Here is a 57,671-nt window from a genome sequence, read left to right as displayed (position 1 = left end):
AAGGCGAGCGGCGAGGCGGTCCAGCTGACCCAACTTTATTACCGGATCCGCACGGTAGTCTGTGACGCCCACGTGCTCGCCAAGCGCAAGAACCCGGATGACGAGCTCATCCAGGTCAAGAAACGGAAAAGAGTCCGACAGTAACCGACATCGACGTAGTAGCACATCCTTAAGGATGGTCTCCTCCAATCACATACCGGCGTGTCCCTCACCAGTGACCGGGTGGGCGGGATCTACGCACAGATGGTTCGGCGAGAGTCGCCTAAAACTCGCCACAAGGTCACCGCATCGTTCCGGGTCATCGAAAAACCCTGTACAGCTCCTTCGATTCAACGAGGAGCGGAGTTCGTGGGGGAACGGCTAGAAACCCACCGCACCGAATCGACTGTCCTTAATGATGTGCTGCTGCACATCACAAGATCAAGGGAAGGAAGTGTGTACTGTGGCATCAAAAGAACAGAAACAGAACCGTAGCTTCGCCGAGAAACTCTTACGCATCCGTGGGAAGGACTATGAGGAGTGGCTCGACGAACAACATCAACAGGTCATCCAGGACAACCAGGAACTTATTTTGGAGGCGCTCGAGGCGAAGCTCAGCTTCAAGTCGCCGGCGCATCAGGACTAAGGAGGGAACGACATGGGACTCAATGAGACAGGGCTCAGCTTGCTTCAGTTCTTTCAAGGACTTGCCGTCATCGCCGCGGCCATCGCCTTCGCGATCGGGGGCTTCTACTTTATCTTCGGCGGGGATCGCGGCCGCTCGAAGGCAGTCGGTTGGCTCGTAGGGGGCGCCGTCGGTCTGATCATCGTCATGGGCGCGTTCACGCTCGCCGAGATGGTCGACCAGAACATCAAATTCTAATGCACACGCACGCGGCGTTCCAATCGGAAGGCTTTTTTTGTTGCTTGAAAGGAGAGGAGGAACAAGATGCTGTTTGTACGATTCACCGACGTGCCCGACACACGGGTCCAGAACTATGAACGGCTCACCTTCGCCGAGGCCGTCGTTGCGACACATGACCTGCATAAGGTACTCAACGAGGAAGGGACGAGCTGTTCCGGTGATTTCCGGCTCTTTGATCAGAAAGATGAGTTGCTGTATCGAGGGACGTTCACGTTCGGGACCGAAGGGACCTATCCGAACCTGTATCATCAAGTGAAGGACCGGGTACAACGGATCCGGACGAAGAAAGAGGACAACGCGAAGAAGATGTGGCTCCTCGACGAGATCGAGTCCGAGACACCGGAAGACTATAAACGCCATTCCATCAAATCCAACCCGATCGTGTCGTCGACCTATCAGTCACGCCTGACCCGACTACAGCGTCGCCTCATCTACGGTGCGGCCACGGCCGGGATTCTATTCACCTCACTCTTCACTGCCGCGCAATGGTTCAGTGACAAGGAGGCGCACGCCGAACAGGTGACCGGTACTGAACAGAGGTGGTTAGATGCTTACGAACGAGCGCTCCAAGGTGAGGAGTCCTCGCTCATCGATTTACTGGAACGGAAAGACCGGTCCGAGGAAGAGGATATTCTACTGGTCGACCTCTATCTCGCAGAAGGAGCAGACCAGAAAGCGCTCGAGCTCACGGATGACCCTATCCTGATCGAGACGAAGCTGGCCAGGCTCGACCTATCCGATCAGGAGAAATTGGAACGGCTCCAAGAGTTCCAAGCGTCACATCCGACCGATGAGGGCGCATTCGATCTCGCCACACTGGAACGGGATCATGAGACCGTGGCCAAGACGGAAAATGTGGAGTGGACTGCTCCCCGTATTTCCGCGAAAGTGACCGCCTATCTCTATCTCGGGGACATCGAGGCTGCGAACGATTGGGCGTCCAAGACGAACGACCCTGCCGTACAAGAAAAAATCGACGAGTACCAAAATATCACGGCCACCATCGGTGAACTGAACGAGAAACTGAAGAAGACCTCTAGCAAGGACACATCGGCCCGTGAGAAGATTCAAGCCGCGATCGCAGCTGAAGAAGTTAACCTGGAAACGATTCTTTATTCAGATTAAGGTAGGTGAAATAATTGAGAACTCAGTCTCTATCACCACGATTCCCGATACGTCTGATCTTCCCCGCCCTGTTCTGCCTGTTGGTGGTGCCGGCCGGGATTTTTTATCTGCTGAACGGGGTCTACAACATTATTCGACAAATCATGACCCCAATCGTACAAGATGGGCTGTTGGCCGGAGCGACGATTCCGGCGCTCTCACCCTCCTTGTTCTTGGAGGTGAGTCTCCCCTCTTCGACCGTCTTGATCGGACTGGTGGTGTTCAGTCTGTTCATCGGATTGGTCGTGTTCGGCAAGGTATGGCTGAACTTCCGGGATCTTCGGAAGAATCAGAAAGGGAGCGCCCGCTTCACCTCATTCGATGAATTGAAGCAACAGTACCGTCGTGTCCCGGACCGGAAGAAGCGCTATGACGGATTGGGTGGTGTCCCCGTCGGACGGGTCAAGAACGAGCTGTTCATCGATGATTCGCCCGTCAACAACCTTGTCATCGGGACGACCCGTTCCGGGAAGGGCGAGACGTTCGTTTTCTCGACAATCGACCTATACAGCCGGGCAAGTGACCAGGCCAGCCTGATCATCAACGACCCGAAAGGCGAACTTTTCGCCGCTTCGAAGGAGACGCTCGAGCAACGCGGCTATCAGGTCGAGGTGTTGAACCTGATGAACCCGCTCCAATCGATGTCGTACAACCTGTTGCAACTGACGATTGACGCATTCCTCGAGGAGAACTATTCGCTCGCCCAACAGTATGCACGATCGGTCGCCTTCATGTTGTACCATGACCCGAAGGCGCGGGACCCGTTCTGGGCCAACTCGTCGATCGACCTGTGTACGGCGCTCATCCTCGGACTCTGTGAGGAGGCGAAGGACACACCGGAGAAGATCAACATGTACAACGTCGCGCTCATGCTCTCGGACCTCGGTTCCCGGACGGTGGTCACGCGACAAGGACAGGAAATCTCCGCGCTCGACGAGTTCTTTCAGCGATTCCCGGAGAACCATCCCGCCCGACTCCAGTTCGCGACGCTCCACTTCTCCGGTGGCCAGACACGGGCGAGTATCTTAGCCAATACGAATGCGAAACTCGGGATCTTCACGTTGAACGGGACCGGGAAGCTGACGTCGATGAACTCGCTCGACATGCGACGCATCGGATTCAACCGCTGGATCAGTGGACGGACTGAACCTTTGACACGACTCACGTTCACGTTTCCCGATGGGACGACCCATGCGCTCACGACAGACGACGATGGCAGCTTCATCGTGTACCACGCGTCGTCACTTAGAACCGGAGACGCCGTTCAAATCTCGACCGACTCAAGCACTGCGACGATCCAGCTAGAAGCGCATGACGAGGAGAGTGGACGTTTCCGTTACGCAATAGATGAGATGATACAGATTCGTGAGGTGATGCACCAGCTCCGTCCTGTGGCGGTGTTCCTCATCGTCCCAGACTATGACCCGACATTCAACGTCATCGCGTCGCTCTACATCAAACAGGTATACACGGCGCTCGCCCGGGTCGCCTCGCAGACGAAACAAGGCAAATGCGAGCGCCAAGTCGTCTTCTTACTCGATGAGTTCGGCAACATGCCACCAATCGAGGGTATGGCGAACATCATCACGGTCTGTCTCGGGCGCAACATGCGCTTCAACCTCGTGATCCAGGCCTACTCTCAGCTCGAGAACCTATACGGTGAGGATTGGAAGACGATCGACGGCAACTGCGGGAACACACACTATCTGTTGACCGCGGACGAGTCGACCGCCGAACTAATCTCGAAGAAGCTCGGTGAGGCGACCATCGTCACGAAATCGCGGTCCGGTCAGACGTTCTCGCTCAAAAAATCGAAGACGGAGAATGTGGACGGCCGCCGGCTCATGACAGCGACCGAGGTCATGGGACTTAAAGAGGGCGAGATGCTCATCATCCGTGTCATCAAGCGTCAGGACACGAAGAAACGACGTATCCAGTCGTATCCAATCTTCCTGAGCGGCAAGACGGCGATGAAATATCGTTACGAATACCTGGCGGACGACTTCGACACGAACCGCTCCCTGCATGACATCGACATCCCATGCCGTCACGCCGGTCTCGACTTCGAACAAATCCGTATCCGTTTCGCGAAGCAAGAAGACGAAACGGATATCAATATTCCATCGAATCAGGAAGATAAGTCCTTGACGGTACGAGATGTGCTGCAGGACAGCATCCTCCGCTCGATGTTCGAAGGACATGACATCGGCGGGATGTCCCTCCCCGAGTTCGAGACGAATCTGAACCTAGAAGTTTACGACGTCACCGACAGCCAGAAGAGCTTTTTGAGCACGATGATTGCAAAGCGACTCGAGAAACTGAAGCAAGGTACACCGTAGAGAGGAGGCCGAACCCATGGCCGAGAGTGCGAGAGAGAAGCGAATCCAGAACGAATTGCGTGTCGTCGCGAGGATCATCGAGACGCAACGCGTCCGCCTCGAACGGGGCGACGTGCTCAATATCCAAACGACCGATGGCTTTCTGACCGTCTATCAGGACGACACCTCAGACACCCCGAAAACTGTTACACTAATAGATAAGTTCGACTTCCGCGTCAACTTAAAAGTCGCGGATCTATTGAAGGGGAAAATCGTCTGACGGAGGGGTAAACGTTATGAGGAAACTACTTGCGGGTACTTTAGGAATCAGCTTGTTTTTACTTGGAGCTTGCTCAAATTCCAATGAGTCTTTGGTTCAACGTGATATTGAACACGTTGAGAAGGTCATGACAGCCGAAGAGGATGATTATTTGCTGATTGTAAAAGAAGAAGATGGTGAATTCGAAGAGTTCGTTGAATTCGTAAAAGAGGTAGCGAACGAAGAGAGTCAACAAGTCACGCTCTATAATACGTTTCAGCCAGATGGCGAGGAACTTGTCGATCGTGGTAACTTTGAATACACTGACGAACTAAAAGGTGCCGTTCTATACTCGATTCAAGATGGAAACGTCACAGATGAAATCAATGTTGGAATGTTGACGGCGGATAATTACGAACAACAGTTAGCAGACTTCTTTACTAGGACTCAGTAGATTGGGGGTCTTTCAATGGCTGATTCCGATTTAATCACCAAATTACAGGAATACGAAGATGTACTCCAAATAAGTAGTATGGTCAATGACGCACTGCGCTCAATGGGATGGATTCTTGTCAGAGGACTATCAGTCTTGATTGACGGCCTTGAATCAATCACGAATCAAATCCTATTAACCAATACATTCTTCAATAATGAACAAGTGGTTGAATTCGTTCTTACGATTCAACCTTTTTTGTATGTTCTTTTAGCAGGAAGTTTCTTGTTCACTGGGTACTTGTTGATTTTCCAAAAGAAATTTGAACGTGAGAGTTTTTTGATCAACCTGTTCATCACACTATTGATCTTAGGTTTACTTTCACCAACTATGAGCCGAATTCAGGAGTTCTCTGATGAGGCAATCGCAGAAATCGGAACAGACTCGCTTTACGACGGAGAAGCCTCATTATCTGAGAGTATCTTAAAGCGGAATGTACATGATTTGATTGAGCACGATTCGAAGAATTTTGATGCTAATACAGGCGAATCATTAAATGCCATTCCGACTGAGTTGATTGATAATATCCGAATTAATGAAATTTTCGACAAGAACAACTATGACTTATCGGCAACCGGAAACAAATTGGCCGAGTCCTATATTCTATGGAACGGAAAAGAGACAAGTCTCGGTAAACTCGATCAAAGTGGCGTCGAATGGAACAACCAGTATTACTACCGCTATCAGCCGAACTGGTTGACCATCTTCGTGACACTCGGAATCATGGGCTTCACGCTGTTCTCGATCGCCTACAAACTGGCTCGTCTCTCGTTCGAGCTTGCCTTCAACTATGTCTTGGCAATCCTCGTCGCACCGGCCGATCTGCACAGTGGTCAAAAGACGAAAAAGGTCATCCAAAGCATTTTGAACACGTTCCTCGTGATCATTCTGATCTTCGTCTCCATCAAATTGTACACGATCGGGACCCCCTATCTCGCAGAGACGTTGGACGGGTTCGCCTACCTGATCGCCCTCATCGCCTTCTCGGTCGCATTGATCGATGGGCCAAACATGGTCGAGCGGCTGTTTGGGATCGATGCCGGGCTTAAACGGGGCTGGGGTGTCGCCCTCGGTGCCTATGCCGCCGGGAAAGGCGTGACCTCGGTAAGTGCCCACGCGGTCTCAAAGGTCGCACGTGCCACACAAGGCGCACCGAAGATGCCATCGCTCCATGAGGCCGCGACGACTCGGATGGATTCAAACTCCGTTCCTCAGAATGGTTCACCGCTTAATGCGGCGAGCCAAACTCCACAAAGGATGGACAATGAGCGACAGATTGATGCGAATGAGTTCGCCCAGGCGAATCAAACCGCCAGTCGCACGCAGGCCGATCAAGAGAATCCGACAATTCCGAAGGACGTTGCGCAACCAATCAGTGGTCAAGAATCAGAACCGGAATCGCAAGGCTCTACACACGTGAAGGAAGCGGCAGGTCGCACGTCTCCCGAATCGATTCATGCGACGAACCCGGAATCGAATACCGAACGTGGACCCGACCATCAAACCAGGTCATCAGAGACGCCAAGACCGGAATCGATTCGCGACCATTCAAGTTCTGGTCATTCTCCAGTCCCTGCTTCGTCGACTATCGAACCGGTTACCGGGTCCATTGATGCCGTGTCTGGACCAGACCACCGTCACAACGAATCGGTAGCCCGAAACGACGTGACGTCACCGACACCTTATGAGGCACCACATTCAAATGACTCATCCTCGTCTTCATCATCAACGATGGATTCGAGTGATGCGGCAACAGCGAAACATCAAGGACGCGCCCGACGGACCATCCATCAAGACACCGTGCTCGACGTCGAGACCGAGGTCATTGAACAGGTGCGTGAGAATCATACGCACCGTCATAGCCAGAATCATGAAGAAACGCGACGGATTTATCCGACCTCGCCGCCTAAACCTGACAACATCAAGAAGAAGGAGTGATGACCTATGCGCAACTACCGAATCCCGAACGAGGTCACGACCGAGCTCAAGATCAACAAGATGCTCTATCTGCATGACTTCCTGTTCCTCGTCGGGCTCATCGTGCTCCGGCTCGTGACGCTCCCGTTCATCCCGTCGATGCTGCACATCCCGTTCACGGTCTTCCTCGTCGTCTTCGGGCTGTTCATGGTACTCCGGCCGGCGACGAACCCGCAGAAGCGGATGGTCCACGCGCTCTATTACACGCTCATAAAACGGAAAGACACCTATATCGCGCTCGATGCGCAGACGAAAGGACGTGATTGAGATGGCTTTCATTGAAGACACGCTAAGGGAACCGAGACGCACAGGCACCTGGCTCGACGAACAGGACGTGGTCGAGAAACGGAAGGTCAAAGACAAGGTCGTCGTCAAACCGACGGTCGCCGAACTGATGCCGATCGTCGACATCACCGGTACCGAGGCTTTCGAGATGCGGGATGGGACCTATCTCGACATGGTCCAACTCACCTCAAAGGACATCTACTCCTTGAATGAGGAGGAAAAAGACCATGACGTGTTCTCACTTGCCTATCTTCTGCAGGCGTACAAGCATCCGCTCAAGGTCGTGCCACTGAACACACCGCTCGGTCTCGAACGGCAGAAGATCAGCATCGAGCGACAGATTCGACAAAATCAGACACCGGCCTACCTGCCCTTCTTACTAAAGAAGAAGCAGGAGCTTGAATACCTCGAGGAGCATCGCACCAATCGCGATTATCTCCTCTTTTTTTATGCCGATGACGAGCGGACGCTACGGGAACGGAAGACACACCTCTATAAACTGCTCCGCCGCTCGAACCCGATGCGCGAGCTGACGCTCGACCAGAAGGTGCATGTGCTCTATCAATTGAACAACCCGAACACGAAACCGCAACTCGACGCCTGAAGAAAGGATTGACGTATATGTGGCAACGCCTGCGTGACAAGTTATCCAAACAACAGGACCCAGAGACCGTCAAGATTGAAAAAGGCTACAATCCCGACGTCATCGCCAAGATCCAGCCGCAGGGCGGCATCCGGTTTGAGGCCAACTTCATCCGGCTCGGCGACGGCTATTTGTCGTGCCTCCACGTCTATAAATATCAGTCGCTCGTCTACGACTACTGGCTCGAACCGATTCTGAACATGCCGGGCGTTTTGACGACGCTCGACATCGGGACGGCCGACAAGCGCGAGATCATCCAGACCATCAACAAGTCGATGGCCGAACAGAACACACGCTTCGAGAACGCAAAGGACAACATCGACCGCATCGACGCCCGGGAGACGTATAAGGAACTGAACGAGCTCTACGAACAGATCACCCAGGGCGAGACGATGAAATATCTGCACCTTCGCCTCTATGTGAAGGCGAAGACGCTCGACGCGCTCGAGGTGAAGGTGCAGGAAGTGATGGAGGAGCTCGAGGCCCGGAACTTCCGCTCGACGATCTTCCTGAACGAACAGGAATGGGAGTGGCAGAGCCTGTTCACGAGCTATGACCAACAACAGAGACTGCCGAACCGGCGACGTGGGAAAGAGATCCCTTCCCTCTCCATCGCTGGCGGCTATCCGTTCCACTTCACGTCGCTCCAGGACGCGACCGGGACGTATTACGGGATGACCGACACGAACGGTAGCGTCATCTTCGACCTGTTCCATAAGGACAAACAACGCAAGTTCTATAACGCGCTCATGATCGGCAAAATGGGCTCTGGCAAATCGACACTTCTCAAGAAGACCGTGCTCGACCAGGCGATCAAGGGCAACAAGATCCGCATCCTCGACGTCACGGGCGAATTCTCCGATCTCGTGCTTCAGCTCGGCGGGAAAGAGATCGCGCTCGACGGGTCGGCCGGGCTCATCAACCCGCTCCATGTCTATAAGACCGTGACGAACAATGACGGGAGCGCCAACGAGGCACTCTCGTTCATGCAACATCTCTCGAAGATGGCCGTGTTCTATCACTACATCAACCCGGCGGCAACGCAGGAAGAGACGAACGAGTTCGAGATCCTGCTTCGGGATCTGTACGTCCGGCACGGGCTCTGGGACGAACAGGGCGAACTGCCGATCACGACGCATCCGGCGAACCGGTACCCGACGTTCTCCGACTTCTTGATGCTTGTTCGTCGTGAGCTTTACACGGACGACACGCGCACGTCGATCAAAGAAGCAATCAGCCCGAACCGGGTCCGACGTCTCGAGAACATCGAGCTCGCCGTCACGAACCTCGTTCATAACTATGGCAACATCTTCGACGGCCACTCCTCCATCGACCGGTTCGACGAGGAGCTCATCGTCTCGTTCCCGCTCCGAAACCTCACAAGCCTCCGCGACGAGGTGTTCCAGGCGCAGGTGTTCTCGCTCATGAACATGCTGTGGGACGGGATGATCGCCAACGGATCGGATCAACTGAAGGCCTATAACCAGGGCGTGCTCCGGACCGAGGAGGCATGCAAGTACCTCATCGTCATCGATGAGGCGCACCATTTGATCAACACGCGCGACATCGCACAACCCGCCATCCTGTATCTACAACGTTGCATGCGCGAGGCGCGCAAGTATTTCGGCGGCATCTTCTTCGTGTCGCATCTGATCACCGACTTCGTGCCGGCCGGATCGAAGTCCGAGAACGCGGAGAACGTCAAATCGCTCTTCCAGTTGACGCAGTACAAGATCATCGGCGAACAGGACGCAGAGAGCATCCCGATCATCCAGACGGTGTTTGATGGCCAACTCTCAAATTCCGAGATGCGCATCATCCCCTCGCTCGAGACGGGGCGTGTCGTCCTCAGTATCTCGGGCGTGCAGAACCTCATCTTTGACGTCGACGTCGCGCCCGAGGAACTCGCTTTGTTCGGTGGGGGTGCCTGATGTGGGCGGCCGCGAAACGGACGGCCCGCTTCGCCGTCACAGCGAAATGGCAGCTCGCGACGCTCAAGTGGCGACTCATCCTGCTCGGGATTTCGATACTCGTGTTGTTCCTGGTCATCCTCGTTATCGGAATCCTCGACACGCTCACAGGTGTCCAGAACGAACAACCGACCGATGTCACGTTCGATACGGCCCGTGGTCTCCAAGTGAGCGACCAGGTGCTCCAATATCGGGGCTTGGTCGAATCGGAACTGTCGAAGCACGGACTGGCCGAACAGACGAACCTCGTACTCGCGCTCATGATGCAGGAGAGCGGCGGGCGCGGGAACGACCCGATGCAGGCGAGCGAATCGAAGTGTGGACGGATCGGGTGCATCACCTCCCCCGAGGAGAGCATCGTCTACGGAGTCGAACATTTCGCCTCCGTCTTCGAACGGGCGAACCGTGACGTGCAGCTCACGCTACAGAGTTACAACTTCGGAGGCGGCTTTATTGACTATGTCCAGGAGAACGGAGGACGGTACTCGAAAGAACTCGTCATCTCGTTCTCGCAGATGATGTTCCAACGCGTGAAACACACCGGCATCTATCGTTGTCATCGCCCGAGCGCGGTCCAGCACGGTGCCTGTTACGGGGACATCGAGTATGTCGATGCGGTGTTGAAATACCTCGCGCCGGTCGCCGTCGCCGATGGGGTCATCACGAAAGAACTGTTGTCGGGGTTACATTCCCCGCTCGCCATCCCACTCAACGTGACATCGCGTTTCGGGTGGCGCGTCGTCTTCGGACAACGGGACAACCACACCGGTATCGACTTCAGTTGCACCCCGTCCGACACGATCCACGCGGTCAAGAGCGGCACCGTCATCTATAGCGGGAACCGCGGACCGTATGGCAATCTCGTCCAAGTCCGACACGACAACTACATCACGTCGTACGCGCACCTGAGTCGTCTCGGCGTCCAGACCGGGCAACAGATCAACGCTGGGCAGGCGCTCGGGTACTGCGGCACGACAGGCCGATCGAGCGGGAACCATCTGCATTTCGAGATCAAGACGAGCGAATGGTCCGGTCATATCGACCCCGCCCCGGTCTTCGGATTTTGAGTCATGGATGTATGGAAAGGAGGAGGAAGAATGAACTTCACCGCACGTCACCTCGCGTATCTGTTCGGGGTACTGCTTCTTATTTCACTCGCGGCGAACGCCTTTTTCTATCAACAAGCGACGGCTGTGACGAGGACTTCAGACCCTAGTGAGACGAAAAATGAGAGCGTCACTTCCCTTGAATCGGCAACCTCCGAAGAGTCGTCGGCGGACACTGAACAAGTCGTCACATCGACAGAGACGGAACGAATGGAGGAGCTGACGACACGCGCGACGCGCTTCGTCGAGTACGCCTTCACCATCACGAAGGACAGTTACACGACCCAGAAACGACAGGCGAAGGACGTCATGTCGGAGGAACTCGCGGCCACGCTCTTCGCCGCTTACGGCAGTGACGTCGGCACGTTCGAGACGACCGTCCGCGACATCGAGGTGTTCCCTTCTGTCTCCGGAGAAGATTGCCTCGTCCAGTTCGAACAGCACCTGTTGATCACCGAGACGGGTTATGAAGAGACGACGCGAGAACTGTTGGCCCTGACGTTCGAGTCCATCGAAGGACGTTTGGTCGTCACTGAAATGGAAGACCTGACACCTGAAGGAGGAATCTAGATGCGACGACAAACACGACGGCGTCTCACCCAGAACGTCTCCCGGTTCTACCTCGTACTCGGCGTATTCTTTGTCGTCGGCTTCCTCTTTTTCGGTACCTCGTCGTTCTTCTTCGCCGAGGAGGCACCGGTCAATGAGACGCCGATCAACGAGGCAATCCGTCTCTCGAACGGGGAGACCGTGACGCTCCACGCGTCCAGTTACGATACGGAGGCCAAGACAATACGCATCCGACTCTCGCTCGATGAAGCACCAGGTAACACGAACGATCATCTCTTCCGCTATGTCTATAAGGCACGTCCGGATTCCGAGAAGGAAGTCATGGTGCTGTACGAACGTAACGACCAATACGTGCTCGAATTGAAGGACGTGCCGAGAGACTTCGACCAGCTCGCCGTCCGAATCTATGGGGTAGACGAGTCACAATCAATCGACACACTCACATCCGAGGAACGTGAGAACAGTCTTTTGACGTCCCTCTATGCCGACCGCCGGACCATCGAACAGGCGAACCACAGTTCATCTGACGAGACAACTTTCGCGCGACTATTCGTCGAGGACGCGCTCGCGGGGACCGAGAAACAGTTGAAGACGGCGCAACAATCGGTCGAAGCGCAGCGGCAAAAAATCAAACGGCTCGACCGTGACAAAGAGGAACTCGAATGCGAACTTCCCTACCTCTCGCTCGACGAACAGGTCGAACAGGAGAACGAAATTTTCGACCTTGGCCGAAAGCGTGAGGAGCTCAATCTGGAGCTTGAGAAACTCGAACAGTCGGTCCAAGCGCTCGAAGAAAAGCACGACAAACTGCGCGTCCGGCTCCGGGAACTGTCGATTTAAGTGGCACATTTCGTGCCAAATCGCTGGTTTTACTGGCACATTTCGTGCCATTTTCGGACTTTTGGTGATATCACGGAAACCCCAGGCTCTGCCTGGGCTATCACGACAAGTGATAGCAGTTTCTCCTTATGCTCTTTGAACGGTTATTTCGAACGTTGGCAATAAGTAGCCTCTAGAAAGGTGGTCAGGCAGATGGATCTGTTACTCCGCGACATCGACCCCGTCATCGTGAAGCAGATCGATGAATGGGCGAAAGAACACGACCGCTCCCGGCAACAATATTTGAAAGAACTGCTCGCCTCCTGGTGCGCGAACGGCATCCAATCGACGCAGGTCGAGCGTCTCGAACGACAGCTCGAGGCGAACACGCTCCACTTGAAACGGAGTGCGGACGAGCTCGCCGAGGTGACCCGGTTGTTGAGCGAGGTGATGCAGGATGCGTGAGATGCCGGGGGTCGTCATCAAGTCGAAGTTCAAGGTACCGGGCACGAAAAAGAAGTCGCGTCGGTACACGACGTACCTCGACTACATCAATCGTCCGGACGCGAAAGATAGCCGCGAACAGTTCGAGACGTATCACGACTATATGGAAGACGAGACGAAGTCGAGCGGTCTGTTCACACGTGAGGACGACCGCTTGAACGACGAAAAGCGCCGCGCCGTCCGCAACATCTTCAAGCAAGCGCAAGAGAACGGGAGTATCCTCTGGCAGGACGTTATCTCGTTCAATAACGCCTGGCTACGCGAGACCGGTGTGCTCCACGACGACCTCATCGACGAGAAACGGTTGATCCAGGCGACACGGAACGCAGTCGATTCGATGCTCCAAAAAGAAAAGATGGTCCACGCCTACTGGACCGGTGCAGTGCATTACAACACCGACAATATCCACATTCATGTCGCCATCGTCGAGACGAGCCACATGCGCGAGCGCGGCAAACGCAAACCGAAATCAATCGAGCTGATGAAGTCGAAGGTCATCCATTCCCTCGCTGACCGGACGAAAGAACAGGAGAAGCTGAACGCGTTCATAAGAGACGAACTGGTCGCCCATAAACGGAACCGGAAGATTCCAACGCTCCCGAACCGTGTCCTGCATCCCGAACTCGTCCGTCAATTCAAAGACATCTATAAACGATTGCCGGAAGACAAACGTCAATGGCGCTACAACATGAACGGGATGCAACCGCTCCGTGAGTCGCTCGACCGTCTGACCGACCGCTATATCGACATTCACTTCAAATCAGAGTTCCAAGCCTTCAACGAACAGCTTGAACAGGAAGTGTCGTTCCATCGTCGTAGCTACGGCGACAGGGAGAAGGCCGAGCGGTACCGGACGACGAAGCGACAGGACCTCTACACCAGGATGGGGAATGCCATCCTCTCCGAGATGCGTGAACTGGCGAAAGAGCAACACGTGAATGAGAAGAGTGAACCTATCAAACATCCGGTCCGACGTGCGTTCAAACAACAAAAAATCTTCAAGGAATCACTCTACCGGATCGAGCGGCATATGAACGACGAGTTCGAACACCTGAAGAATCAACGTGCTTTCGAACAGCTGGAACGGGACATCGAATATGGAAAGTGAGGGAGGACGATGGAAGAGTTGAGACAGATCCGCCTCCGATTGAAGCCGGAGACGGTCGCCTATTTGGAAGAGTTCGCCGACGACAAACGCTTCGGTCACCTCGGTCAGGTCATCGACCATATCGCAGACGAGCATAAACAACTGGCCGACGAGAAATGGGACATGCAGTTCCTCATCCGCTCAATTAGCACGCAGGTATCCCGTCATATAGAGGAGATGATGAATGAACAGGTTTCAACGGAACTTGAGCGAATTCGGCTCGCCGCGAACCGCTCTGATCGGCACGGACAGATCCTGACAGAGCTCTTACAGGCGCTCATGCAGACCGAGGGCATCGAGGACATCATGACGACGGACCAATTCAAACCGACGTTCCTCGAGACGGCGGAACGTGTCGTCCAGGAACGCATCGAACACCAAAAACAGAAGAAGGACACACTAACTTTTGAGAGAGGATGAACCTTATGCGACCACTTGACCGTCCCTTTACGATGGGACAACTGTTGACACTTCAACAGAAAACTGTCTCGGTCCTCATCTATGGAAAGCGGTACGAAATTCCGATATCCATAGATGAGCATCAGCTTTTAACCGCCATTGCAGAAGACGAGATCGTCTTGCTTCCCGTCAATTTCGAACGGACACGGCTGTTACTCGATATCCCGGAAACGTCGCCACAACTTGAACATGAACTGAACGAATTTGCGGATAGTGATGAATCTGTCACCGACTTGTTGAAGGAAGGAGTCTGACACGATGGCCAAGATGAAGACGAACGAAGAACGGAAAGCCGATCTCGAGGCCTTGACGGAACAAATGGGGAAACAGATCGACAGCTACTTCGAGAGTCCGGAGAAAATTCGGGAACATCTCCAGTTTCTCGGCAAGTTTCATCAGTACTCGATGCGAAACGCAATCTTGATCGAGTCCCAATTCCCCGGAGCAGTCGCGGTCGGCTCTTATCTGTTCTGGGAGAAGCAAGGCGCACAGGTTCAAAAAGGTGAACGTGGCATCAAAGTATTCGTCCCAAGTCCAGTGACTTACGCCCTGAATAAAGATGAGTGGGTGCCGCTCAGCAAGGCACCGAAGCCAATCAAAGACGGCGTGACACAAGGACGCATCCCGTCACGTAAGATGATGTACTTCAAAATCGGTCATGTGTTCGAGTACACGCAGACCGACGCACGCGAGAAAGGAATCGAGGTCTCGGACATCTTCAAACGGTATCACCGGGACGGCGGGCTCGAGAACGAACAAGACATCCGTGACGCCTTGACGACGCTCGCGGATGCCCGGAATGTGACGCTATTGGATGAAGCGATCGACGAGATCGGGACGGCGAAGGGTTGTTACTATCCGGAACTGCATGCGATCGCCTTGAACCCGCGGAACAAATCGATTGAGGACATTAGCGTCCTGATCCATGAGCTCGCCCACGCAGAGCTACACAACCAGGAGCGGAACTTTGAGCGGAACAAACCACTCACGGCACCCGAGAAGGAGTTCCAAGCCGAGATGGTCGCCTACGTCGTCTCGCATCAGCTCGGGTTTCCGACGGACGATTTCTCACTGTCTTACTTGGCCGGTTGGACGAAGGACAAAGAGCTACTCGATAAGGAAAAATTGTTGCAGGAGGTCCATCAAACATCGGTGGCTTTTATCGACCATATCGAATCACACTTGGAGAAGGCACACACCTTGCAACATGAGAAAGAACAGAGCCCGCTCAATTACCTCGAACAGCTGGAGCGGCGTATGGGGTGGAAAGACGCTGACCTCAATCTCTACGAACGGGTGCATGCCGTACAGCGTGTGTTTCCCGAGGAAATCGAGAACTATCTGAATGCAAAAGCGACCCTCGAGACGAACCTGAAGGTAGATCGTGTCGATGAGCCGCTCATGTATATTCACGATAAAGGGTTCGGATTCCAGTCATTCGGTGTCGCCAACAATCATGACTTCAGTGAAGATGTACTCGTTGTCTACACTCTCGCACTACCCAATCAGCCATTGATTAGCGGTCATTTGGATCCCGAAAACACAGTCCACCCATTACACGATTTAGAAAAGAACAATAAAGTGGAAAAGCCACTTCTAAAATCGCTTGAAGATTGTTGGCATGATGTACTACTTGAAAAAAAGAAGTACCTCTCTGAACCCACGATGCTTAATATTGAAAGACTAATATAGGTTTTAGAAGGTATGAACTTAACTTAAAAGCTCATACCTTTATTACATAATCAATCGAATGAAAAATAGATTCAAAAAATTTTGCTCATCATATAAAAAGGTAAAGTTTTCTTTACATTAGAGCTTTTATCACTTACGATATATGTAAAGATATATTTACTTATTGATTTCCGGGAAGTAGGGATGAAATGCCGGTAAAAAACAATATCCAACAAATACGTAAAGAAAGAGGAATTAAGCAAATAAAAATGGCCGAAGACTTACAGGTCACAAGGCAGACATTTACAGCCATTGAAAAAAATAAATACAATCCCAGTTTAGAACTAGCATTAAAAATCATTCAATATTTTAATCTTCCCATCGAAGAAGTTTTTACTTTAGAAGAGGAGGAATGAAAATGAAAAAGAAAAAACATAATTCTTGGATTATCGCTATAGGAGCAGCTAGTGGTTTGATTGGTATGCTTTTCGGAATATACTTCACTGAAGGGTTAGATTGGGCTTCGATTTCAGGAGCTATAACAGGATTTATCTTTCTTTTCCTGATTAATTTTTTCTATGTAAGATCAAAAAAGGATCAAACACCTGAAGTCGATGAACGAACGATAAATAACATAAGGAAGTATTATGCAATTATCGCTAATGTTTTTATAGGAGCTCTTTTTATAATATTATGCATGGTCTCATACATGGGACATGATCAGATTGCAATTTCTTATTTATGGATTTTTGTAATCTCGTATATGTTAATAAGCGGAATGGGTGCTTTTATTGTTTCTCGTAGATAAGAAACATATAATTTATACACTAAAATAAGTTATTAAAAAGGGATTGCAAAAAGTCGCTCCAAACTGAACTGCTTCCCTCTAAGTAAACAGGAAAAAATAGCAAGAATCGGTCTAGGTGGCTTGAGACCTGTATTCGACAGTGCTTAAGCCATTTAGTCGTTTTAGGCAATCGTGGTTGTAAAGAGATATATTGGTCTCAATGGTCGTGTACCGCAATTGTAAACGGATTTGGCTGATCAACCCTCTCTTCTCGATTTCCTCTAACCTTTCTAGAAAATGCTTCTCAGGTTGAATATGTTCGTTGACTCATACTAAGGGCTCTGCTTTAAGAAGCTGGATAATATATAGATTAGAATAGGAAATCTGCATAACACTTCTTCAATATTATAGGACAGAACGCCTCAAAAATCAGAAATTCACAAAAAAGATGAACCAAATCGCTTTATGCAATCTGGTTCATCAATAGCTTAAGGGACCTAAAGAAGTACCTCTTTTAATACTATACACTTAACCATAGTTAACAAATGGCAGTACCCCAAAATAAACTACAAGCATTAGTACAAATACCATATAGTGCTGCTCCAAAAGGTCCTGAAGCAAATGAAGCTACACATCCAGCTCCACAAGCGGCGATACCCGAAAAACTACAAGCAAATTTGTACCAATAGCTGCTTGTATCAACAGCTTTAGCTGAAACTTCTTGTGGTGCAAACCCTTTAGTTTGGTTTTCGTATACACTATAATATGTTGTTCCGTTCTCTAAGTTTCCATTGAGAAAATCTGTGGTATTAAACTCTTGATGAATCATTAATGTCCCATTCTCATCAAAGTCTTTGTACATGACTGTATCTGTGTTCACCTTAACGTAAGTAAGTTTCAAGATTTTTTTGCTATCTTTTTCAATGTGTGCTGTTAAAAGATCATAATTTAATTCTCTCTTCGAGTTCTCAAATAGCGTCGTAATTTGAAGAACATCTCCATTTGCATAGTCATTTTTCCCTAGATTCAGCACTTTGCTTTTTTTAAAGTTAATAGATTTATGGTCCACATTTTTTTCAAAAATCGAACTCTCTTCTAAACCTGTTAATGCTACTCTTTTTTCTTTACCTTGAATTTCGGTATACTCAAGGTTAACTCCTTCGCTACCACATCCACAGTCTTCCTCTAAATTAGATGAAGCCGAGATAGAATTTGGATTTGAGAGCAGTACCAAAATCATGGTAAGTAACATTATCAGTTTAAATTTTTCCCCTTTGAAGAACGACCTAGATAGTTTAGTCAAATCAATCTCCCCTTTTCTATTTTCTGAATTAAACTATATTTGTTAATTCACCTCCTTTTTTTGATTTTTTTTACATATTTAAAGTATTAAATAAGTACTCCTTTTACAACCTAGTATTTTTTTGATAAGAGGAAAAATTGTTCATGCTTCAAGTAACCTTAAATATGACTATTGATTAATTTAAAGTTTATTTAAGTTGAGATGGAGAAATAGGCATGAACTTTCTTAATTATTCATTGTTTATATTTCATTCTCAATCTTTACTGTTATAAAATTAGTAAACTATCTGGCTTGTTGGACGAAAGACAAGGAACTCCTAGACAAGGAAAAATTGTTGCAGGAGGTTCACCAGACGTCTGCGACTTTCCTCGACCATATCGAGTCACACTTGGAGAAGATGCATACGTTAGAGCAAGAGAAAGAACAGAGTCCACTCGAGTATATCGAGCAACTAGATCGGCGTATGGGATGGAAAGACACCGACCTCACACTCTACGAACGGGTGCACGCCGTACAGAGTGTGTTTCCTGAAGAAGTGGAATCCTATCTTAACGTAAAAGCGGCTCTCGAGACGAACCTGAAGGTGGATCGTGTCGATGAGCCGCTCATGTATATTCATGGTAAAGGATTCGAGTTTCAACAGTTCGGTATCGCGAATAGTCATGACTTCAATGACGAAACGCTTGTCGCTTATACGCTAGCGTTACCCAATCAGCCATTGATTAGCGGTCACTTTGATCCTGAAAAAACTGTACATCCATTACATGACTTGGAAAAGAACAATCGATTAGAGAAGCCGACTCTGGAGGCTCTTGAAGAACATTGGCATAACACACTCCTTGAGGATGAAAAAAGTCTATTTTCTAAAAGATCAGCGCCCCTTATTGAACGGCATTTGTGACGTCCTAAAAACGATTTATCCATGAAAAAGGGAGACTCCTTCGCGAAGTCTCCCTTACGTTCATTTAGGCCTTTGACCAATTAGCGACCATCTCAACATCTGCTGCCACCATAGTGGTGTAGATTGGGCAACGAGCATCTACTATTTTTTGTAGTTCTTGGACACGTGCGTCCGTTTCACTCGTGCTCACTTTTGCATCTACAGTGATCTTTTTGAAATATGGTCGGACCGTTTCGTCCCCCATCATCCCTCTCGGGTCGATATCACCTCGTACTTCGAACTCAATCCCTTTTAAATCGAAGTTGATTTCTTTGGCCACAAAGTTGGCGATTGCATTCTCACACCCTGTCAACGAAATCAATAGTGTTGCTAACGGATTGGCACCTTGGTCTGTCCCACCCATGTTCTGTGGTTCGTCGATGATCACCTTATGATTATGAGAATTTCCTTCCGTATACATCCCTTTAGATACAGCTTTGATTTGTTCTACCATGATCAATCACTCCTAAACTTTGATTTAAATCAATACCAAACGCTTGATATTGACCGTACCTTATCATGTTGATAATTCCCACTTCAATTAAAAAGTTCGAGAGTGTAATCTAGCTTACACAACGGGTCTCAATCGAAACAATATAACATGAAGCGAAACATGTGACCTGGCTTACTTCTTTAGATTTGTAAATGTGCTATATATGTTTTTAAATACAATCTACTTATGTGAAGGAGTGCTTCATAATGACAAAAAATCTTGAGTTGTTAGATAGGGTCCCAGAAATAAATCTCTCACAAGTAACCGGAGGCACATTCTCATTGAACGAGTCAATGTCTCAAAGTGATGATTGGCATTTAATCATCTTTTTCCGTGGTTCTTGGTGCTCGGTCTGTGTGCAAGACTTGAAAGATTTGGAGAGCCAACTAGGATACTTTCAGAAGAAAGGTGTCCGACTCGTTACGATTTCAACTGACCGAACCGAAGACTTGAACAAAATGGTCGACGAGCACACGCTTAGTTTCCCGGTCCTACATGAAGATTCGCTTCGGACGTTGATGGATTACGGAGTCAAGTATCACGGTCCTGATGCGCCATATAACGATCATGGCGAACATGGTGAACCTGCTTATTTCCTCATCGACAAGCACGGACGCCTTTTATATCAACAAATCCAGACGAGTCCCTTTGGACGTCCTACTGCGACCGAACTTCGAAAAATCATTCAATACATCAAAAAGAATTTCAAATTAAGTGAGTGACGGCGCTTTGAGGCGCCACTCACTTAATTGTAAGGTTGGTTACAGAATCAAGAATCAGTTTAAGGTACGCTAACGATATCAACATAAAAGGAGTGAGAAAGATGAAGCGCAACGTGGTCAACGGTGTGATCGGCGGAATCGTTGGAGGAATCTTATTTGGTTTATTGATGCAGATGATGGGGATGATTGGGGCGATTGCCGGGATGGTCGGAAGCGAGAGTCTCGTTGTAGGTTGGCTGATCCATATGATGATTAGTGTCATCTTTGGTGTCACATTCGGTTTGGGACATTTGGTCATCCCGAATATTTGGACTCTGGCGGTCTTATTCGGGATTGGTATCTGGATCGTGGGTCCACTTGTCATCATGCCGCTCATGATGGGAATGGGTACAAATCTTGCAATCGCTCTCGCACCAGAGCAATTGATGAGTCTTGCCACACACCTGTTCTTCTCATTCATCTTAGCGATTGTCTTCAAGTTTCGAACTGAGAAAAAAACCGCACCTAAAGCAGCGGTCCGCTAATGGAGGAAGAGAAATGAATATCACAACCGAACAGCAATTCAACCAGCTCATTTCGTCGAATGAGTATACAATCATCAAATTTTATACGAACTGGTGCCCTGACTGTAGACGCCTTGACGCCTTTATGCCAGATGTCAACTCGACGTTAGGTGATGTCCCATTACACACTCTCAACAAGGACGAACTACCTACGCTGTCCGATCGTGAACAAGTAATGGGTATTCCAAGCCTCCTCGTTTATAAAAACGGTGAAAAAATCGGGCACCTGCATAGCGCGAACGCAAAGACCCCAGGTCAAGTCACAGAGTTCCTAGCCACATATGTCACATCATGAAAAAAGGGAGTGATCACTCCCTTTTGTTCGTTTCCGCCACTAGCCGATCAAGTTCGTCCCATAACGCCTCACCTGTGAAAACCTTATCCCGGTTCACGAGTGTCGGGGTCACAAGTTCTCGATTCAATTCAATCAGTTCCTCGATATGACGATGATCCTCGAATAGATTTTTCTCAGTGAAAGGAATCGCTAATTCATTCACTCGCAGTCTGACACGGTGACAGCGCGAACAACCATCGATTGTATACAGTCGGATCATGAGGCCTTCCCCCTTTTTTTCATCATATCGTTTACAATCATAAAAGACAGTAAGACAAATTACATGAGAGAGAGGCGTAACAAATGGACAAATTGATGTTACTCTCACACATCAGCTTATTCGATGAGCTACCAATGAATGAATTGAAAGTCATCGACGAGATGAGTCAGATGCGACCTGTCAAAAGAGGGACGCTTATCGTTTCTCCAGAGGCCCCGATCCCTGCGCTATTTTTATTGAAGGAAGGGCAGGTTCGGCTCTATCGCATGAATCAGCATGGTAAACAGTTCACTGTCGATATTTTGACGAGCGGCAATATTTTCGGGGAAACAGCGACACTCTCCTTGACCGATGACGACCTATATGCAGAAGCGATGACCGACACGTACCTGTGCACCATCGGGATCCAAGAGTTTGAACAGTTCATCGAGAAAAATCCTAAAATCGCATTGAAACTGATCAATATTTTGTCTGCACGACTCAAAGAAGTATATGCACTCAGTGAAAAAATCGCATTGAGCGATGTAAAATATCGTATCCTATTCCTACTTCTCAAATTGAGTGAGAAGAGCGGAGAACGTCAAAAAGAATGGCAGACGATCAACATGAGACTGACCCATGCCGATATTGCTGCAATGGTCGGTACGACCCGAGAGACGACAAGCATCATCATGTCTAATCTGAAGAAAGACGGGTATATCAAGAAGGGGATTCGCCTGTCCATCCATGCGGACAAGGTTTATCAAGCCCTAGATGAATTGTAGGAGGGGATTTTTTGATAAAAGCTTTTGTATTCGATGTGTATGGCACATTGTTCGATGTCCACTCTGTTCAGGCGGAGTGTGAAACACATTTTCCTGGAAAAGGGGACCAGATCAGTCAGGTTTGGCGCGCAAAACAACTGGAATACTTCTTCATCCGTCAGATTTCAGGACGTTATGAAAACTTCTCAATCGTCACCCGTGATGCCTTACGTTATGCCTTGATGGCGACAGATGTGACCACTTCTGTTGAAACTGAGAATGAACTTCTATCGACATACGCGAGGCTAGCACCGTACGAAGAGGTCGAGGATGTGCTGAAACAGTTAAAGGATCGACATACCGTCGTCTTGTCGAACGGTACTGATGAGATGCTCGATCAACTGATCGGGCATGCATCTTTCGGCCCGTTGTTCGATGAGCTCGTCAGTATTGACGGTGTCAAGCAATTCAAACCCTCACCATCCGCATACATGCACTGGTTCAAGACGACGGACTTGAAACGGGATGAGGTTTTATTCATGTCCTCCAACGGTTGGGATATCGCCGGCGCTAAAAATTTCGGTTTTCAGACGGCATGGATCAATCGTGATAATAAACCGATTGAAGCGTTGGACGTTCGACCGGATTCGGTCTACGAGAATTTGACTGGGATTTTAGAATGGCGTTGACAATCAAATCTTTCGAGAAGAGGTTGATGACCAGTATGATGGTCATCAACCTCTTTTTCAAAGCATGTAGGCGATATCGGATGCAGAAGTCGGATAAGCAAAAACCATCCGTTTGACTTCTTTAACCGGCAATTTGAAACGAATCGCGATTGCAAATATATTGATCAGTTCATCTGCTCCACTCCCGAGAACATGCGCTCCGAGAATCACATCTTCCTCTTCATCGATGATGACTTTGAATGCAGCCGATTTCTCGTTCGTTCGCTTGTACGTATACCAATCGGTCGTTTCTTTATAATTGACCTTCACGCTTTTCCCGGCAAGCTTTGCTTCGCGTTCGCTCATTCCTACCGTGGCGAGCTTCGGGATGGTGAAAACGATTGTCGGCGCAATGACCTCTTCCAGTTTCTTGTGGTTGCCTTTCAACAAGTTCGCCGCCACAATATGAGACTCTGTACTAGCGAGCGGAGTCAATGGAGGAGACACGGTGGCCGCAACATCCCCCGCAGCATAGACACGGGGATTGCTGACGCTCTGAAGATATTCGTTGACAATCACGCCTCTTTTCTCCCATGTCACGTGTCCCTTTTCAAGCTCCATGTCGGCCGCAGCTTCACGACCGGCGCCATGTACGACAAGATCGGCGATCCATTGTTCTTCTTGGTCCTCATGAATCGTAGCGAGCGTGAATTCGTCACCAATTCGTTCAATCGAAGTGACACGTTTGTCCAAATGGACGTTCACTCCGACGTCTTCTGATGCCTTGATCAGTAGTTGGACCAAATCAGGGTCGAACTGTTCTAACGGGGTCGAGCTTTTATGAAAGATATGCACTTCTGCCCCTGCCCGTGCAGCAAGATGAGCAAATTCAAATGAGATATATCCGCCCCCTACGAAGGCGATTCGTTTCGGCAAGTCCTCGATTTCCATGAAACGATCACTGTGAGTCAGGAATTCCTCCCCTTTTATCCCTAGTCGCGTAGGCATAGCCCCTGTAGCGAGCAGGATCCGTTTCCCTTCAAGCATCTCGTCCCCTACCTGAATGAGTGATTCACTCGCGAACTCGGCTTTTCCGAAAAATGTGTCAATCCCTCTCCTTGTGAAATCCCGCTCTCGATTTTCCGGTACCGGCAGAGTGAAGGAACGTTTGAATGTCACCAAAGCCTTCCAATCAATCGATACATTCCCATCGATGCCCGAGGCGTCCATCCGATGATACCAATCTGTCAGTTCAGCTGCGCCGATCAGTACCTTCTTAGGGTCACATCCACGCAATGCGCACGTCCCTCCATAGGGCATCTCGTCGATGATTGCGACTTTCCAACCTGCTTGTCTGCACTTTCTAGCGGCAACGGACCCTGCCGATCCGGTGCCGATGACGATTAGGTCGTATCCTCTCATAACTCTTCCCCCTTTTATTGATGGCCCACTTCCATGACACAGACACTGAAATAGGTAAGTTCGTCGGAAATGACACGTTTTAATCGAAGACCACTCTCCTCGCTCAAGCGTTCGATGTCGTTCAAGTCGAATTTATAGGAGTTCTCTGTATGGATCGTCTCTCCCTCAGCAAATGTGATCAGGTCCCCATCGAGCGATATCGTCTGATTGACCAGGCTTTGAAGGTGCATCTCGATCCGACCCTCCTGCTCATTGTAGAATGAAATATGTTCAAAGGCGGTCTCATCAATATGGCTTCCGCACTCTCGATTGATACGGGTCAGCAAGTTTTTATTGAAGGCCGAGGTCACGCCATCCGCGTCATTATATGCGGCCTCGATGATTGACCGTTCTTTTTTTCTGTCCACCCCGATGATCAACAAGTCACCGTTTGATAGACGTGTCCGGACATGGCGAAGAAACTCGATGGCCGCTTCGGGTTCAAAGTTACCGATTGTTGAGCCTGGGAAAAACACAATCGTCCGTTCCGTATCAAACGTCGGAATCTCGAATGACTTCGTATAATCAGCACTGACTCCAGTCATCGTGACATCTGGATACTTAAGGCTCAACCTCCGTAATGTCTCGTTTAAAAAATCCGTCGAGATGTCAATCGGGACATAGGCCTGAATCGCATCCATCTCATCGAGTAAAATCTTTGTTTTGGTACTACTGCCACTTCCCAACTCGACCAACGTCGTCGGTCGATCAAAGTAGAGTCGAAGGATGTCTGTCGAGGATGTCAGGATTGCTGTTTCTGTCCGTGTCTGATAATACTCGGGAAGTGTCGTGATGTCTTCGAAGAGACGCGACCCTGTTTCGTCATATAAAAACTTGGATGAGATGGTTTTAGGTGTCTTCATCAACCCCATGACTAGATCTTTCGCTGACGCCTTCCCTTGCATGGTGGTCTCATCATGATAGCGACTCATACGTTGTCCGCCAATCGGATACCACTAAACTGCCAACGCATGTGGGGATAGAAGAAATTCCGATACGACGCCCGAATATGGGTGCGTGGCGTGACGCAGGCCCCTCCCCTTAGTACAATCTGATTCGACATGAATTTTGCGTTGTACTCACCAAGTGCGCCATCAAGGGGTTTGCTTCGGGGATACGACATATAAGGACTTTGCGTCCATTCCCACACGTCACCGAAGGCTTTCATGAATGTTTCATCCTTATACTGAGAGTCGGGATGGAAATAGCCATCTTCCATAAAGTTTCCTTCTAGCGGAAGCGCACCAAGTGCCACTTCCCACTCTTGCTCGGTCGGGAGGCGATATCCCGCCCATCTTGCATAAGCATCAGCTTCATAAAAGCTCACATGACAGACCGGTGCGCTAGGGTCTATCGGCATCAATCCGTTTAGCGTGAACGTACACCAGGTCTCTCCGTCTCGTTGCCAATAGCCCGGTGCCTCAATTTTATTGTCTTTCACAAAACTCCATCCATCAGACAACCAATATTCTGCTTTTTGATATCCTTCGTCTTCGATGAATGAAATGTATTCTGCATTTGTCACTGGACGATTGGCCAATCTAAACGGATGCATGTAGGTCTTATGCCGCGGACGCTCATTGTCAAAAGAGAATCCCACTCCATCATGTCCGACTTCAGCCATCCCGCCTTCGAACGTATGAAACTCTAATCGAGGCGCCATGCCCCCTTCCCGATTGCTCCTCTGATTAAAGATAGGACGAAGCGGGTTAAACGAAAAGTTATAAAGAATATCCATCAGGATGAGTTCCTGGTGTTGTTGCTCATGCTGCAATCCCATCTCGATCAACTCCAGGACGTCTTCTGACATCTTGTCATTCTTGAAAAATGCATCCATCTCATCATCGACATGGCGACGATAGGCCAGCGTCTGGGAAACGGTAGGTCTCGAAATATTGCCTCGTTTCGCCTGTGGATGAGGCTCTCCGACCGATTCATAATAAGAGTTGAACAGATAAAAGAACGTTGAATCAAACGGTATGTAACCTTCGATATGTTCTTTCAAGATGAACTGTTCAAAGAACCATGTCGTATGCGCCAAGTGCCACTTCGTCGGGCTGACGAACGAAGTGGCCTGGATCATGAAATCTTCAATCTCCAATTTTGACACCAAGCCCATCGTAGCACCACGTACCAAATGGAATTTTTCGCTCAGGTGTTGTTGGGTTGAAATAGACAAGACGCTTCACTTCCTTTTCAGAGAATCAAGATTTTTTCTTTCACATTAGATTACCCGTTTTGTCAAAATATAAATGTAAGCGCGCTCACATCTATTTTTCCACTCCTCTGTTACGATGCGTCTGAGCAATATGAGCAATATAGGGTGTGCGATGAATACAATGTCGCTTAGAGAGGTTACATCCGTGAGAAGTTCGGGTACATGACCGTGTAGTCTTGAGATGCGTATTCTAAAAGCGAAGAAGGTTCCTGTGATTCATTCTGCCAAACATCATCATCGTACATATCTCATTTCATGACTTCTAATGAAAAGAAACAGTGAAAATGTTGAAGCGTGTCAAACATTACGAGGGAGGAATGTTACATGAAAGCACTATTTTTGAACTGTTCGTTGAAAGGTGGAGACACGATTTCTCATACGGAGGGTCTTATGAAAGACATCATCCCCCACTTCGAAAAGCTAGGGGTTGATTCTGAAATCGTTCGCGTCGCAGACTACAACGTTTCATTCGGTGTCACCGAGGATGAAGGGGACGGGGACGAATGGCCACAGATTTTTAAAAAGGTGAAAGAATCTGACATCCTCATCATAGGCACACCGCTTTGGCTTGGAGAGAAAAGTAGCATCGCGACTCAAGTCATTGAACGCTTGTACGGTGGAAGCGGGCTGAAAAATGAACACGGTCAGGCCATCTACTACAACAAAGTCGGTGGCGTTGTCGTCACAGGGAACGAAGACGGGGCCAAACACGCTTGCGCATCGGTACTTTATGGGCTCTCCCATATCGGTTTCACCGTCCCACCGAATGTAGACGCGTACTGGGTCGGAGAGGCGGGACCAGGAGCCTCTTATCTAGATGCCGGTCGCGAAAATGCGTTCACTAAAAAGAATGGGCGTTTCCTGGCATATAATCTCTACCATTTCGCGAAGATGTTGAAAGATCATCCAATCCCAGCTGAAGGAAATATCATGCCTTAAGCGGCATTAACCGATACAAATGACCTGACCTCTTAGATGGGTCAAGTGAAAAGGAGCTTCTCTTATGGATAGAGAGGCTCCTTCTACATGCATCCATGTTTCCCCTTCACCCGATCAAGTCGAATCTTCTCAATCAACGCATGAATAATTTGTTCATTTCTCCCCGCGAAATCTTTGTTGAAGGGAATCCGCTCCCCTTCGAACATAAAATAACCGAGCAGGTATGGGACTCGTGGTCTCGCATAACCCCAAGTATACTTCGAGCAACGTGCCCACACCTCGGCTCCGAACTCTTTCGAATACCGCATATGCTCGACAGCAGCATTGACTTCTGATTTCTTCAGGACAAAGTAGTCCTCAAAGACGAATTTGCCGAGAAGCTCGTACCACATCTCCTCGCGGGCTCGCTCTTTAATCGCTTCTACATCGACTTCGACGTGATATAGAGCCTCTTCTTCATTCTTGACGACATCCCGAGAACCCCCTGTCACTGACTCCGGATACAGCTCCCATCCTTCAGGCATCCGTTCTTTGATGAACTGTTCGAGCGCCTCCTCACTGATCCGATAGCCTTTTTTACGCGACTCGAGCGGTTCTGCCTGGATCACGCCTTTCCGTACCCAGTTGCGGACCGTCTCTTTATGAGTCGTGAGCTTGTTCTTCGATAAGATCTCAAATGCCTCGTCAATCGTATACATAATAGACCTCCTTTAATACAATGATGATTTTATTAAAAAATACCATGAACATTGTATTAAATTGAGCTGATTCTTTAATCAATTTCGAATCGTTCACAATTTACTGAACGGATACCAAACAAAAACACCATTCGACCGAATGGTTTTCCTTGCGTGGCGTGAGACGCGCCCAAGCTCTTGGTTTTGACGTTGCTCTTACGCTCCGTGTCTCCCGTTAGAAAAGGCCAGGAACATAGAGATGCGGCTTATGAGCCAGCAGCTCTTGTTATCGGTCCGTCAGGGGGCAGCGGTGCGATGAGCGACTTCGCCCTAAGGCGTTAGACGCTCACGCATGAGCCCGGATCACCATTCCTTCTCCCATGCCCCGTCCTCAGAGACTCCCCAATCCTCGAACCGATACTTGATGAGCCAATGGACATGCATCACTTCATATTCGAATATACCCTTGGATAGCTCCGAAACGACGAAACTGACCTCTCTATCGGCCACCACCCATGTCCCATATAGATATACGCTCTTGATCGGGACGCGCCATCAATTCAGAGAACACGGTCCGGACGAACGGATCTAATCCATCGAACGCATAGTCATTAAGTAGCCGCTCGTCCATCACGTCTCATTCCTTTCAGTTTTTATAGATTGATTCCCGATACTTATGTGATTCACGCCTCGTTCAAAGACTCTCAAGAAAAATGAAAATGTATACACGTATACAAATCTACAAGTATATATGTATACATTTTGAAACAATCAATTATGTACTTGCAACGTGTTCGTATTAAAGAAGACTGTCATCTGTTTCAATCGTTCCCCTTCTTTCACCTCACAAAGGATATCCATGCTCACCAACTCGAATGCCTCAGGGTCGATGTCCATCCGTTCAGGAAGTCTTCTAAGCAATACCTCTTTCATCTCTTCAATCGTTTGTTGGTCCAATGTGTGATTCATTTGAATCATCCTCTCCTGTTGATAGCTCAACGATACCTTGAATCTGACCACTCGACATCTCGGCTTATTTCATATAAGCCCTGGGCTTGTTTGAAACAAGCCCAGGGCTTACGTAGGAAAAACGACCATTTTCACCAAACAAGCACTCATTTTTCATTAATACAAACATCGCAAATACACATTTATGAAAAAACAGAGCAACGTGATTTCTTTATGCCTTTGACTTCTCACCAAATCATTTGTTTTCGCCACGCGAAAACATTCCTTTTCCCGGATCCGAATTCTGGATCCAGGTGAGAGCAGCGCGAGTCGCCGAACCCGTCAAAGAAAAACGTATGTTTTTCCTCCTTGCCCTTGCCGGACGGACCAGGACCGGTCCCCCGGCCCCGCTCCTTTCCATTCAACCCATGTAACCTCGCTGTTTCATGCTGACGTACGACTCGTCCACACCGAGGATGAGATGGTCGAGCACCGGGATGCCGATGAGGTCCCCCGCTTCATGTAACCGTTCGGAGACGAGGATGTCCTCCCGGCTCGGGGTCGGGTCACCGCTCGGATGCTGATGACAAACGATGAGGCACGAAGCGTTGTTCAAGATGGCGCATTTGAAGACTTCCCGTGGGTGCACGACGCTCGAGTTGACGCTCCCGACGTGCGCCCGGTGGACGCCGATGACCCGGTTCTTCGTGTTGAGCATAATGACAAGGAACACTTCACGGTCATCATCCCCGATGAATGATGCGCCGATTTGGCTGGCGCTTTCCGGAGAGTGGATGATGACGTGCTCGAGGGCGACCATTTCCTCGCGAACCTCTTGTTTGATACGGATGACCTCGATGATGGCGGATAGTTCCATGATAGTTTGTCCCCTTTCGGATAAGCTGTCCTCAGAACGAACACCGTTGTGCGTCCTGTTGACGGATTCGTTGCGAGCGTCGGGAGACGGTGCAAGGGCGACCGGAGGGAGAGCCTCAAAAAAAATGCGTAGAGCGCACATAGGACCTGGCTTCCGTAGCCAACGAGCGAAAAGCCTTGCTTTGAGCCTGAAGCGAAGGAAGACGGGCCGGAGGGCGCGTCATTTTTTTGACGTCCCTTGCACCGATGACCAGCGAGCTAGAGTACGGAAACAGGACGCACGGATCAACCAATCACGAAAAAGGCTGTTCAAAAAAAGAAGAAATGGGTATAAAACAGGAACGAACGTTCGTTTTTTTAAAGAGAGGGATTATGATGATAATGTATCGAGACCGAGGTGAGCTCAAATGGATCCCCTTCCTCACCCGAGGTCTTTCTTCCTTTTGTCATACATCAGCCCGTCTCTGTTCTCAAATCCGTTAATTCGCTATGACCAATATACTTATTGATCTAGTGATAGAGAACGGAATAATGACTGAATTAATATTTGGAAACTGCCTCCATCAACGTGAGCTCATTAACTCAGTCACGAGCGACGCCATCTTCAGTTCTCTCGCATAAAGTTTCCATGAACAAAATTGTAAGAATACCTCTCCCCTTCTGACTTAAATCTGAAGTCTCATCTTTCAAAGGTGCTCTTCAAAACACCAGTGGTCTCAAAAATCTCTTTTAATGTATCCCCCTCAAATTCAATCATTCAAATCACGTCCGATTTTTGATCGAAAAAATGCATTCATTGCAAAACTTAAAACGTATTACATTAACAAACTTTGTATAGATTTTAATAAGCAAAAGAGATATAATTTAAATGCGGAACGTAGTTCCGCATAGTGGAACTATTTAATTTTATTCTTGTACCATTGATTAAAAAGACAATATATCCGTCTTTTTTATTTCTAAAATATAATATTTTATAAAATTAAGTACTATTTGGGCTTTATCTTGGTTAAACAAGTTAACACATGAGATTTGAGTGCAAAAATGTTAATTAGTAAATCACTCTAAACTAAGGTGTTGTTAACTTTTTAATATATAGAATATCACAATAATTTAAGAGGAAAAGGAGAATTAGAATGGATAACTTTAATTGGAATTTCCCTACAGAATTAGTTTATGGCGAAGGTAGAATTTCTGAGATTGGTAAGATAGCTAAAATGCACGGGAAAAAAGCTATGATTGCTACATACGAGAAGGGAGGATTTTTAGATCCGATTATTGACAAAGTCGAATCTTCTTTAAACGAGGCAGGCGTTGAATTCATAACGTTTACCGGAATCGAACCCAACCCACGTGCCCAAACGATTGATAAAGCAATTGAAACTTTTAAAGCCGAGAATTGTGACCTAGTTATTGCGTTAGGCGGGGGAAGCGTAATCGATGGTTCAAAATATATTGCAGCAACTAGTTTTTCAGGTGGGAAATCGTGGGATTATGTAGTATTAGGTGATCGAGTCCCTAGAGAGTACACGGGTGCATACCCAATAATTTCAATCCCAACAATTTCAGCTTCTGGCTCTGAGTGTAATGCAGGTGGTGTTTTGACTAACTCAGAAACAAATGAGAAGAGTTTTTCTAGATCTCCGTATAGATATCCAAAAGTTGCTATAGTTGATCCAGCCTTGTTAACTTCTGTCCCATTATCAATCACAAAAGATAGTTGTGTTGATATATTTTCTCATTTAATTGAACATTATTTGTCGAGCCAAGCAGAATCAGAATTTGCAGATAGAGCAACTGAAGGCATGATTTTAACATTAAAAGAAAATTTTGATAAAGTAATTGAGAATCCTAATGATTTGGATGTAAGAGGTCAAATTGCTTTGTGTTCTATCTTTGGTTGGTCTGGTTTTCAAGCACTCGGTCGCTTAGGTTCTATCCCAATGCATTCAATTGAAATGCCTTTGAGCGCTATTTATGATTTACCACATGCAAGAGGTATGACTATTATTATTCCTCCTTATCTTGAATTAATGGCAGAAACTATGCCTTCAAGATGGGCCAAGCTAGCTAGAAGATGTTTCGATGTCGTTGAAGAGGATGATATTAAAGCAGCTAAGATGCTTTCTGTAAAAGTAGTCGAATGGCTAAAATCCACTGGTTCGTATCTAACACTTGCTGACGTCAATATTCCTGCTGATCAATTTGAAAAAATGGCTGATGACGTAGTAAGAATGTTCCCAGGAAGCGAACCGAACACTACGACAGGACCAAGACCTATTACTAAGCAAGAGATCATTAAAATTTATGAAATGAGTTAACTACTGTTAAGTCATTTCATAAAAAAGACAGTTGGAACTTACACTTTAAATGGTTCACCAAAATTTTCTTCAATCATTTGAAGAGTTCTGTAAAACTTTACGCTATCCAAAATACAAAAGATAAAGTGCGATCGTCCCGATATCAATTGGAACGATTGCACTTTTACATTATGATAAAGCACACATTTGACGAGGTGCTTTAATACAATCAAACGGCTCGGGCCCTTTTAAGTTAAGGATCCAAGCCGTTTGATTTAGTTCTAGACATATTTGTCTTCAATTCATTTACTAAGTTCGTCTCTTGCTTCACGTACTTTTTCAACATACTGTTCAGCATATTCGGTGACCAACTCATAGTTGTCAGTTTCCGCTGGTGTAACTAGATTTCCCCCTACCCCAACAGCTATCGATCCGTTTTTGATCCATTCTTTTACATTCTCTAAATTCACTCCTCCTGTAGGCATTATATTTACTTGAGGAAGCGGTGCTTTCACAGCTTTAATGAAGTCAGGACCGAAATTGTTTCCAGGGAATAATTTAACGATATCTACACCCGCTTCGAGAGCGCACTTCATTTCCGTCACCGTCATACATCCAGGCATATATGGAATTTGATACACATTGCACAGTCTTGCAGTATCTTTATCAAAACACGGACCTACTATAAATTGTGCGCCTGCAAGGATAGCGATTCTAGCTGTAGCTGAATCGAGAACTGTTCCGGCCCCAATGACAACACTGGCATCATCTTTATACTTGTTATGCAGTTCCATGATGACAGTTTCTGCATTTTCAATGGTAAAGGTAACCTCGATACTCTTGATTCCACCTGCTATACAGGCATCTGAAATTTTAATGGCTTTCTCTCTAGAATCTGCTCTTACAACTGCCACGACGCCACAATCAATAATATTATTCAAAACTTTTAATTTTTTCATTACTTTCCCCTCACTTTTAATGTGATTACAATATTTATATATTAAGTTTTACAAAACGAAGTTCTCATCGTATCATTTAATAAAATATAAAATTTAAAGAGGTTAAAACTATGTCGAACGTTCAATCATTAGAACGAGCTCTTACTATCTTAAACAAACTATCAGAGTACCCTGAGGGTCTCAAAATTTCTCAATTGACTGAGCATCTAGACCTATCGAAAAGTACGATTCACAGATTATTAACAACGTTATCTAGTATGAACTACATTACAAAAAACCCTGAGACAAGCCAATATAAACTCGGGATGCAAATTCTTTTCTTATCAAGGAACATTTTGAATAATAACGAAATCATTAATGCCGCAAAACCCTTCATACAGAAATTGTCTAAAAGCATAAACGAAACCGTCCATTTGTGTATCGAAGATCGGGGCGAAGTCATTTACATTGATAAAATCGAAAGTAATCAAATCATTCGTATGTTTTCTCGAATTGGAAGCCGTGGTCCGATGTATTGTACCGCAGTCGGAAAAGTTCTTCTTTCTGGAATGGAAACTGATCTTTTCGAGGAAAATATCGAAAAAATAAATTTTATTCCTCGGACACCCAATACAATCACGACAGCACAAGCTTTGCGTGATGAAATCACGAAAGTCAAAAATCAAAAATATGCACTCGACAATATTGAGAACGAGGAAGGAATTCGATGTATTGCTGCCCCTATCTATAATTTCAAAGGCGAAATAGTTGCTAGCTTTAGTGTGTCAGGACCGAGTAATCGCATCACGATGGAAGTTATAAATTCTACACTGATTACTGAAATGAAAAAAACAAGCCTCGAAATTTCAAGAAATTTAGGCTATACGGAGTCTTGATAGATACTTCTCATTAAGAGAAAATAAAGGGGGCCGTCTAAAAAAGTCCCCCTTTATTAATCAATAATGAAGATTACTAAACAGATGGGTTAATCATTTGTGAGCTTATAAACTTTTGTAATTCATGACGGTCAGGCAACCCTTCGTTATCTCCAGAAGACGTGACTACCAATGCTCCAATCGCGGTCCCGCGGAGTACTGCATCTTCTAGTGGTAAATTCTCTAAAATACCACTCACTACACCAACGGCAAATCCGTCACCTGCCCCAACAGTATCAACTACTTGCTCGACAGCAAAACCACTTGTGAAAAATTGAGCTCCTTCAGTACTAGTGAATGCACCCTTTTCGCCCAATTTAACGACTACTGTTTCCACACCTAGATTATGATAAAATACCACGATGTCTTGAAGATCTTCACTTCCTGTTAGAATCTCTCCTTCTGCCACACCGGGAAAAACGATATCTGCTAACGAAGCAAGTTCATTAATCACTTGCACCATTTCACTTTCTTCATTCCATAGTCCGGGGCGTAAGTTTGGATCAAATGAAATTCGAACTTTTCTCTTTCTTGCCTCATTCATTAATTTGAAAACCATATTTCTACATCCTCTAGACAACGCTGGGGGGATGCCCGTAACGTGAACGTGTTCAACACCATCCCAATCAATTTTCTCAATTGTATCTACGTCCATTGTTGATGCAGCAGAGTTTTTTCGTGCAGAAAACACTTCAGGATCAAGTTTTTCAACTTTCTGTTTCCATTGCATGCCAGTTAAATGATTTTCTTCATAAGTGACATAACTAATATCAATAGAGTTTTCCACTAAAAAATTCTCAATGGTCTTCCCGAATGGATCTTTCCCTAATTTTGTGATATAGGTGGTTTGGTGTCCTAAACGAGACATACCAATCGAAAAATTAATTTCGGCTCCAGCTACAGAACGTTCAAATTGAGTCACGTTTTCTAGAGGACCTTCTTCTTGAGCAATAAATAGAGCCATCGGCTCGCCTATGGTGATTATTTTACTCATATATGTTTCTCCTTTACAAAAGACATTTTTTGATTTGAATTTAGCTAAATGCCTCAATTATAAAACTTCTTGAAGGTCTTTCTCAATATTATTATTTTTATCATTATTTCTATCTTTATTTTTCATGTATTTTGCCCAATAGGCTGTCAGAATAGGTACTAAAATCGAAGTCACAATAACTGATGCAGCTACTAAAGCAGTGGCTGATTGGGCGACAGGTAGAAATTCCGGCTTCATTGTCGCAATGATCATAGGGTTCGCAACAGCTGCTCCTGCTGTACTTGAAGCAGCAAGACCTGCTGTCCCATTTCCCCCACCAATAAATTTATCGGCTAGAATCAATGGAATACCGGTCACGATGATTACCAACACTCCCAAAATAACTCCTCCGAGGCCAGTTTCAAGAATTACTTTCAAATCAATTGCGTTACCTAATGCGAATCCGAAGAAAGGAATCATCACATGTGAAGCTCTACTAAAGAAATCTCGCAAATCACTATCTAAATTCCCAAGTAAAAATCCTAACAGGAATGGTAACACTGCACCTACAAAAACATGTGGTTCAAAAGCTGCCAAACCAGTTGATCCAAGTATAAGCATAGTAACCAAAGGGCCTGATTCAATCGACATCAATACGAACGCGCCAGCTTCTTCTTTAGTACCGTATTGTTGCATAATTGAAGCATACAAACCACCATTTGTCATGTCCATCGCTGCAATCAAGGCCAGTACGGAGAATCCTGCAAAAATACCTGTTTGAATTCCATCTACAGGAATATATGCTGAAGCAATAATCGCAACTATCCACGCAACCGCAATTTTTGTTAAAACGAGTGTCCCTGATTTTCTTAATACCGTTCCTGTCGCCTTGATATTAATGCCCGTACCCATACAGAAAAACCATACTGCTAAAATCGGCACAGTTCCCGTCATTAGTCCATTCGTGAATGATCCAAAGTACTCGCCTGAAGTTGGTGCAAACGTATGGATAATCGCTCCCAGAAACAGCGGGACTAACATTAATCCTCCCGGGATTTTTTGGATTGTTTTCATGATTTTCATTTCTACACACCTTTCTTTTTGAGTGAAAACTGGAGGTATCATTGATAGAAATTGTTAATGTTAACGCTTTCAAAAAAATCAATTACGAACTTTTAATACAACCTTCCGAACCTTTTGTGGATGCTGAGAAACTACACCTGTCATATGTGAATCTTCAGGGAAACAAATCATTACATCACCTGGTTTTAAAATAATCATGGAATTCATATCACCTTCAAAAAAGGTGGCATCTTTTTCAGAATCATATGCTTTTGTCACTTTTTGAGATTCAATATGATCATATCCTATCTTCTCTTCACCCTCTAAAATGAAATGGATATCACAATATTTCTTGTGAGCCTCCCAAAAGCATTCTGTCGCTTCCTTCGTTTGATATTCATTTAAGAAAAAGAAAGAATCGTCTTCTAACTCATGCCGTCCCGGAGAATACTCAGAAAAATCAATTTCCTTTAAAACAGATAGTACTTTTTGTACTCTCTCACCTAACATTTCATTTGATTTCAAATCTGTCAATTTACCTGTAATCATCTCGACACGTCCTTTGCTCTATTAATTTTTGAGTCGCTCAATTTTTATTTCATTTCCTTCAAATCGACTGAAATCGCATCACTAATGTCCTTATTATCGCCTGCCATTCCCCAAACAAATGCGTAGTTGCTAGTTGCTGAGCCACAGTGAATTGACCATGGAGGTGAAATTACGGCTTGTTCATTTTTCATAATCAAATGTCTAGTCTCAAGCGGATCTCCCATAAAATGAAATAGACGGGCATTATCATCTAAATCGATATACAGATATACTTCTGTTCTTCGATCATGTGTATGAGTGGGAACAGAATTCCAAACACTTCCTGCATCTAATTGAGTCATTCCCATGACAATTTGACAGCTTTGAATACCTTCCGCATGAATAAATCGACGAATGACTCGTTTATTCGCATTCTCTGCGCTTCCTAATCGATCACCTTTGATTGCACTAAACGACACGTGTTGGACTGGAAACTCTTTATGTGCGGGAGCTGAGAATACATAATATTTCGCAGGATTTTCAGATGATTCGCTCTCAAATGACAATTTTTTCTTCCCTAGTCCAACATATAAGCAATCTTTGTTTTCCATATCGTAAAAATCATCATCGACGGTAACTTTTCCTTTGCCACCTACGTTAAAAATCCCTACTTCTCTTCTTTCAAGAAAATACGTAGCTTTGATGTGCTCATCACCTTTTAGAGAAAGTGGTTTATTCTCAGGAGTAATACCACCTACTATGATTCGATCTTCCATTGAATAAACTAGTTTGATTTCTCCTGAAACAAATAAGTCTTCTACTAAATAATTGCTTCGCAATTCTTCTGTGCTAAATTTGGTCGCCTGCGTTGGATGCGTTGAATATCTAGTTTCCATGCTGGTTACATCTCCCTTTTATATAGTTTATGGCTACTTCTCCAAAAAAGAATGCGGTTACATTTAGTAAGAAAAAAATAATAGAATCACAACTTTTTTATCCCACAATGCGGAACAGCGTTCTATAATATGATTATATGCCACGTTTCTAAAAAAAACCACGAAAATATTGTCAAAAAAACGAACGATTTTTATTATCGATGAAATCTAAAATAAAAGAGGGTCCGACCACCAAAAAAACGGTAGCTAGACCCTCCTTTTATTAAAAAGCTTTAAAATTGGTTAGTTATATTCCAGCCTCTTTGATTAATTCATACTTCGCTTACGCATCAACAGAAGAGCATTCAATGTTACAAGCACTGCGGCTCCCGTATCACTCAAGACGGCCATCCAGAGCGTCAACCATCCAGGAAATACAAGAAGCATGGCAATCACTTTAACCACAATAGAGAACGTGATGTTTTGCTTGATGATCCGCATCGTCGCCTTGCTCAGATCAATCGTGTACGGTAATTTTTCAAGGTTGTCCGCCATCAGGACAACATCGGCCGTTTCTAACGCAGTGTCTGTTCCTGCCCCTCCCATCGCGATACTCAGGTCAGATGTGACGAATGCGGGGGCATCATTGATTCCGTCACCGACCATGGCCACTCGAAAACCATTCGATTTTAATTTTTTGACCGCATCAACCTTTTCCTCAGGAAGCAATCCTGCATGAACCTCATCAATCACTAGATGTTCCGCTACGTGAGCGGCTGCACCCGGACTGTCCCCGGTCAACATCACAAGTCGTTGGATTCCACTTTTTTCTTTAAGTTGGCGCAAGGCGATTTGGCTCTCCTCGCGAACCTCGTCTCTGAGTAAGAACATGCCTAAGATGCCTTCATCATTCCCAACCAAGACTAAGGTGTTTCCCCCGTCCTCGGCGCTATTTACATCAATTCGTACTGACGTCAGGTCATAGTCCATCTTTTCAAACCACTTAACGCTCCCAACAAAGTACTTGTCACCCTGGTACTCGCCAATAATCCCATTCCCAACCTCGTTCCGATTCGTCTCGAATGGAAGTGGTGTGATGGACTCATTCTCCGCATACTCAACGATTGCCTTGGCGAGTGGATGATTCGATTGATTTTCCATTGAATAGGCAATCTGCAAGACATGATTCCGATCATTTGCTAACGATATAAATTTTTGTACGGATGGTTTTCCTCTCGTCAACGTGCCCGTCTTATCGAATGCGATGGCCTGGAGACCAGCCGCCTTCTCAAGGTAAACCCCACCTTTGAGCAATACCCCATTTCTTGCCGCATTCCCGATTGCGGTGACAATCGCAACCGGTGTCGAGATGACAAGCGCGCAAGGACAAGCAATGACAATCAATTCCAATCCTTTATAAAACCATTCTCCCCACGTACCCAATTGAAGTAGTGGCGGGATCACCATTAAGATCAATGCTAGCACGAAGACGATTGGCGTATAGACTTTCGAGAAGCGATCGATGAACTCCTCGCTTGGCGCTTTCCTGTCCTGTGCTTCTTCCACCATCGATATGATCGTCGATAGCGTCGTATCCTTGTATGATTTGTCTACGAAAACCTCGAGCGCACCGTCAATGTTCATCGTCCCAGCAAACACTTTTTCACCTGCCCATTTGTCGACAGGAACGGACTCGCCTGTGATCGGGGCTTGATTGACACTCGACTGACCCGTCACGACCGTCCCATCAAGCGCGAACTGATCTCCCGGTCGGACCAAGATGCGTTCACCCACTTGAACGGATTCGACTGATTTCAAGACTGGACCTCCGTCGGTCAAAACAGTCGCCTCTTTCGGGGCAAGTTGAACGAGCTGTTTGATCGAATCTCGTGTCTTATCCAAGGAGCGCGCCTGAAGAAGGTTTCCAATCGCGAATAAGAATACGACCGTCGCGCCTTCTAACCATTCACCAATCAAAGCGGCTCCAATCGCTGCGACACTCATCAGTACGTTCATGTCCAAAGATTTCGCGCGGACCGCAAAGATTGCACTCCTGAACGCCTTGCCACCACTCAGAGCCAAAGCAACGGCGTACAACACATTGATGAATAGCTCGTTTGCGCCTAGGTATTGTGAAATCATCCCTGACCCGATGAGTAGCCCGGCAATCAGCAAAAGATGGCCCGTGGTCGATTTCTTGGTTACCGTGTTCGGCTCATCTTTCAGGTGTCCATCAAACCCGATTTTCCGCAACTCCGTCTGAACCTTGCCCAGACCCAAGTCATGATTGATTTCCATCTCCCCACGAGAGAAGTGAACGGAGATGTCATGTACGTCTATCAACCCGCTGAAATGTTTCTCGATTGTCGCCGCGCAACTACTACAATCCATACCTGTGACGATATACGTGTCTTTTTGATCATCCTCGGTAGGTAAGATCAGATTGAATCCATGGTTGCTCACTGCCGACTTTAATTTTCTCAAATCAGGTTCGATAGAGCTTTCAATCTTCAAGCTAGCTGTTCCATAACTGACAGAAACGTCTTCGTAATGAGGCTGTAAGGAAAGGATGCCTTTTTGCAGTGTGACCGCACAGGACGGGCAGTCCATCCCCTCTACCCGATAGACATAGGTCGAATCAGATGCCGAAACGACTTCTCGAGGCACTTCATCGTTTTGCATAGGGGTAGAACAACATCCCACTTTTTCGCCTGATTGTTTCACGTCATCTGCAGGAGAACCGCAACACGTCGATGGATTGTCATGACTTATTGTCTCTAGCTGGTTTGAAGTCTCATTCGACTTACAACACGAGTCGCTCATGATGTCACACCTCCCCCATATGATGTTCGCAACAGGCAGGTTCGTTTCCAACTTCAATCGTCAATTTTTCGAAGAGCTGAAGCAGCTCACGTACAGTTTCATTTCGTAGCGAGTAATAAACATACTTGCCTTGGACACGTTTTATAATCAAACCGCATCCTCTCAAACACGCAAGATGTTGTGAAACATTAGACTGGTTCCCTTCAACCGTCTCAACGATTTGCGTAACGGTCTTTTCACCGTCCCGAATCGTTTCAAGAATTTGCAATCTTGTTTTATTTGAAAATCCATGTATGACACGAGCCTTCAATTCAAAATCCTCGAGAACAGATTTCATAAAGTTTTGCCTCTCCTTCATTTTTATATTAGTGAAATCTAATATGACAATACTTATATATTAGTATTTCCGAATATGTAAGTCAAAGTTAGTTTTCAAATCTATCTCATTTAGGAGTTGAGACATGAAGTATCTCATTAGTACATATATCTTGCTTACAATGTTTTTAGCTGGAACTATCGGCGTTTCAGCCCATACAACACTTGAAAGCTCTACACCCGCAAATGAATCAATCGTCGAACCTCTGGATCGCCTAGTTCTTCATTTTAGCACCGAGATAGAGGCTGGAAAAGCAATCAAAGTGACCAACACCTCGACAAATCAAGATTTCGAAGGCCGCCTCAGTTACTCAGATGACCAGATGGTGCTCCAACTGAACTCAATTTTGACTTCCGGAGAATATCAAGTGGTCTGGAATATCATCGGCTTTGATGGACACCCCGTTGAAGGGGTCTATACATTTGTCGTCAAAGAAGCTGAAAAGACTGAAGATAGCTTACAAAATCAAATCGGAAGTCCCGAAGAAAAAGGTGAAAGACAGCCAATTCAAACAGAAGAGGTTCAAAACAGTTCGCTATCCACTTCTGACAGTCCAGTAGTGTGGAAAATTGCAATGGTTCTGGTTCTAATCCTTCTATCCTCATACTTTAAATCCCGAATTTGAAGAAAATTTGAATGGCGTTTGGAACTTAGTGTTAGCATGCCAAAGCTGTAACCGAGGAGATAATGGAAAATTTGCACGCATCCCTTCTCTTGAATATTTAGAGCGGCTTCATCGAAGAAACGAATTTTTCATCGAAAGTCATTACCCCCTACGCGAAACCTTACTTAATCAAACCGGTGCTTCTACTGACGCGCGCATTAAATATTTACAAACGATGTATAACTTAAGTGTATCTTTATCAGGTGGAATACGTTGGAAACCTGTTTTCGAATTACCAGCTTCTTTTTAAACGAATTAATGGTGATTTTCGATCAAGATCTAGTGCATAAATAAGACGTAACTCTGATTACTAATCGTATTGTTGATTGGAGTGTACCAACGGTTATCGCCAAATCCAAAGATCAATATGAATGACACCACTTCCTCCGTGTCACGTGGATTGGTTTAAATACAACGTGATAACGCGATATTGAGACATAACATACGTTACGCCGGGCAAAATGTAGTAGTCCCGATCATTAATCGAATAGGAAATGGGCCAATCGATGAGTTCTCGATAGATGAATTGCTTCATCTCATATATCGAGAACTCATTGCCGATCCATTGTTTAAATCGCTCGACGGCGTGCTTGGATAAAGTGATTGACTGTTTCATAATCCGTAAAACCTCCTTGGTGATGATGACGTAGTTGTCTGCGATACAACGTGAAAATTGGTCGATTATGTGCGATATACCACTGAATCAATGACTCAACAAACGCAATTGCGTTTCGATTCGTTTGTGGTGACTCGAGCAACACTTCGTAATCTGGGATGAATAGAACTGTTTGCGGAAGCGTAGAAGTAGGTTGTTCAAGGTATTGAACAACCACTTGAAAGACCGTTTCGTAGTCAACAGGAGGAGCGTTATCGACAAGAGACTGCAGATAAGACTTGTATTGAACAAACATCTGATGAACCACCGCAGTCGAAAAATAGTTAAAAATCGTCTGATCCTGATTCAAGTAATCTCGGAACAAATGAGTAAACTGTGTTTTAGTTACCGAACTGTTCGATGGGCAAACATGACGGATCGCCTCGTTCATATAGTGTCCGACGTAATTTGGGCGTACCGTTAAGGCGCGATCAATCCATTGATGATACGTAAAATGGCGATTTGTAGGCTGTAATTGAAGCGTCGTACGACGACGTGTAAGCACGTAGACTGCTTGTGGATAGAATTGTTCTAATGCGTCGTGCATAGATCGTGTGATTTGTGTAGACGTTTCAGATAGTTGATTCATAAGATTAGCTCCTTTGGTTTTTAATTTCAGTCACGCGTGGCGGTAGCCGCACCCATCACTTCATTCGAAGACGGTGTCATAAAGCCGATGTGCGAAAAACAATAGTTAGTGGGACTGTGCGACCTAACGAATCAGCATCGAAAGAAGTATTCATAAAATTTCAGGCTAACCCGGCGGCAGCCGGCAGAAGGTCAATAAATCGTGGACGATGTCTCAATACTGATCTGCGAAAAAGAGCTCGCTCTATTCATCGGGCAGCTTGTCTGCCCATCTTTTAAACGCACAAAAAAGGAAAGGATGCCTGCGGTATTACCACACGTTCCTTTCCTTGATACGTTGTGAACAATTCTGATACTGCCCTATTTCTTCTGACCATACATAGATGTGTCGATGTAAGTGGGAGCCACATACCTGACAAGATGTCGTCTCATTCGTCGTTTTTTGTTCTAATCGAATTTGATGAAGAGATTCTTTTAAATTCCCTCCAAACGCAATCAGTCGTCTCTTAAATAAGGCCTTCTCAAATGAATCAAACACCTGGTGCTTCATGATGCTGTTTAAATCGGATACTTTCATTGGATACTTACAGACTTCTAAAATCGCTCGTGTTAATGCGTCTTTTGTATCTGACTTGTGAGAACGAACACGTCGAACGTCTACCACTGGATCGTATGAAACACCTAAACTTTCTTTCCACAGACGCATCCAAACCGATTGTGACAAATAGTATTTCCCTGAAAAATAAGATGGGGGTACATTGATTAATACATGAAAATGCGGATGAAAAGTCTGTTCCTTTTCATTGTATGTAACTTCCAGTGCTCGAAACCACCCTTTTACAACAGAGCGAAATGCTTTGCGCTGCGAAAATCGTTGCCAGCTTTTCATCATTAAATCAATTTGACTAGCTAACTTATCATGATCACAATTTCGAATCGTCAAAGTTAAGAAAATCCAATTCTCATGTCGAACCTTATGTACATGTAACCACTCAATGGCTTGACCCAATTCTTGACCAATTATATGAGAACGATGAACAGTACACGTCGGACAATATCGATTCTTACAATATTGAATACTTGTTTTCTTTTGATCGACATGTTCCTCACACTGGTGCTCTAAGACAATTCGACTACACTGCCGAATAGATTCAGCTGCATGCTGCTTTCCAATCAATTCGTACTCCTGACTTAACGTTCGTTTAATCGGATCGAATTGATGTAAGGCTTTATATTTTTTATCTTTCAACAAGCTAAGCACCTATACCATACATTATTTAACTATATTATCAGTTATTGAAAGGGGATGATTATCATTTTACAAGAAGAGGAAATGAGTTATTCATGCGATATACTTTTAAATGAATGAAAGAAGTATGGAGGGAACGAACATGAGCGTAGGATGGAACGGAAGCATTCCGGAGTTTTTACAGCTAGATCAACATCAATTTTTAGAAGCTTTACATCAGTCGATTCCAGACGCTTCAGATAGCCAACATCGGGCTTGGATTGATACATATGAAAAATTACAACTTGTTTTCCGAACAACCCCTCATCTGAACGCATATCTCCTCTTTGAATATCAGATTTTAAGAGGTGGAGGTCGCCGTCCGGATGTTTTATTACTCGTCAACAATCAGTTATTTGTGATTGAGTGTAAAAGCTACAATTCATGTAGCCCAGGCGATGTAGAAAATCTGCAAACCTCTTTATATGTCCGAGATCTAGAACAATACCATTCAGCAGTACAAAATAAAGAAATCGAGGTTCATGGTATTTTACTCTTTACAAATTGCCGAGATGAACGCTTGATATTAGATAATAAATATAAGATTTATCTCGCATCGATGCATGGGTTTAAGCGAATTATCAACAAAGTATTAATACGAAATGATTCCCCCGCTCTATGTGTCGAAGAGTTTTTAGAGGGTACTTATCAACCCGCTCCATCAATTATCGAAGCGGCACAAATCATTATGAAGCAGGAACCGCTTCCACGTGTTCGAGCTCTTGATAGTAGCAATTTTGAACATGTATACAGATCTGTACAATCCATTATTGAACAAGCAAAATCACATAATGAGCATCATCTTGTCTTGATTACCGGAGAACCCGGTGCAGGTAAAACATACTTAGGTCTACGAATCGCACATGATCACCCTGAAGCCATTTATCTATCTGGAAATGGACCACTTGTAGACGTACTTCAACATACACTTCAAAATCGTACATTTGTGCAAAGTCTATATAACTACAAAATGGATTACTTAAAACGCCAATCGACTCCACACGAACAAATTATCATTTTTGATGAAGCACAACGCGCATGGGATACGAATAAAGTAAATCAGTCGTTAGTAAATAAGAATATACCTATTCCTAACCTGAGTGAGCCCGACATTGTCATGAATATTGCGACCGAACGCAAAAATTGGAGTGTCACGATTGGCTTAGTCGGTGAAGGGCAAGAAATATATTCTGGAGAAGAGGGAGGCCATCCTTTATGGAATGAGGCGTTGATTGATAAACATGTGATCGTACACGGTAAACAGGATGCTGCACTCTTTACGCATGCTACTTGTGTCCAATCATCTGAAATGCTGCACTTAGACACTTCCTTACGATCACATGCAGCACTCGAATATAGTCGCTTTGTTAAAAGTATCATTGATGCAGATTTTCAAACCGCTGCTACAATCGGACAACACTTAGACACGTCACGCTTCCATCTCCGCATTACGCAAAATCTTGACATAGCAAAAATGGTTGCTCGAGATCTGTATACAGATGATACCAAAACGATTGGTGTTGTTTGCGCAGGTGGAGCAGATCATCAAAAAGAAATTAAAGTAATACCTCGTAATGATCGATACGAGAGTCCTTCAAAAATTGCGCAATTTTTTAACGTACCTACTTCTCCTTTCTATTGTAGAACGTTAAATTACGCAATCACTGAGTTTCAGTCGCAAGGACTAGAGCTCGATTTCGCGATATTGCAGTGGGACAATGACTTCTATGTAAAAGATGGCCAATGGGTCGGAACTCATTTTCAACGAAACGTTGAGGACCCGCTCCAGATCAAACGAAATGCATATCGCGTCAATTTAACTAGAGGGCGTGATGGTCTTATTATCTATATCCCTAATAAGACAGAACTCGAGGAAACCTGGTATACATTTAAGGACATCTTACGCATTCCAGAATTATAAAAAAAGAATGTCGCTACATCATGTAGCAACATTCTTTTTTGTATACAACACAATAGAGTTCAAATGTAAACATTTCGACGTCGAAATGTTTACACCCTAAGATAAAAACGTTTGGATAAACGATATTAAGCTTTGTTCGATATCTTCACACTGAACAAACACAATTCTTACTTGAATCCCATCATCACTCGTAAATACGATATCTTCATCAACATGGAATCCGTCATGCAAAGGATACATTAAAAAGATTTCGTTTGTGCCGTATTTCTTTCCATAAGCATACATCTGATACATGTCTGCCTGTGATATGCCATAGTTGCGACTTGGTAGATTTTCGAGTACTTTCCACTTCGTGTCTATAATCATAATTTGTTGTGTGACGCTATGACGAAGCACAATATCTGGCCGTAAAGCGAATTTTTTCTCGAATAAATGATAACTACGATCCTGCAATGATACGTTCCAATTTGAATCATGCAATAAATGCTTCAAGGATTTCCCTACGTAGTTTTCGAATAATCGTTCCATTGGATATAACAAAGAATTCATCGCAATATCCCCGGAGAAACTTGTAAAACTCTGCTTATTTAAAAACACGTTAGCCCAATTTAAAGCATTTTCGTAATGAATCATATTTCGACCTAACTGAACCAGTGAAAAATCGTGTTCTATAGAGGATGATGTTTCAACGGCATCCATGTGATAAAGTAACTGTTTAATATCTTTTCGATTTAACTCATTTGCAGATATTTTGTTTAAGTATACAAGCGTAGTCTTTAGCAAGCGATTCTCCGCTCGATTCAGGCCAAACTCATCATATGACACATAAAATCGCTCTCGATGCGTTAGGTTATGGCGAATCTGTTTCGAGAAATTCATTTTACCTTTATAAACCGTTAAGTTATCTTCAACAGGATAATAACTAGATTGTAACCCTTTACGAATAATGATCTGCATTTCTCGAATATATAATCTAATGAACACTTCAAACAGAGGCATAGCTTCAATACTCAAACTAGCCACATTAAATGATTTACTTGGAAAGTCCCCAAGTGTCTTTAGCATTTTTAACAATACTGTTTTTGATTCTGATTTCGTTACCCCGTGAATTTTAGGGAGGATTTGAATTTGTTGATGCTGATTAATTTGTAAGACACCTACGTAATTTTTCGCTCGAATTACTTTCCCAACACCACGCTTAGCGGAAAGTGACAAAAAGTCAATCGCTGCTGAGTCTCCAGATATGACATTCATCTGGAGAACAATTTGCTCTAGTTGATCGAATGATTTTTGATCAATCCCATTAGGACCGGTACCAACCGCTAAAGTATCATGCTCTAACACTTCAATGACTTTAGCTTTTACCATTATTCATAAATCTCTCGATAGCTTGCTGGATTAGAAAAGGCCGATCGTTGCAATGTATATTGCTTCTCCAGTAAGTCAATTTCTGGATTGCCTTTAAAAACATATTGAACGTTTACGTCAGACTCTCGAATAAATTTGAGAGAATCTTCTTTTGCATTATCCCCTAGAACCATTTGAATCTTACTATAATCCTCATAGAAGTATTCTTGTAGCAATGGAATGATTGAATTGATAAAAATACTACTCAACGCTTCAAGTGTCGGATTACTCTTGAGTGATACAAAGTATGCATGTCCTAACATATGCTCACGGTCATATAGCACTTCGATTCGTTGATTCATCGCTCTCAACATGTCTTCTACACGAATTGAGTCGACGATTACTCCGGCTAAGACATTCTCATCTGGCATCATTTCAATGAACTGAAACCTTCTTCTCAGTGCAGTGTCCATCAATGCAATGGATCGATCCGCGGTATTCATCGTTCCTAAAATGTATATGTTATCGGGAACTCCAAATTCAGTTTTTGAATAAGGGAGTTGGACTTTCATTTCTTCATCCGCCCCGATACGTTTCGAAGGTTCAATGAGTGTGATTAGTTCGCCTAAAATTTTTGAAATGTTTCCTCGGTTAATTTCATCAATAATGAAAACATAGGGTTCCCTATTTTTTGATGTGACCAGCCCTTGTTGTGGTATATGTGGCTGTAAAATAGTTTGTATATCTTGCAACGTTAATCGATTTAATTTGTATACAGTTTTTTGAACCAGGACCTTTCCGCCGTTTAAATCTAATATGTTTTCATGTATATCTTTAGCGAGCCACTTTACTTTTCTACTACGTTTATAATGAGTAATTTCAAGATTGTTCTTATCTTTTACATAATCCTCTTTAGAGTCTAACCATTCAGGCGCACCTATAATGACTCCGATCGCATCAATGTGTTTTTGATCACTTAAGGATAAAACAATATCCCCTTCCTCCATTTCATTTTGAAAGTTATTTAGAATATCTTTTACAGTTCCTTCTGGTTCTTTTGTTCCGCCTAATAGGTTTTCTCCAAAGTGATCCCATCCAATTCGGATTCGATTATTCTCAAAACAATCACGTTTTAATTCACTCACACCACTTCCACCGAGAGAGACTTTCCAAATCTGTGCATTTCGTTTAATTCCATAGGACGTTAAAAAATCCCCAGGTTCACTAGCAGTTTCACAAAAATCTTTGAAAATTCCTGGCTGAATTTGATACTCAATTTGAATCTGTTCACTATCTAGAGTTGGTTTGATCCCCTCTATAAATTCTTCGTATCCATATGATTGATGGAAAGTTGTAAACGCGATCCTGTTTTTAACTTTGTAGCTATTGTATCGCTTCAATACGTCATCATAAGACTCACTTTGAAGAGCTTCTAACGAGACATGTTCAATAATACTTACTGCATATAAAACGGTATGATACGTTTTACCGGTTCCAGGCGGTCCATACAGAATAATATTTTTATCGTACATCGACTGACTCTCCTTAGTGTTTCCGATTTTTAACGATTGTTGGTCAGAAGGGGGAGTATCTTTAATAATGTAGTCATAGCATTGTTTCAGTATTTCAAAAGCCTTTGATAGCTCTTCAAAAATGTTTTCATTTGAATATTCACGTTCTTCGATCTCGGACGAAGACAGCATGTACACGAGCTGTACTTTCTTATACTCTTTTGAGTTTATTTTAGTTCGAATTTCTTCTGCAGTTTCATCACTGTTCATGAAGCCTAACGTTTGATCAGTTGATATGACATATGAGTAATGTGTGTCTTCTGGAAGTGGATAATCTAGTAAACGGTGATGTCTTTCTCTATCTTCCTCGGTTACCCCTTCTTGTTTTAACTCAATTGATAACCTGAACTGTACCTGTCCCTGAACTTTTTCAGCAAATATTGAAAGACTAGTTGGAATATGTACATGACCTTCTTGTTTTAATTGTGCCCATAGATAAGAACGAATCGCCGTATTCGAACCATCTAACCATTTAGATTTTGAAGGGGGAATTAAATCATACATACTCGCAAATGCTTTTGATAATTTATGTAATTCATCAGCGGCTCTCCCACCGCTCTTTTTCCGTTCTATCATTTCATCTTTAGTTTCTAATGGTACTCGATCTGGACTTGTATATTTCTCGCCTGCGTACTTAGATAAGTGCGTTAGAATCGCATTAAAATTAATCTCAGAGTTCATTCTCGTATGGTTCCACCTTTTTCATTTATTTGACCTTACTCATTCACTTCATTTGATTCTATTTGACGAAGTCTTTGTTCAATTTTGAATTCAAATTCATTTAGTGTTCGATCTACAATTCTATTTGCTGCATTTTCAACTTTGTCGAGATTTGGGATAGGGAAATCAAATCCTATAATTTGATCTCGCGATAAATCATTCCATCCCCCAATATAAGCTGTTACTTCTGCTCTTCGCATCATCTTATTTAATAAGTCATAAAATATGTTCGTCTCCGCTGCAACAAAGTACCTACCATCATTAATGGTTAAGAAAGGCTTCCCGGCCTTTGATTTTCCGTAACGAATATTTTTCACTGTGACCTCTTTTTTAATCACAGCATTATGCGCTTGGCACATGAGATAATGTGCACCTTCTAACACTTTCTGATTATTCATTCCGATCTCGGGTTGATCGAGTAGCTCTTTTCTCAATGCTTGAACAGCTCGCTTTTTTAAATGGAGCTCAGGTAAAACACTCTCTTCTTGTATAAGCTGTATATGTAAGTCTTGTTTATATGTATTAAATAAATACTTCAGTACATTTGATTCACTTTCTCGTCAAAGAAACCGGGTAAATAATAATCGTGAAGTTTAAATTCGACATGGGTTGTACTGAATTGTTTTGGAACTAGCTCCATGAACGGGATTTGATGCTCAATAAAATAGGCTCGCTTTTCAGGTTCAATTTGATGACTTACGAATATCTCAAAACAAATACTATTTTGCAGTTCCTCATTCGCTGCAAACACATCCACGATATAAGGTCCTACTTTTCTCTCGATTTCTCCAATCTCCGGAAAATAACCGTAGTATTCCAAAATATCATAAAGTTGTATCGTTCCTTCATTTTGAATGGGTATCATTTCGCTTAAATCTTTTAGTACTTTAGAGTGATCACTCCATAAAAATTGAAATTCGACGTTTAATGTACTTGATCCACTAATCAAATCTGCAAGGTAATGCTTTGCATGAAAATGTAGTATCGTTTCTTGTGATGCGGAACAATTTGAGTGCGCTGCATGTGCAAAATGATGTTCGCGTGCTTCGCCTTTTTTAAACAGAACTTGCTCATTGCAAAATGGACATGTATACAATTTATCGCGGTCATGCACCTCTGAAATATGAAAGAGTCGTGATCCGTTCTTTGCATAACTCAATTTAATCATTTAATATGTGTCCTCCAAATCGATGATAAGTATAATTTTACCTTTTTTACGAGGGAAACCCTTTATTTTTTTCGTCTTAGGTTCATAGTATTTCGAGTTTATAATGGGATACATGCGGTATGGTATACTAAAAAAAAATGACGTGGAGTGAATATGATATGGCCTCAAACGAAACAAAAGTAAAATCATTTCGTGTCTCTGAAGAAGTGACAGAACATATTCAACGTTTAATGCAAGAACGACAACTAACGACGAATCAATTATTTGAAGAGTTTATTCAATTAGCTGATAAACAATCACCAGACCCATTAATCGATGAAGAGAATAATGTACTTGAAACAACACTTAATCAGATTACTTCACTCTTTCATGAACGAGCTCTTCGCTTAGAGAAGCAACAAAAAGAAACTCAACGCATGACAATTCAATATACTGAAACGATACGTGAACTTGAAGACAGTGTTGTGAAGGAAAGTGAAGACCTTCATCGAGAATATGAAGCTAAAGTCATGCAACATCAGGAAGAGCTAGAACAACTTCAACAGCAATTGGACCAACTACATACAGATAAACAAAACTTACTAAATGCACTAGAGACTGAGAAACAATCAGCGAAAGAAGAGTTGAAGGTTCATAAAAAGACGATCTTTGATTTGGAAGGGAATATTCGAAAATTAGAAGAGAGTCAAAAACAATTAAATCGTCAAAACCAGAGTTTAATGGATGCTGTAGATGAATTAAAAAGTAAAACGCGTCGGAGTGAACAACTCGAAGAAGAGAATCAAAAACTTCATTTAGAAGTTCAACTTCTTCGACGTGAAAAAGAAGCGTTTGAACATCGACTACAAGAACAGGTAGAGCTTGCTGTTCTTCGGGAACGAAACCTTCAACAGAATAGTTCGTAATTTAAAAAGGTATTGAAATTCTCACTAATGAATTTCAATACCTTTTTATTTAGTTTCATCAAAGTAACGTATAAAGTCGTATTTAACAATACTGATTGCTAGTCAAATTTTTTCAATATGACAATTTTGTATCTCGATCGTTCTGAATTAGTAATCTACCAATTTCGAAAATTGCCGCCATTTCAAGAGAAGTAACTCGGCCAATAACCTTATGATCAGCGATTGACTTAAAGTGGACTCCATCAGAGTAAATTTTGCTAAACCATGGTTCCAAATCAACATATTGAGTAGCTTTAAATTGAGCCTCATTTGAAATGATATTCATAGTCGCAGAGTGATTTCCATTATCTATCACGCCTATTTTAATCGGGTCAATCATCGTAAGTCGATGATTTAAATCCTGATGCTCCCAGGGGTTTCCTACTTCATTCCCCACCTCCATAAAGGCACTAAATAAACGCTCTTGATTCCAGGGATAAGAGAATATCAAATATTTACTCGGATTTATTAATTGAATATCCTCTTGTATTGTTTTATATGAAAGTAATTCATATAAATTGCGACTTTCTATAGGTGAAATATTCATAAATAATTGGTCAATTCCTGAGTCATTGTTATTTTTAATTGATCCATCTATACAATCAACTATTCTTTGAAATTGAGTGGGCTTCCCTAATGTATAAATATAATCAAAAATCCGGCCTGGATGTGGTCCTTCTAAGATCTTTTTCGCTGTATCAATAATAATTTTGAATTTTTCTTGAGATTCTCTATTCTTATTTTCTATTAACAAACTTGAAAAACGTGACAGCTTTACTTTCAGTTTACCCATTAATACTAATCCCCTTTGAAAAAGACAAATCTTTAAATAATGTCGAAGTGGTTGTTACCATTTAAATAAATATTGCTGATTTTAATGATCTTCTGACCGGAGTGGAGTTAAATAGATTAACACCGCTATCTGGTATTGGTAAAAATGATCCCCATTTATCTTTTTTCAAGTCAGCTAAGGTGAGTAATACACCTGCAGATCCCGTATATAAATCCATAGAACACTTCAAATTGAATGCTCCTGGACTTAACAATTCTTCAGTTCCATTTCGTACTAAAAAGTTATTTAAACCGCTTAGAATTACCTCTTTTGAATTTGAAGTAGTAGAATTCGAAATATCATTAGCCTGTGCAACACTAAGGAATCCTGCATATCCATCCATTAGTCCAGCAGTAGCTGAACAATAAAATTCATGGCTCTTTTTGAAACGCTTCAGAATTCGTTCACGAGATTCATTTAAATAGTTTGGATTGTCTTTTTTGAACTCGAGCATTGCCAGATTCAATCCCGCCGATCCTTCTCTTAAATAAGGAATAGCTTTTCGGATCTCTAAGTCATGCTTCAAAATATATAACTCATCAACTTCCTCGGACTCTAAAGCTGCATTGAATGAATCATCTAGAATTTTATAAGCGATTTCTGTATTTCTATTATCAAGTAAATCATCGTACTTAGATAAGAAAAGTGCTGCCCCACTCCAGCCGGTTAAAAGACCATAGTTTATTGGAGTTTCTAAGTCTTCGAAAGGAGTTTCTTCCTTAAGAGAATATAATCGAATAATTCTATTGTAGATATGATCAACACAATTTAATATCTTCTCATCTTTTAAAATGTCATAAAATGAAAGCAATAATAAACCGACACCTGATAATCCAGACTCAATTGAAATATCTTCAATTGCTTCAATTTGCTCATAACTACAACGCTTAATCAATTGATCAAGAATGTTCAATGCTCTTTCTTTGTATCCTAATTCGTAAAGCACAGTAATAATTCCAGAATAGCCATCGTACAGACCAATCTTACTCCACGTATTTTTAGAGTAATTTTCAACATAAGGAACAATAATTTCAAACCAATTGCTATATTTAATTTTAATTGTAGGTATCAAGGTACGATCAGACCGAATTAAAGACATTAATACCCCAAAAGAACCATAAGCAATGTTATGTTTATAAATATTATCCCTTTCAAGATATTGCCTAACATTCCCTTCAGTTAAACCGATATTATCAACTTTTAAATTATTTAGAATACCTTTTTGTAAGCCACTCATGGTCTCTTCAATACTCTTTGAATTAAGCTCCCTCACAGGAATGTTTAGCTTAGATTCAATTCCTGAAGACTTAGGCTGCAAATTTGTGTATTTTGCTACACGACTCTCAATATCTTGTAAAATTTTTCTTGCTCGTTCTCCAAATTTATTTTGAATAGCTTCATCATGGATATGAGCTAACTGTGGTGAAATATCAACAACATTAGGGATGGGTAAGAAAAGCAATCGCGAAATTCTATAAACAGCAAACCAATCTGCCTCTCTAAATGTTTGAGCTTCATTTGAAAACAAACCTGGTGTTGCAACAGCCGCGATGAATTTTTTATCAGGTGTTTTTGCTGCTTCAAAATCAATCAGTTTAATCTTTAGTGTTTGATCATCAATCATGATGTTTGTTAAGCTGAGATCTCCCATCGCTACACCTTTGCTATGGATTTGATCAATCGTAGAAACTAACTGTTGTAAAATGATGTCGCATTTTTCAACATAAGCATTATTTTTTTCTTGAATACTCGTTGTAAAAGGAAACTCTTGTGAAATGAAGGCTTGTAAGTTTCTTCCCTCATGAAATTCTTCAGTGAAGTAGTTGTGTCGCCATGCTGTAAAATATTCATAAACATTTATTACTGTATCAACATCTTTTAATCGATCAAGATTATAAAATTCATTTTTATTTCGCTGAAATGCGTCAGTTCGAGTAGAGTCAATTCCCGACTTACTTCGCCCCTCTTTTAAAATAATCTTTTGTCCATTTTTTTCAGCAATGTATACACCTCCGCCATTACTGTGATGTATTGCCTCTAAAATAGTAAATTCATTTAGCTTAAAGAATTCATCTTCTGCAGGATAAGTATTTTGAGATTGAATCATCTCAGGTTCCTCAACAAAATCTGGAAGATGATAATAAGGTACTCGTTGATCTTCAATCAATTCTCCATCAGGTGTTTTAATAGCTAATACTTCTTTTCCGTTTACTAATTTCACAACTTTTTTAAGACCACCGTATCTAAAGAAAACATTACTTTCTTTCCACTGTTGATCGTTTAAAATATAAGGTCCCAATTCATATGCATCTGTAATGTTTTTCAATTGATCTAATAAATGTATAAATTGTTCAGTGTCTTTAGGATATACAGTTATAAACTTTCCTGATGCTCCTCTATTTGCGTACTTTACGTTTTTATTCATCAAAGTTCTTAAACTAGGTACATACTTAAATGAAATATTTTGGTCAATTAAAAATTGAGCTACATCAAATAATAGATTTTGAGCATCACTTACATCAGCAGAGATGTGAATTTTCCATCCTTGAGAAGGAAAATCATATTTATTTGAAATAATATTAATCCAATGCTCGTCCGAATATTTTGTCCAATGATCTTCACGAAACGGTGGTATATCAAAAGTACCGTCGAGAACATCTTTTACAATGTCAAAACCAAAAAATGGACTCTTTTTGTTTTTTGAATACTTCAAATAATCTGTCATTTCCATATAGAATTCTCCTTTTAATTTTTATCCTACATTTGTAATTACATTATCTTTAATTAATTGATCTTCGACAAAACGCTTATATTTTGGTACTTTCTTTAATAATTCAGTATGGCTACCCGAATCTTTTATAGTTCCATTATCAATAAAATAAATTCGATCGGCATCAACTATCGTTGATAATCTATGAGCGATCGAGATTACAGTTTTCTTGCTACCGCTTGAAGATAAATTTTTAATAATTGTTTTCTCTGTAAATGAATCAAGACTTGATGTTGCCTCATCAAGGATTAAATACTGAGCATTTTTCAATATAGCTCTAGCAATTTGTAAACGTTGTCTCTGACCACCAGATAAATTCATACCCTTTTCGCCTATCGAGGTTTGGATTCCGTTTGGGAACTTGGAAACGTCATTCGATAGACAAGACATTTCTAATGCTTCATGAATATCACTATCATTCGGTATTTCTTTTAATCCAAGCACTAAGTTGTCATATATCGTACCACTCAAAATAGAATTTTCTTGTGAAACCACTCCAAATAGATTACGCCATTGATGTAATTGAATATTGTATGAATTTCGCTCATTTAATAGGATTTCTCCTTCATCAACTAAGTACAATCTTGTAATTAAGTTAATTAATGTACTCTTTCCAGATCCAGTCGGGCCAACTATAGCAATTTTTTCACCCTTCTTAAACTCCATATTAATATCATGTAAAATACTTCTTTGTCCGTGTGAAAAACAGATGTTAGACAATTTTAAAGTACTAGCTTGAGCAACTTGAAAATTCCAAGTATCCACTTTATTAAAATCATTTTTTGAATTTTCTTCTTCTGAATTTTCTTCTAGAATTTCATTTATTTTTTCTGTTGCACCTTGTGCTCTCATATAATGATTATAAAAGTCAGCAACACTATTTACCGGACCAATCAATTGAAATAAGAAAATCATAAATGAAATCATAGTTCCCGTTGAAAGCGTACCTTGTTCTACTCTATAGCCACCGTACAGTACCACTAAAATGATGAGACACACTGCAAAGAGCTTTTGTGAAGGATTTACTATAGCAAATATTAAGTTTGACTTTATTGAAAGATTTTTAAGTTGATCTCCTTCTTCTGTAAACTTTGACAAGGTATGTTGTTCTGCGGTGTTAAGTTTGATTGTTCGAATATTACTTATGTTTTCTGAAGTAATACCAATTAAATTACTTAGACTTCTCTGAGTTTCCATCGAAATTTTTCTACTTAATTTACTCATTGGAAAAGTCAGTAGTACATTTAGAGGGAAAATGATAAATAATAACGATGCCAGTTTCCAATCTAGATAAAGGAGTATTGCCATAGAAGTTAAAATAGCTGTCAAGCCATTAATCATCTGAGGAATATTAATAGTTAGGAAGTTTCTAAGTAATGTAGCATCATTTATTACCCTGCTTGATATAGCACCGCTATTGTTAGCGTCAAAATACTTAACAGGTAAATTTAATATATGTTCTTTGACATTTATTCGAATTTTTGCAATTTGTTTTTCACCTTCAGAAGTAATTAGGTATGTACCAATTGATGTGAAGATCGTTTGTAAAATTAGTAATCCGAAAATAACAAACGCCCAATTAAAGTTCATACTATACTCATTATTACTATCAATAAATTCTTTTACAGATAGAGGAACTAAGACAGTCATCACAATAGCAAATAGATTAATAATTATTCCAACTACAATTGATCTATTAATTTTTATTAACTTGAAGACTCCATTTTTCATTTCTTATCCGTGTCCTTTTCTTTTAACAAGGTTTTCGATTAGGCAATTATATGTTTAAGTAAGTTAACTAAATGTTAAATATAAAAATTTGGATGATACCTTGTATGTACATGAATAGATATCATCCAAAAATTCAAAACAAGAATTTAGCAGAAAATGCTGAAGCTACTGTTGAAATCTGAGCTACTACTGCTACTTGAACCACTCGAGCCACCTTGATCTACGTTTTTGCTTCGGGTTGTTTTTTGTAATTCTAACGCTGGGTTCTTCATAAGAATTCTCTCCTTTTGTAATGTTTCATTTTATGTTTTGATTAGCAGAAAATACTGAAGCTACTATTAAAATCATTACTTGAACTACTGCTACTTGAACCGCTTGATCCACCTTGGTCTACGTTTTTGCTTCGGGTTGTTTTTTGTAATTCTAACGCTGGGTTCTTCATAAGAATTCTCTCCTTTTGTAATGTTTCATTTTATGTTTTGAT

At 43.7% G+C, this 57,671-nt stretch carries 60 protein-coding genes (1 of these 60 running past the window's edge); 33 read left to right on the top strand and 27 right to left on the bottom strand.

Annotated elements, in window-relative coordinates; all coding sequences use genetic code 11:
• The 21 genes from KNO95_RS13480 to KNO95_RS13380 all read left to right on the top strand — a co-directional run.
• Positions 1-144 carry the 3' end of a helix-turn-helix domain-containing protein gene (locus tag KNO95_RS13480; protein WP_214879351.1) on the top strand. It extends 345 nt beyond the left edge of the window, so the window shows 144 of its 489 coding nt (coding positions 346-489); the start codon falls outside the window, past its left edge; the stop codon is at positions 142-144.
• 298 nt (positions 145-442) lie between these two features.
• Positions 443-625 carry a hypothetical protein gene (locus tag KNO95_RS13475; protein ID WP_021065836.1) on the top strand — a complete coding sequence of 61 codons (183 nt, stop codon included), beginning with the start codon at positions 443-445 and terminating at the stop codon, positions 623-625.
• A 12-nt stretch (positions 626-637) separates the two neighbouring features.
• The gene (locus KNO95_RS13470) at positions 638-862 is read left to right on the top strand and encodes a hypothetical protein (protein ID WP_012390467.1); all 225 of its coding nucleotides are present in this window, start codon (positions 638-640) and stop codon (positions 860-862) included.
• Positions 863-928: 66 nt separating this feature from the next.
• Entirely contained in the window at positions 929-2,029 is a 1,101-nt protein-coding gene (locus KNO95_RS13465) for a hypothetical protein (protein ID WP_214879349.1), read from the top strand.
• A gap of 14 nt (positions 2,030-2,043) precedes the next feature.
• Positions 2,044-4,407, top strand: a complete 2,364-nt coding sequence (locus KNO95_RS13460; RefSeq protein ID WP_214879347.1) for a VirD4-like conjugal transfer protein, CD1115 family — start codon at positions 2,044-2,046, stop codon at positions 4,405-4,407.
• 16 nt (positions 4,408-4,423) lie between these two features.
• A complete protein-coding gene (locus KNO95_RS13455) occupies positions 4,424-4,666 on the top strand; it encodes a hypothetical protein (protein ID WP_012390470.1) in 243 nt (80 codons plus the stop codon).
• A 16-nt stretch (positions 4,667-4,682) separates the two neighbouring features.
• A complete protein-coding gene (locus KNO95_RS13450) occupies positions 4,683-5,099 on the top strand; it encodes a hypothetical protein (RefSeq protein WP_138858520.1) in 417 nt (138 codons plus the stop codon).
• Between the two features lie 15 nt (positions 5,100-5,114).
• The gene (locus KNO95_RS13445) at positions 5,115-7,076 is read left to right on the top strand and encodes a pLS20_p028 family conjugation system transmembrane protein (protein ID WP_214879344.1); all 1,962 of its coding nucleotides are present in this window, start codon (positions 5,115-5,117) and stop codon (positions 7,074-7,076) included.
• A gap of 6 nt (positions 7,077-7,082) precedes the next feature.
• Entirely contained in the window at positions 7,083-7,382 is a 300-nt protein-coding gene (locus KNO95_RS13440; protein ID WP_115336761.1) for a DUF5592 family protein, read from the top strand.
• A 1-nt stretch (position 7,383) separates the two neighbouring features.
• Positions 7,384-8,004: a hypothetical protein gene (locus tag KNO95_RS13435; protein WP_214879343.1), complete on the top strand. Its 621-nt coding sequence runs from the start codon at positions 7,384-7,386 to the stop codon at positions 8,002-8,004.
• A 17-nt stretch (positions 8,005-8,021) separates the two neighbouring features.
• Positions 8,022-9,974: a VirB4 family type IV secretion system protein gene (locus KNO95_RS13430; protein WP_214879341.1), complete on the top strand. Its 1,953-nt coding sequence runs from the start codon at positions 8,022-8,024 to the stop codon at positions 9,972-9,974.
• On the top strand, positions 9,974-11,080 hold the full coding sequence (locus KNO95_RS13425; protein ID WP_214879340.1) for a lysozyme family protein: 1,107 nt from the start codon (positions 9,974-9,976) through the stop codon (positions 11,078-11,080). The genes KNO95_RS13430 and KNO95_RS13425 overlap by 1 nt, the downstream gene beginning before the upstream one ends.
• 30 nt (positions 11,081-11,110) lie before the next feature.
• The gene (locus KNO95_RS13420) at positions 11,111-11,689 is read left to right on the top strand and encodes a hypothetical protein (RefSeq protein ID WP_214879339.1); all 579 of its coding nucleotides are present in this window, start codon (positions 11,111-11,113) and stop codon (positions 11,687-11,689) included.
• On the top strand, positions 11,690-12,529 hold the full coding sequence (locus tag KNO95_RS13415; RefSeq protein WP_214879338.1) for a hypothetical protein: 840 nt from the start codon (positions 11,690-11,692) through the stop codon (positions 12,527-12,529).
• A 192-nt stretch (positions 12,530-12,721) separates the two neighbouring features.
• Positions 12,722-12,973: a hypothetical protein gene (locus KNO95_RS13410; protein ID WP_214879337.1), complete on the top strand. Its 252-nt coding sequence runs from the start codon at positions 12,722-12,724 to the stop codon at positions 12,971-12,973.
• Positions 12,966-14,120, top strand: a complete 1,155-nt coding sequence (mobP2, locus tag KNO95_RS13405) for a MobP2 family relaxase (RefSeq protein ID WP_214879336.1) — start codon at positions 12,966-12,968, stop codon at positions 14,118-14,120. Before KNO95_RS13410 ends, mobP2 begins: the two co-directional genes overlap by 8 nt.
• A gap of 9 nt (positions 14,121-14,129) precedes the next feature.
• Complete coding sequence (locus KNO95_RS13400) at positions 14,130-14,579, top strand: hypothetical protein (RefSeq protein ID WP_214879335.1); 450 nt, start codon at positions 14,130-14,132, stop codon at positions 14,577-14,579.
• Between the two features lie 5 nt (positions 14,580-14,584).
• Positions 14,585-14,872, top strand: a complete 288-nt coding sequence (locus KNO95_RS13395; RefSeq protein ID WP_214879333.1) for a hypothetical protein — start codon at positions 14,585-14,587, stop codon at positions 14,870-14,872.
• Positions 14,873-14,876: 4 nt separating this feature from the next.
• The gene (locus KNO95_RS13390) at positions 14,877-16,310 is read left to right on the top strand and encodes an ArdC-like ssDNA-binding domain-containing protein (RefSeq protein WP_214879331.1); all 1,434 of its coding nucleotides are present in this window, start codon (positions 14,877-14,879) and stop codon (positions 16,308-16,310) included.
• Positions 16,311-16,498: 188 nt separating this feature from the next.
• Complete coding sequence (locus KNO95_RS13385; protein ID WP_214879329.1) at positions 16,499-16,705, top strand: helix-turn-helix transcriptional regulator; 207 nt, start codon at positions 16,499-16,501, stop codon at positions 16,703-16,705.
• 2 nt (positions 16,706-16,707) lie between these two features.
• On the top strand, positions 16,708-17,097 hold the full coding sequence (locus KNO95_RS13380; protein WP_214879327.1) for a hypothetical protein: 390 nt from the start codon (positions 16,708-16,710) through the stop codon (positions 17,095-17,097).
• A 517-nt stretch (positions 17,098-17,614) separates the two neighbouring features.
• Here the strand turns inward: KNO95_RS13380 and KNO95_RS13375 are convergent.
• Positions 17,615-18,379, bottom strand: a complete 765-nt coding sequence (locus tag KNO95_RS13375; RefSeq protein WP_214879325.1) for a putative immunity/bacteriocin fusion bifunctional protein — start codon at positions 18,377-18,379, stop codon at positions 17,615-17,617.
• A gap of 334 nt (positions 18,380-18,713) precedes the next feature.
• Here KNO95_RS13375 and KNO95_RS13370 point away from each other — a divergent pair, with 334 nt between their 5' ends.
• On the top strand, positions 18,714-19,280 hold the full coding sequence (locus KNO95_RS13370) for a hypothetical protein (protein ID WP_214879322.1): 567 nt from the start codon (positions 18,714-18,716) through the stop codon (positions 19,278-19,280).
• Between the two features lie 64 nt (positions 19,281-19,344).
• Here KNO95_RS13370 and KNO95_RS13365 read toward each other — a convergent pair whose 3' ends face one another.
• A complete protein-coding gene (locus KNO95_RS13365) occupies positions 19,345-19,773 on the bottom strand; it encodes an OsmC family protein (protein ID WP_214879320.1) in 429 nt (142 codons plus the stop codon).
• Positions 19,774-20,018: 245 nt separating this feature from the next.
• Between KNO95_RS13365 and KNO95_RS13360 the strand changes: the two genes are divergently transcribed.
• The 3 genes from KNO95_RS13360 (at position 20,019) to KNO95_RS13350 (ending at position 21,392) form a co-directional block, all read left to right on the top strand.
• Entirely contained in the window at positions 20,019-20,534 is a 516-nt protein-coding gene (locus KNO95_RS13360) for a peroxiredoxin family protein (RefSeq protein WP_214879317.1), read from the top strand.
• 101 nt (positions 20,535-20,635) lie between these two features.
• Positions 20,636-21,058 carry a DUF1440 domain-containing protein gene (locus KNO95_RS13355; protein ID WP_214879316.1) on the top strand — a complete coding sequence of 141 codons (423 nt, stop codon included), beginning with the start codon at positions 20,636-20,638 and terminating at the stop codon, positions 21,056-21,058.
• A 13-nt stretch (positions 21,059-21,071) separates the two neighbouring features.
• On the top strand, positions 21,072-21,392 hold the full coding sequence (locus KNO95_RS13350) for a thioredoxin family protein (RefSeq protein ID WP_214879314.1): 321 nt from the start codon (positions 21,072-21,074) through the stop codon (positions 21,390-21,392).
• Positions 21,393-21,405: 13 nt separating this feature from the next.
• On the opposite strand, the gene KNO95_RS13345 is transcribed toward KNO95_RS13350, so the two are convergent.
• Entirely contained in the window at positions 21,406-21,651 is a 246-nt protein-coding gene (locus tag KNO95_RS13345; protein WP_214879312.1) for a glutaredoxin family protein, read from the bottom strand.
• 83 nt (positions 21,652-21,734) lie between these two features.
• Here KNO95_RS13345 and KNO95_RS13340 point away from each other — a divergent pair, with 83 nt between their 5' ends.
• Complete coding sequence (locus tag KNO95_RS13340; RefSeq protein WP_214879310.1) at positions 21,735-22,415, top strand: Crp/Fnr family transcriptional regulator; 681 nt, start codon at positions 21,735-21,737, stop codon at positions 22,413-22,415.
• Between the two features lie 11 nt (positions 22,416-22,426).
• A complete protein-coding gene (locus tag KNO95_RS13335; RefSeq protein WP_214879308.1) occupies positions 22,427-23,083 on the top strand; it encodes a haloacid dehalogenase type II in 657 nt (218 codons plus the stop codon).
• A 57-nt stretch (positions 23,084-23,140) separates the two neighbouring features.
• On the opposite strand, the gene KNO95_RS13330 is transcribed toward KNO95_RS13335, so the two are convergent.
• From KNO95_RS13330 to egtB, 3 genes are read right to left on the bottom strand one after another with little or no spacing between them, the layout of a single operon-like run.
• A complete protein-coding gene (locus KNO95_RS13330; RefSeq protein WP_214879306.1) occupies positions 23,141-24,484 on the bottom strand; it encodes a dihydrolipoyl dehydrogenase family protein in 1,344 nt (447 codons plus the stop codon).
• A 14-nt stretch (positions 24,485-24,498) separates the two neighbouring features.
• Positions 24,499-25,455, bottom strand: a complete 957-nt coding sequence (gene egtD, locus KNO95_RS13325) for an L-histidine N(alpha)-methyltransferase (RefSeq protein ID WP_214879304.1) — start codon at positions 25,453-25,455, stop codon at positions 24,499-24,501.
• The gene (egtB, locus tag KNO95_RS13320) at positions 25,452-26,702 is read right to left on the bottom strand and encodes an ergothioneine biosynthesis protein EgtB (protein ID WP_251128384.1); all 1,251 of its coding nucleotides are present in this window, start codon (positions 26,700-26,702) and stop codon (positions 25,452-25,454) included. The genes egtD and egtB overlap by 4 nt, the downstream gene beginning before the upstream one ends.
• A gap of 363 nt (positions 26,703-27,065) precedes the next feature.
• Between egtB and KNO95_RS13315 the strand changes: the two genes are divergently transcribed.
• Positions 27,066-27,680 carry a flavodoxin family protein gene (locus KNO95_RS13315; protein WP_214879302.1) on the top strand — a complete coding sequence of 205 codons (615 nt, stop codon included), beginning with the start codon at positions 27,066-27,068 and terminating at the stop codon, positions 27,678-27,680.
• 83 nt (positions 27,681-27,763) lie between these two features.
• Here the strand turns inward: KNO95_RS13315 and KNO95_RS13310 are convergent, their stop codons facing one another.
• From KNO95_RS13310 to KNO95_RS13300, 4 genes are all read right to left on the bottom strand, one after another.
• Positions 27,764-28,378 carry a helix-turn-helix domain-containing protein gene (locus KNO95_RS13310; RefSeq protein WP_214879300.1) on the bottom strand — a complete coding sequence of 205 codons (615 nt, stop codon included), beginning with the start codon at positions 28,376-28,378 and terminating at the stop codon, positions 27,764-27,766.
• Between the two features lie 478 nt (positions 28,379-28,856).
• Positions 28,857-28,988, bottom strand: a complete 132-nt coding sequence (locus KNO95_RS14510) for a hypothetical protein (RefSeq protein WP_285800850.1) — start codon at positions 28,986-28,988, stop codon at positions 28,857-28,859.
• 140 nt (positions 28,989-29,128) lie between these two features.
• On the bottom strand, positions 29,129-29,326 hold the full coding sequence (locus KNO95_RS13305; RefSeq protein WP_214704260.1) for a hypothetical protein: 198 nt from the start codon (positions 29,324-29,326) through the stop codon (positions 29,129-29,131).
• A gap of 400 nt (positions 29,327-29,726) precedes the next feature.
• Positions 29,727-30,182 carry a JAB domain-containing protein gene (locus KNO95_RS13300; RefSeq protein ID WP_214879298.1) on the bottom strand — a complete coding sequence of 152 codons (456 nt, stop codon included), beginning with the start codon at positions 30,180-30,182 and terminating at the stop codon, positions 29,727-29,729.
• Between the two features lie 1,132 nt (positions 30,183-31,314).
• On the opposite strand from KNO95_RS13300, the gene KNO95_RS13295 reads away from it, so the two are divergent.
• Complete coding sequence (locus KNO95_RS13295; protein WP_214879296.1) at positions 31,315-32,499, top strand: iron-containing alcohol dehydrogenase; 1,185 nt, start codon at positions 31,315-31,317, stop codon at positions 32,497-32,499.
• A gap of 281 nt (positions 32,500-32,780) precedes the next feature.
• Here the strand turns inward: KNO95_RS13295 and KNO95_RS13290 are convergent, their stop codons facing one another.
• Positions 32,781-33,437, bottom strand: coding sequence for a bifunctional 4-hydroxy-2-oxoglutarate aldolase/2-dehydro-3-deoxy-phosphogluconate aldolase (locus KNO95_RS13290; protein ID WP_214879294.1), 657 nt, complete (start codon positions 33,435-33,437; stop codon positions 32,781-32,783).
• Positions 33,438-33,547: 110 nt separating this feature from the next.
• Here KNO95_RS13290 and KNO95_RS13285 point away from each other — a divergent pair, with 110 nt between their 5' ends.
• Complete coding sequence (locus KNO95_RS13285; RefSeq protein ID WP_214879292.1) at positions 33,548-34,312, top strand: IclR family transcriptional regulator; 765 nt, start codon at positions 33,548-33,550, stop codon at positions 34,310-34,312.
• 76 nt (positions 34,313-34,388) lie between these two features.
• Here the strand turns inward: KNO95_RS13285 and KNO95_RS13280 are convergent, their stop codons facing one another.
• From KNO95_RS13280 to KNO95_RS13255, 6 genes are all read right to left on the bottom strand, one after another.
• A complete protein-coding gene (locus tag KNO95_RS13280; RefSeq protein WP_214879290.1) occupies positions 34,389-35,345 on the bottom strand; it encodes a sugar kinase in 957 nt (318 codons plus the stop codon).
• A 57-nt stretch (positions 35,346-35,402) separates the two neighbouring features.
• A complete protein-coding gene (gene kdgT, locus KNO95_RS13275; protein ID WP_214699739.1) occupies positions 35,403-36,407 on the bottom strand; it encodes a 2-keto-3-deoxygluconate transporter in 1,005 nt (334 codons plus the stop codon).
• A gap of 78 nt (positions 36,408-36,485) precedes the next feature.
• Complete coding sequence (locus KNO95_RS13270; RefSeq protein WP_214879288.1) at positions 36,486-36,935, bottom strand: NanQ anomerase/TabA/YiaL family protein; 450 nt, start codon at positions 36,933-36,935, stop codon at positions 36,486-36,488.
• Between the two features lie 44 nt (positions 36,936-36,979).
• Positions 36,980-37,810: a 5-dehydro-4-deoxy-D-glucuronate isomerase gene (gene kduI / locus KNO95_RS13265; protein ID WP_214879285.1), complete on the bottom strand. Its 831-nt coding sequence runs from the start codon at positions 37,808-37,810 to the stop codon at positions 36,980-36,982.
• Between the two features lie 306 nt (positions 37,811-38,116).
• Positions 38,117-40,612, bottom strand: coding sequence for a heavy metal translocating P-type ATPase (locus tag KNO95_RS13260; RefSeq protein WP_214879284.1), 2,496 nt, complete (start codon positions 40,610-40,612; stop codon positions 38,117-38,119).
• A 4-nt stretch (positions 40,613-40,616) separates the two neighbouring features.
• Positions 40,617-40,949 (bottom strand): ArsR/SmtB family transcription factor, encoded by a 333-nt coding sequence (locus tag KNO95_RS13255; protein WP_214879282.1) that lies wholly within the window; start codon positions 40,947-40,949, stop codon positions 40,617-40,619.
• A gap of 124 nt (positions 40,950-41,073) precedes the next feature.
• On the opposite strand from KNO95_RS13255, the gene KNO95_RS13250 reads away from it, so the two are divergent.
• A complete protein-coding gene (locus KNO95_RS13250; RefSeq protein ID WP_214879280.1) occupies positions 41,074-41,613 on the top strand; it encodes a copper resistance CopC family protein in 540 nt (179 codons plus the stop codon).
• Between the two features lie 430 nt (positions 41,614-42,043).
• On the opposite strand, the gene KNO95_RS13245 is transcribed toward KNO95_RS13250, so the two are convergent.
• From KNO95_RS13245 to KNO95_RS13235, 3 genes are all read right to left on the bottom strand, one after another.
• Complete coding sequence (locus KNO95_RS13245) at positions 42,044-42,268, bottom strand: hypothetical protein (RefSeq protein WP_214879279.1); 225 nt, start codon at positions 42,266-42,268, stop codon at positions 42,044-42,046.
• A complete protein-coding gene (locus tag KNO95_RS13240) occupies positions 42,222-42,896 on the bottom strand; it encodes a hypothetical protein (protein WP_214879276.1) in 675 nt (224 codons plus the stop codon). Before KNO95_RS13240 ends, KNO95_RS13245 begins: the two co-directional genes overlap by 47 nt.
• A gap of 309 nt (positions 42,897-43,205) precedes the next feature.
• Entirely contained in the window at positions 43,206-44,144 is a 939-nt protein-coding gene (locus tag KNO95_RS13235; protein ID WP_214879274.1) for a protein rep, read from the bottom strand.
• 142 nt (positions 44,145-44,286) lie between these two features.
• On the opposite strand from KNO95_RS13235, the gene KNO95_RS13230 reads away from it, so the two are divergent.
• Positions 44,287-46,104 carry a DNA/RNA helicase domain-containing protein gene (locus KNO95_RS13230; protein ID WP_214879272.1) on the top strand — a complete coding sequence of 606 codons (1,818 nt, stop codon included), beginning with the start codon at positions 44,287-44,289 and terminating at the stop codon, positions 46,102-46,104.
• Between the two features lie 96 nt (positions 46,105-46,200).
• Here the strand turns inward: KNO95_RS13230 and KNO95_RS13225 are convergent, their stop codons facing one another.
• The 4 genes from KNO95_RS13225 to KNO95_RS13210 form a co-directional block, all read right to left on the bottom strand.
• Positions 46,201-47,472: an McrC family protein gene (locus tag KNO95_RS13225; protein WP_214879270.1), complete on the bottom strand. Its 1,272-nt coding sequence runs from the start codon at positions 47,470-47,472 to the stop codon at positions 46,201-46,203.
• On the bottom strand, positions 47,472-49,703 hold the full coding sequence (locus KNO95_RS13220) for an AAA family ATPase (RefSeq protein WP_251128385.1): 2,232 nt from the start codon (positions 49,701-49,703) through the stop codon (positions 47,472-47,474). The genes KNO95_RS13225 and KNO95_RS13220 overlap by 1 nt, the downstream gene beginning before the upstream one ends.
• Before the next feature lie 35 nt (positions 49,704-49,738).
• Positions 49,739-50,140, bottom strand: coding sequence for a hypothetical protein (locus tag KNO95_RS13215; RefSeq protein WP_214879268.1), 402 nt, complete (start codon positions 50,138-50,140; stop codon positions 49,739-49,741).
• Between the two features lie 137 nt (positions 50,141-50,277).
• The gene (locus KNO95_RS13210) at positions 50,278-50,910 is read right to left on the bottom strand and encodes a competence protein CoiA family protein (protein WP_214879266.1); all 633 of its coding nucleotides are present in this window, start codon (positions 50,908-50,910) and stop codon (positions 50,278-50,280) included.
• Between the two features lie 158 nt (positions 50,911-51,068).
• Between KNO95_RS13210 and KNO95_RS13205 the strand changes: the two genes are divergently transcribed.
• Positions 51,069-51,815, top strand: a complete 747-nt coding sequence (locus KNO95_RS13205; RefSeq protein ID WP_214879264.1) for a hypothetical protein — start codon at positions 51,069-51,071, stop codon at positions 51,813-51,815.
• A 112-nt stretch (positions 51,816-51,927) separates the two neighbouring features.
• On the opposite strand, the gene KNO95_RS13200 is transcribed toward KNO95_RS13205, so the two are convergent.
• From KNO95_RS13200 to KNO95_RS13190, 3 genes are all read right to left on the bottom strand, one after another.
• Entirely contained in the window at positions 51,928-52,647 is a 720-nt protein-coding gene (locus tag KNO95_RS13200; RefSeq protein ID WP_214879262.1) for a DUF6710 family protein, read from the bottom strand.
• 61 nt (positions 52,648-52,708) lie between these two features.
• Positions 52,709-55,417, bottom strand: a complete 2,709-nt coding sequence (lanKC, locus tag KNO95_RS13195; RefSeq protein WP_214879261.1) for a class III lanthionine synthetase LanKC — start codon at positions 55,415-55,417, stop codon at positions 52,709-52,711.
• Positions 55,418-55,438: 21 nt separating this feature from the next.
• Positions 55,439-57,187, bottom strand: coding sequence for an ABC transporter ATP-binding protein (locus KNO95_RS13190; RefSeq protein ID WP_214879260.1), 1,749 nt, complete (start codon positions 57,185-57,187; stop codon positions 55,439-55,441).
• Positions 57,188-57,671 lie beyond the last annotated feature (484 nt).

Source organism: Exiguobacterium sp. ERU653 (assembly GCF_018617775.1).
Taxonomy (GTDB): domain Bacteria; phylum Bacillota; class Bacilli; order Exiguobacteriales; family Exiguobacteriaceae; genus Exiguobacterium; species Exiguobacterium marinum.
This window is presented reverse-complemented; position numbering and strand designations above follow the sequence as displayed.

What these genes read in the sequence shown, in the direction of transcription:
- KNO95_RS13200 (WP_214879262.1), bottom strand. Translation starts at nt 52,647, where the DNA reads ATGGGTAAACTGAAAGTAAAGCTGTCACGTTTTTCAAGTTTGTTAATA.
- KNO95_RS13445 (WP_214879344.1), top strand. Translation starts at nt 5,115, where the DNA reads ATGGCTGATTCCGATTTAATCACCAAATTACAGGAATACGAAGATGTA.
- KNO95_RS13385 (WP_214879329.1), top strand. Translation starts at nt 16,499, where the DNA reads ATGCCGGTAAAAAACAATATCCAACAAATACGTAAAGAAAGAGGAATT.
- KNO95_RS13360 (WP_214879317.1), top strand. Translation starts at nt 20,019, where the DNA reads ATGACAAAAAATCTTGAGTTGTTAGATAGGGTCCCAGAAATAAATCTC.
- KNO95_RS13190 (WP_214879260.1), bottom strand. Translation starts at nt 57,187, where the DNA reads ATGAAAAATGGAGTCTTCAAGTTAATAAAAATTAATAGATCAATTGTA.
- KNO95_RS13255 (WP_214879282.1), bottom strand. Translation starts at nt 40,949, where the DNA reads ATGAAATCTGTTCTCGAGGATTTTGAATTGAAGGCTCGTGTCATACAT.
- KNO95_RS13305 (WP_214704260.1), bottom strand. Translation starts at nt 29,326, where the DNA reads ATGAATCACACATTGGACCAACAAACGATTGAAGAGATGAAAGAGGTA.
- KNO95_RS13300 (WP_214879298.1), bottom strand. Translation starts at nt 30,182, where the DNA reads ATGGAACTATCCGCCATCATCGAGGTCATCCGTATCAAACAAGAGGTT.
- KNO95_RS13285 (WP_214879292.1), top strand. Translation starts at nt 33,548, where the DNA reads ATGTCGAACGTTCAATCATTAGAACGAGCTCTTACTATCTTAAACAAA.
- kduI (WP_214879285.1), bottom strand. Translation starts at nt 37,810, where the DNA reads ATGGAAACTAGATATTCAACGCATCCAACGCAGGCGACCAAATTTAGC.
- KNO95_RS13415 (WP_214879338.1), top strand. Translation starts at nt 11,690, where the DNA reads ATGCGACGACAAACACGACGGCGTCTCACCCAGAACGTCTCCCGGTTC.
- KNO95_RS13350 (WP_214879314.1), top strand. Translation starts at nt 21,072, where the DNA reads ATGAATATCACAACCGAACAGCAATTCAACCAGCTCATTTCGTCGAAT.
- mobP2 (WP_214879336.1), top strand. Translation starts at nt 12,966, where the DNA reads ATGCGTGAGATGCCGGGGGTCGTCATCAAGTCGAAGTTCAAGGTACCG.
- KNO95_RS13260 (WP_214879284.1), bottom strand. Translation starts at nt 40,612, where the DNA reads ATGAGCGACTCGTGTTGTAAGTCGAATGAGACTTCAAACCAGCTAGAG.
- KNO95_RS13315 (WP_214879302.1), top strand. Translation starts at nt 27,066, where the DNA reads ATGAAAGCACTATTTTTGAACTGTTCGTTGAAAGGTGGAGACACGATT.
- KNO95_RS13310 (WP_214879300.1), bottom strand. Translation starts at nt 28,378, where the DNA reads ATGTATACGATTGACGAGGCATTTGAGATCTTATCGAAGAACAAGCTC.
- egtD (WP_214879304.1), bottom strand. Translation starts at nt 25,455, where the DNA reads ATGAGTCGCTATCATGATGAGACCACCATGCAAGGGAAGGCGTCAGCG.
- KNO95_RS13390 (WP_214879331.1), top strand. Translation starts at nt 14,877, where the DNA reads ATGGCCAAGATGAAGACGAACGAAGAACGGAAAGCCGATCTCGAGGCC.
- KNO95_RS13280 (WP_214879290.1), bottom strand. Translation starts at nt 35,345, where the DNA reads ATGAGTAAAATAATCACCATAGGCGAGCCGATGGCTCTATTTATTGCT.
- KNO95_RS13400 (WP_214879335.1), top strand. Translation starts at nt 14,130, where the DNA reads ATGGAAGAGTTGAGACAGATCCGCCTCCGATTGAAGCCGGAGACGGTC.
- KNO95_RS13365 (WP_214879320.1), bottom strand. Translation starts at nt 19,773, where the DNA reads ATGGTAGAACAAATCAAAGCTGTATCTAAAGGGATGTATACGGAAGGA.
- KNO95_RS13470 (WP_012390467.1), top strand. Translation starts at nt 638, where the DNA reads ATGGGACTCAATGAGACAGGGCTCAGCTTGCTTCAGTTCTTTCAAGGA.
- KNO95_RS13270 (WP_214879288.1), bottom strand. Translation starts at nt 36,935, where the DNA reads ATGATTACAGGTAAATTGACAGATTTGAAATCAAATGAAATGTTAGGT.
- KNO95_RS13290 (WP_214879294.1), bottom strand. Translation starts at nt 33,437, where the DNA reads ATGAAAAAATTAAAAGTTTTGAATAATATTATTGATTGTGGCGTCGTG.
- KNO95_RS13225 (WP_214879270.1), bottom strand. Translation starts at nt 47,472, where the DNA reads ATGGTAAAAGCTAAAGTCATTGAAGTGTTAGAGCATGATACTTTAGCG.
- KNO95_RS13465 (WP_214879349.1), top strand. Translation starts at nt 929, where the DNA reads ATGCTGTTTGTACGATTCACCGACGTGCCCGACACACGGGTCCAGAAC.
- KNO95_RS13215 (WP_214879268.1), bottom strand. Translation starts at nt 50,140, where the DNA reads ATGAATAATCAGAAAGTGTTAGAAGGTGCACATTATCTCATGTGCCAA.
- KNO95_RS14510 (WP_285800850.1), bottom strand. Translation starts at nt 28,988, where the DNA reads ATGGACGAGCGGCTACTTAATGACTATGCGTTCGATGGATTAGATCCG.
- KNO95_RS13295 (WP_214879296.1), top strand. Translation starts at nt 31,315, where the DNA reads ATGGATAACTTTAATTGGAATTTCCCTACAGAATTAGTTTATGGCGAA.
- KNO95_RS13410 (WP_214879337.1), top strand. Translation starts at nt 12,722, where the DNA reads ATGGATCTGTTACTCCGCGACATCGACCCCGTCATCGTGAAGCAGATC.
- KNO95_RS13380 (WP_214879327.1), top strand. Translation starts at nt 16,708, where the DNA reads ATGAAAAAGAAAAAACATAATTCTTGGATTATCGCTATAGGAGCAGCT.
- KNO95_RS13220 (WP_251128385.1), bottom strand. Translation starts at nt 49,703, where the DNA reads ATGAACTCTGAGATTAATTTTAATGCGATTCTAACGCACTTATCTAAG.
- KNO95_RS13230 (WP_214879272.1), top strand. Translation starts at nt 44,287, where the DNA reads ATGAGCGTAGGATGGAACGGAAGCATTCCGGAGTTTTTACAGCTAGAT.
- KNO95_RS13240 (WP_214879276.1), bottom strand. Translation starts at nt 42,896, where the DNA reads ATGAATCAACTATCTGAAACGTCTACACAAATCACACGATCTATGCAC.
- KNO95_RS13355 (WP_214879316.1), top strand. Translation starts at nt 20,636, where the DNA reads ATGAAGCGCAACGTGGTCAACGGTGTGATCGGCGGAATCGTTGGAGGA.
- KNO95_RS13430 (WP_214879341.1), top strand. Translation starts at nt 8,022, where the DNA reads ATGTGGCAACGCCTGCGTGACAAGTTATCCAAACAACAGGACCCAGAG.
- KNO95_RS13420 (WP_214879339.1), top strand. Translation starts at nt 11,111, where the DNA reads ATGAACTTCACCGCACGTCACCTCGCGTATCTGTTCGGGGTACTGCTT.
- KNO95_RS13340 (WP_214879310.1), top strand. Translation starts at nt 21,735, where the DNA reads ATGGACAAATTGATGTTACTCTCACACATCAGCTTATTCGATGAGCTA.
- KNO95_RS13395 (WP_214879333.1), top strand. Translation starts at nt 14,585, where the DNA reads ATGCGACCACTTGACCGTCCCTTTACGATGGGACAACTGTTGACACTT.
- KNO95_RS13435 (WP_214879343.1), top strand. Translation starts at nt 7,384, where the DNA reads ATGGCTTTCATTGAAGACACGCTAAGGGAACCGAGACGCACAGGCACC.
- KNO95_RS13345 (WP_214879312.1), bottom strand. Translation starts at nt 21,651, where the DNA reads ATGATCCGACTGTATACAATCGATGGTTGTTCGCGCTGTCACCGTGTC.
- KNO95_RS13245 (WP_214879279.1), bottom strand. Translation starts at nt 42,268, where the DNA reads ATGAAACAGTCAATCACTTTATCCAAGCACGCCGTCGAGCGATTTAAA.
- kdgT (WP_214699739.1), bottom strand. Translation starts at nt 36,407, where the DNA reads ATGAAAATCATGAAAACAATCCAAAAAATCCCGGGAGGATTAATGTTA.
- KNO95_RS13455 (WP_012390470.1), top strand. Translation starts at nt 4,424, where the DNA reads ATGGCCGAGAGTGCGAGAGAGAAGCGAATCCAGAACGAATTGCGTGTC.
- KNO95_RS13205 (WP_214879264.1), top strand. Translation starts at nt 51,069, where the DNA reads ATGGCCTCAAACGAAACAAAAGTAAAATCATTTCGTGTCTCTGAAGAA.
- KNO95_RS13450 (WP_138858520.1), top strand. Translation starts at nt 4,683, where the DNA reads ATGAGGAAACTACTTGCGGGTACTTTAGGAATCAGCTTGTTTTTACTT.
- KNO95_RS13330 (WP_214879306.1), bottom strand. Translation starts at nt 24,484, where the DNA reads ATGAGAGGATACGACCTAATCGTCATCGGCACCGGATCGGCAGGGTCC.
- lanKC (WP_214879261.1), bottom strand. Translation starts at nt 55,417, where the DNA reads ATGGAAATGACAGATTATTTGAAGTATTCAAAAAACAAAAAGAGTCCA.
- KNO95_RS13425 (WP_214879340.1), top strand. Translation starts at nt 9,974, where the DNA reads ATGTGGGCGGCCGCGAAACGGACGGCCCGCTTCGCCGTCACAGCGAAA.
- KNO95_RS13250 (WP_214879280.1), top strand. Translation starts at nt 41,074, where the DNA reads ATGAAGTATCTCATTAGTACATATATCTTGCTTACAATGTTTTTAGCT.
- KNO95_RS13440 (WP_115336761.1), top strand. Translation starts at nt 7,083, where the DNA reads ATGCGCAACTACCGAATCCCGAACGAGGTCACGACCGAGCTCAAGATC.
- KNO95_RS13210 (WP_214879266.1), bottom strand. Translation starts at nt 50,910, where the DNA reads ATGATTAAATTGAGTTATGCAAAGAACGGATCACGACTCTTTCATATT.